Source organism: Cytobacillus citreus (assembly GCF_018343665.1).
In the GTDB taxonomy this organism is placed as follows: domain Bacteria; phylum Bacillota; class Bacilli; order Bacillales; family Cytobacillaceae; genus Cytobacillus; species Cytobacillus citreus.
Genome location: NZ_JAGYPM010000002.1, coordinates 764,335 through 822,005 on the forward strand (window position 1 = coordinate 764,335; position 57,671 = coordinate 822,005).

A 57,671-nucleotide genomic window follows, 5' to 3' on the forward strand; every position below is an offset into this window, starting at 1 on the left:
AGCAAACTGCCAATTGCCACAACAAGCTTATTTTACACAGCAGAAAATTCACAGGACGCCCTTCGTGAATACTATCCACACATCAATACAGGCATGCGGGCTTTAAGAGGCGGAGGTTATCCAAAGCAACAATTTGAAGAAGCAATTGACTATCGTGATGCTTTAATGGTAGGCAGCCCGCAGCAAATCATTGAAAAAATGCTCTATCAATATGAGTTATACGGACAACAAAGATTCATGGCCCAAATTGACTTTGGTGGCGTGCCATTCAATAAAATTGCGAAAATTATTGAACTGATTGCAACAGATATCCTGCCAGCAATCAAGAAACATACAGCAAAAAAATAAAGTGAAGAATTAATGAAAAAAATATTTCTCATTCTAAAGTTGTAGACGTTTATCATCCCATTTTAGTAACAGCCTTCCTCCGACCTTCCGATGTTGCCGTTGCTTTCTTTTTCTAAAATAAAAGTAAGAAAAATAAAGAAAGCGAGAGATTCATATGAACAAAAAAACGGTTGTCATGATTACTGGAGCGTCAAAAGGCCTTGGAAGAGCACTGACATTGGAATTTGCAAAACAAGGGATGCGGCTTGCCATTTGTGCAAGAGGGGAAGGACTGTTGCGTGAGGTAGAGCAAGAAGCACGGGAGCTCGGCGCTGAAGTTATCGCAATAAGTGCTGATAGTACTGACGTAAAGGATGTTAATCGTTTCGTATCGATTGTAGAAGAAGCATTTGGAAGCATAGATGTCCTAATTAATAATGCATCAATATTTGGACCGGGGCCTACGCTGCTGGCTGATTATCCAGATCATGACTTTGCTGAAGTGCTTCGGGTGAATGTGTTGAATCCTTTCCTTGTCACGAAGCGTGTATTACCAGGCATGTTAACCCGTAATAAAGGACGAATTCTTAATGTAACATCGGAAGCAGGAAAAACAGGATTTGCCGAATGGGGAGCGTATGGTATTTCTAAGTTTGCTGTGGAAGGCCTAACACAAACATGGGCTGATGAATTGCAAGATACAGGTGTTAGTATGGGGATGGTGGACCCAGGGGAAATGGATACGGAGATGCATGAGATTGCGGTTCCGGATTGTGATTATGAACTAGGTGACCCGAATGAGGTTGCAAAAGTATTTGTTCACCTTGCATTAGATGAAATGATTGAAGTGAATGGGAAGCGGTTTGAAGCACAGACCTTTTTACAAGAGAAGAGGGATGTGCTATGACGGCAACTGTTCATTCCTTCCAAGTACCTGAGTATTTAAATGCGAGTGTCCCTGCAGAATATAGAGGGATACAACGGGATCAAGTCCGATTAATGACACTCGATACCGCTACTGGAGACAGCTCCCATCACTATTTTTATCAGCTCGATTCTTGCTTGCGTAAGGGAGATTTGCTTGTACTAAATAATAGTCGAACTCTTCCGGCAGTGTTAAAAGGAAAACAAGGAAAGCAAACGATAGAAATTCGTTTATCCCGAAAAGTATCTGATACGGAATGGGAAGCACTTATTGTTGGTGGAGTAGTGACTGTAGGAGAAATAATAGATTTATCTGGGGATTTAACAGCGACGATTACAGGGCTAGGTATGGAGGCACCTTTGATTATTCTCTCCTTTTCAAAGAGCGGATTAGATTTATACGATGCGATTTATCGTTACGGGGAGCCGCTGCACTATGAATATATTGAAACACCTTGGCCGTTAGAAATGTATCAAACAGTTTATGCTTCTGTCCCAGGCTCCGTGGAAATGCCTTCTGCTGGAAGAGCTTTTTCCTGGAAGCTTCTCAATAAGTTGAAGCAAAGAGGCGTGAACATCGCTTATCTTCAGCTTCATGCGGGCTTAAGCTATTACGGAAACGACCGTTGGCCTAATCCAAGTAAACATTTTGAGGAATTTTGCGTTCCAGAAGAAACAGCAGAACTAGTAAACAAAACGAAAAAAAGTGGCGGACGTGTCATCGCAGTAGGAACGACAGTCGTTCGGGCACTTGAAACAGCTGTCAATGCCGCTGGAAATGTTGAAACACAGAAAGGGATAACAAGTCTTTATATTCAAAAAGGATACCCGCTGAAAGCGGTCGATGGACTTATTACAGGTTTCCATGAACCGGAAGCCAGTCATCTGGATCTGCTGACAGCCTTTATAGATAAAGATTTTTTGATGAATGCATATAAAGAAGCATTAAATGCTGGCTATCTTTGGCATGAGTTTGGTGATATGAATTTGATTTTGCCGCTGGATGATAAAAAATGAAATGGCATCATGCAGGTATTCAAGTTCGAAATTTAGAGGATTCCATCCAGTTTTATAAAAGGATGTTTGATTTTACAATAGAGCAATATCTTACATTACCCGGTGAGAAAATCGCATTTCTTAAAAAAGAAGATATCCGAATTGAATTAATTGAATCAGAGGAAAGTCTAGTAGCGTTTAGTTCTATCCACATTTCGTGGCAAGTGGAAGAATTAGAAATTTGGATGAAGAAGCTGAAAAGTAAGGGGCTCTATCCATCAGAAGGACCTATTAAGCTGGAAAATGGGTGGGTTGCCGTTTTTTATGATGGACTTGATAACGAGATAATCGAATTGATTCAGGAAGAAGGAAAAGGATTTTGCAATACCGTTTAAGGAAGTTACTAAGTAAACAAAGAGCGAGTGGAGAAAAAATTAATATTTTTCTTCCTCGCTCTTATTTTAGTATAATTTTATAGGCAATTCCTTAGATTGATATTCCTGCTTCATTGATTATGACACTATTCTTTTAAGGTAAACATCTATTTTTTTTTGTATAATATGAAGCCATAGGTATTGATTCAGTGATTTAATAGAAGTATTAACCTGTATAGGAATGATAGAGAGGCTAAGAATACCTCAAAGGATCAAATGTTAAACTATTAACATGATGGTAAAGTCAGAAAAAATGGAGAGAGAGTAATGAAAAAATATAAAACTTTATTATTTGATGTTGATGATACACTGTTAGATTTTGGTGCGGCAGAAAGATTAGCATTGAGATTGCTTTTTGAAGAGCAAAATTTTTCCTTAACCCCTGAAATCGAGGAGAAATATAAGAAAATTAATCAAGGTTTATGGAGATCCTTTGAAGAAGGAAAACTAAATCGTGATGAGGTTGTGAACACACGCTTTTCTATTTTATTTAAGGAATATGGAAAAGAGGTTGATGGGGCCTTCCTTGAAAGAAATTATCGTACCTACTTGGAACAAGGGCATCAGCTTATAAGTGGTGCCTTTGAATTAATAGCAGACCTTCATAACCATTATGACTTATTTATTGTGACAAATGGTGTTTCCAAGACTCAGGATAAGCGTCTGCGTGATTCAGGATTATATCCGCTGTTTAATGAAATTTTTGTTTCGGAGGACACCGGTTACCAAAAGCCGATGAAGGAATTCTTTGATTATGTCTTTGAGCGAATTTCTAATTTTGATGTGGAACAAACATTAATTATTGGGGATTCCTTAAGTGCGGATATTATAGGTGGTCATCAAGCTGGTATAGACACATGTTGGTTTAATCCAGAAATGAAACCGAATAACACAGGCATTATTCCAACCTATCAGATTCAAAAACTGGAGGAGCTTTATCACATTTTAGCCGTAAAAGAAAATAGAATTGGCATCTGTAATTAAATGTGAATGAAGCATTATTAACTTTAATAAGATGGGTTAAATGTGTTCAGAAAGAAATTAGTTATTATGATAGTAGGCTATCTGAAATTTGCTAGAACTGAAAAGGGTGAATGATATCTAATTCACCCTTGAAATATTTTTTACCTATTAGTCGGCCGCTCTAGCGTTAATATTTCATCTTCAAGTGAAGAAAATTGCTGTTCCACAACATGTTTGACATCTAAGACAGCAGCGTTATAGAAATGTGGAGCAAGTGACTCCTTAACGAACTCTAACACTCTTTCTGCAGCAAATTCAGTTATTTCTTCATCCCTTTCTTGCGAAAAGAAATATTGAATGTCAGATATCATTAATTGATGCTGCTCTTTTGTAAGTTTTAAAAACATAGTGAACACTCCTTCAAGAAATTTATTACTGTAACTATACATGTGGAATTCAGAAAATTACAGGCTGTTTTTTCTTGAAATAGTATGTACATGTGTATTGGTCCTATAACAATCGGGTGCATTCCACTATGAATGCACCTCGACTATCAGCCGATAAGGAATTGTTTTTAGTCGTTTATACATTTTTTTAAATTAAGAATTGCTTGTAAATGAATTCCTTCGTGAAAAATAGTGCGAATTAATACTTGTTCAATGGTATGCATCCCCATTTCAGTTGGAGGGAACTCTTCTTCTAATCGATCACCGTAAATTTCTTTTATTTGGGATGGTTGTCTTTGTAGTAAGCTCTTTAGCTCTTCTAATGAAGGTGTCTCAGGAGTAAAGTTGGCTGGAGAGGTTCCATATCCAAACCAAGAATGAAATTGTTTAGGCACATCAGCTTTTTCTTTTGTTACTGCTTGAATCCATAAATATTGGTCCAGATAAATATGGCCCAGGTTCCAGCGGATATTATTGTTGAAACCCTTTGGAATAATGTCGGCTTGCTCCTCTGAAACGTTCTCTAATACACCTGAAATTTCGCTTCGATAGCTCTCTAGCTGATTAAACAATACTACGTGACGTTCGTTCATAGCATTCACTCCTTAAAATTTGATAGAAATGTATTCTGTAATAAAAATCGTTTTTCCTGCTAAAGGTATAGAAAATAAACAAAATACGAAAATAAAAGGCCCTTCCGAAATTGAACGGAGGGCTTTTTGGTATCTATGAAGTATATGACTATTCATTGTGTAGTTCTTTTAATTTTGCTTTGGATGGTGTTTTATATTCCACATAGCCTTTGAGATTCGTTATGTAGCAGTCTCCGCCAAGGCCATATTGTCCGCCGAATTTATTATCGTACCTATACACACGATATTGTTCACCAGGCTTTAAAACTCTAACGAATTGCAATTTATCATCTTGACGTTTCCAAAGGTTAATCGGTTTTGAAATTGATACTTTACCAATCTGGCCTTTTTTCATTAATAAGCCATCCCAGTATACTTTTGGTGTTGGCTTTTGTACATCTGGCTTATCCTCTTCTGGTTTGTTGCTTTCTTCGGGCTTAGAATTAATGCTGCCAGTTTTCACCCATTTGGCAATGTCTGAAATAAATTGTTGTGAGACATTGCTAGGTGTCATATACTCTGTTTGTCCATTTGGCTGGCCAGGGAAGTCTGCCAGCATATGATACATATCTGGATATATTTTATACTCTACGTTGTCTCTTTGTTTAAGCTCTGTTTTCCAGCTGTCAAGCTCTGAAGCTGGCACTTGAATATCTTTGCCACCCTGTAAAAGTAGTGTCGGTACAGTTTGCTCTTTAGCAAGCTCAGCTGGGATATAGTCACGGATATCGAACCACCAGTAAGGATTGCCTATTTTGAATACAGCAGGCAGATTTTCTTTTGAATATTTAGGATCATTAAGCAAAGCTAATGACTCTTTCAAAGGTGCAAATTGTTCCATCATTGCTTCTATTTGCTCTTTAGACATATTCATTTTCTCGGCTCTTTCCACTGCTTGGTCCAATTGCCATAGCAGTAAATCTTGAAACTTCCCTGCTGGCCCTGCTGCTCCGATAACACCTTTAATATCTTGTTTCTTATCATTATTGATAATAAGTGGAAGAGCAAAAGCACCTTGGCTGTGTCCTAGAACAAAGATATTTTTAGAATCAATTTCTGGCAGTGACTTTAATTTTTCCACAGCTAGATTTGCATCAAGTACTGTTTCCTCTTGAATGGAAAACATAGGCTTCAAACTGGATTTGATCGGATGAACTTTTGTTCTTTTATCATAACGAAGAACAGCTACACCCTCATTGGCAAGTCCAACGGCGATATCACGGAAAGGCTTTATCGAGTACATCGTTTCATCCATGTCATGAGCACCAGAACCATGAACGAGTACAACGACAGGAAACGGGCCTTTCCCCTTTGGAATTGTTAGTACTCCAGGCAGGGAAAACTCTCCTTCGCCGATGGTTATTTGTTTTTCAGTATAGTTTTCTGGGTGATTATATGATGGATTTAAGAAGTTGTTTGGTTGATAGACCATATCAGTATAAAACTCATCTACCTTCCCCTCACTATTAAAAAGGATAACAAGCTCAAAAGGTCCTTTCTCCGCTGTCATAGAGAACGTAGCTTTCGTGTGTACTCCATCAATCTTTAAATCTTTGAACTTTGTTTCTATGATTTTTCCGTATGAGTTTAATAGGTTTGTCCAATAGCTGTTTAAAAGGTCTTTGGATAAAACGGATTGAAGGTTTTTACTTAATTGCTGATAGGCCGCATCCCAGTTGTTTGCTCTAGCAAGCTCAACAAACTCTTTCGCTCTTTGTTCATAATCAATTTCTTTGATAGTTTCTTCAGCAGAAACACGATGTTCGTCTATAGAAAAACTGCTTACTACACCAGTTAATCCAAGTGAACTTGCTAACACTAATGAACTAATTGTTTTTGCTACTTTTTTCCCCAATTTATTCTCCTCCTGTTTAGGAGCCAAAAAGACTCCCTCTTAATGTTCTAATAGTTATACGAATAAAAAAGGGAAATAGTTCAAATTTTTATAGAAAAATTAAAATATTTTTAAAATTCTCGCCTTTTTCACCTCAACTATAAGTGTAACATTGTACTAATTAAAGGTAAGAGTTTTTTGATGACGGGGGAGAATTGGTCAATAATTAAGAATTTTTTTCTTAACTTAATGACAATGTGAAGTAAATGGTAAGTATTTTTCTTTTATTCATAGAAATTAACAGTTCAATTAAAAATAGATAACTATTAAATTAAACCACAAGTTTTTAAGAATAGTTTATTTATAATGAAATTGTTTGGTCATAACGAATTAGCCCGGGTTCGTTTAACTTTTTAATTGACTTAACATCTTGATTAATATAAAGAATTATTTTCTTGATAGATTTTGGTGATTTGTCAAATTTATTCACTATTGTGAAAAAACATTTCAGCCTTAATATCTATAAAACCTCTCATTGTGAGTAGGGCAATCTCATTAATATAAGTAATATTTTTCCTTCTTGATTCGACACTTTGCCTTAAAATGTGTAGGTATTTTTCATTATTTTACCATTTTTTCTACACAAAAACCATTTTATATATGAAAATGTAAATGATTGCAGCGGTATAAAAATAACGTTACTTATGTTAAAAAAGGGGGGTATTGTGGATACTTAAGTTTCATTTTAGTTCATGGTATGTGTTATCTTTCCTGTGCTCCATTTATTCCATTGTTTACCGTGGTTTCGTGAACAAAATGAAGGCATTAAACAAAACCTGGAAATAAAAAGGGGATTAGCATCTTAGTTCACTGTTACAACGAACAGGGAATTATAGAAACTTCGATTAAAAGCATAAATCATTATCTTATTCTCAATTTGAAGTTATTTAAATCAATGATGGGTCAACGGACGACACCATGTTTCTATTGAATAAATAACTTAAGCTCAACTAGTTAATTAGTGTAATTAAATGGTTGGAGAGTTTTTTGTAAAAGATGAAAAATTACAAGTAAGAAAGGAAAAAGAAGAAATGGCCCTCATAGTTATATGTGCATTATTTTTGCTTGGTTACGGCATATGGGAACAACGCTGTCATCAGAAGCGACTTGACTCCATTCCAATCCGTGTAAATGTTAACGGTATCCGAGGAAAATCAACTGTAACTCGACTTATTACAGGTGTTATTCAAGAAGCTAATTATAAGACAGTGGGTAAAACAACTGGTACATCAGCAAGAATGATCTATTGGTTTACAGATGAAGAAAAACCGATAAAGCGTAGACCAGAAGGTCCTAACATTGGGGAACAACGCCGTGTAGTAAAAGAAGTGTCAGACTTAGAAACAGAAGCACTTGTCTGTGAATGTATGGCTGTTCAGCCTGACTATCAATTAACCTTTCAAAATAAGATGATCCAAGCAAACATCGGTGTTATCGTTAACGTTTTGGAGGACCACATGGATGTAATGGGACCTACATTAGACGAGGTTGCAAAAGCTTTTACAGCGACTATTCCATATAATGGTCATTTAATTACAATCGAAAGCGAATATTTAGAGTTGTTTAATCAAATTGCAGCTGAACGTAACACAAAAGTTGTTGTGGCTGATAACTCAAAAATTCCAGAGAAATTCCTGCGGCAATTTGACTATATGGTATTCCCGGATAACGCATCCCTTGCTTTGGCGGTTGCAGAAGCACTAGGTATTGATGAAGAAACAGCGTTCCGTGGCATGTTAAATGCACATCCGGATCCAGGGGCAATGCGTATTACTAGAATCGGGGACAAAGTAAATCCATCATTCCTTGTAAATGGCTTTGCCGCAAACGATGCTTCATCTACCTTAAGAATCTGGGAGCGTGTAAGCACGTTGGGATATAGCACAGAATCTCCTATCGTCATTATGAACTGTCGTCCAGACCGTGTAGATCGTACTGAACAATTCGCACGAGACGTACTCCCTTATATAAAAGCTGAAGTAGTAATTGCAATCGGAGAGACAACAGCACCGATTACAGAAGCTTTTGAACAAGGCAAATTAGATACGAAAGAGTATTGGAATTTAGAGGAATGGACAACAGATGAGATTATGGATCGTCTTCGTCCATACTTGAAAGGCCGTGTCGTATACGGTGTAGGAAACATTCACGGTGCAGCAGAGCAGTTAATTGACGTTATTATGGAACTAAAAATAGTGCAAAAAGCCAGCTAAATAGGAGGAACATCAATGTTTGGATCAGATTTATATGTAGCACTGGTGCTAGGAGTTACACTAAGCCTTATTTTTACGGAAAAAACAGGCGTATTGCCAGCAGGGCTTGTTGTACCCGGGTATTTAGCGTTGGTTTTTAATCAGCCAGCAGTTATGTTAGTAGTATTTTTGATTAGTATATTAACATATTTGATTGTAACTTATGGGGTATCAAGATGGGTTATTTTATATGGAAGAAGAAAATTTGCAGCGATGCTGATTACAGGAATTTCTTTAAAGCTGATATTTGATTACTTTTACCCTGTTATGCCGTTCGAAATCTTTGAATTCCGCGGCATTGGAATTATCATACCAGGATTGATAGCGAACACGATTCAAAAACAAGGGATGCCATTAACAATTGGCAGTACGCTTCTATTATCCGGTTTAACATTCGGTATTTTGAACGTATATTACTTGTTCTGAGGTGTATGAATATGAAGCGAAATTTAAATTTCAAAGAAAAACTACTCATTTTCATTAAGAAAACAAAGTATAAAAATCTCAAGTACGCAGCGATTATAACTCCCATTCTAATCTTATCGTTAGTGATAACAACATGGATGGGGCGAACTGAGGAAGTTGAAAATGTGGAGCCACTAAAAGATCAAAAACTTACTATGACAATGGTAGGGGATGTTATGCTGGGACGACATGTTGAAGAAGTCATTAAACAGCACGGAGCGGATTATCTATTCCGATATGTGAAGCCTTATTTTGATAACTCAGAGTATGTAAGCGGAAATTTAGCAACTCCTATTTTAAAAGATGAGGTATCAAACTACTCAGAAGCTGACAAAAGTATTCATTTGCATACGGACTCAAGCGCAATACAGGCTGTTAAAAATGCAGGATTCACTGTCATGAACTTGGCAAATAACCACGTGATGGATTATAAAGAAAAAGGTTTACTAGACACACTTGATACATTCGAAAGCTCTAATATGGATTATGTGGGAGCTGGAAAGAACCGAAAAGACGCTAAGGAACAAATCAACTATCAGGATGTAAACGGCGTTCGAGTTGCAACCTTAGGATTTACTGATGAGTTTGTTTCAGGTGACATTGCAACAAAGGAACAAGGCGGTGTATTAAGTGCCAATCCAGACGTGTTTTTTGAAATGATTGCAAAAGCGAAAGATCCTAAACAAGGAAACGCAGATTTAGTTGTGGTGAATGTACATTGGGGACAAGAATATGATACAGATACGAGCCCTCGTCAAAAAGCGCTGGCAAAAGCGATGGTAGATGCAGGGGCAGACATCATCATTGGACATCACCCTCACGTACTTCAATCTTTTGATATATATAAACAAGGAGTTATTTTCTACAGCTTAGGTAACTTTGTATTTGATCAAGGCTGGACACGTACAAAAGATACGGCAATGGTACAATACAACCTAGAAGATAATGGGAAAGCCACGATCGATGTAGTGCCATTACAAATTGAAGAAGCAACACCAAGACCAGCAACAGGCTATTTAGAGAAGGAGCGAATTTATCGCCAATTAACGAAGGAAACTACGGAAAATGTACTTTGGTCCGAGAAGGAAGATAAGTTGCAGATTATTGTGAACCATAAGCATGTAATAGATCACATGAAAAAGCGCGAACAAAATGAGGAAGGATCGTAAGAAACCTAAATCCGGAGCGGCCTTATTTTTCGACTACCGCGAAACATCTCCGGACACTGAAAGAGAAGCTATCTCAGGTGTTCCGGGCTTAGTAGCCAGCATGCAGTATGCGCAGAATAAATATGGAAAGTTAACGATGAAAACTTTGCTATAACCAGCGATTCACTATTCTGAAAATGGATTTGAAGTAAATCAGGGGTTAACAATGCACTTGGCGAATGCTAAATCAAGAGTTTACTCAAGTAAGACCAGCTTGTTTTATCCTAACAACAAAGCAATTGATTCCCTTTAAAGCGCCAACCGTGCTGAAAAAACAAGGGAAAGAGACAATCGGAATCGGCTCGCCGGGCGGAAACATTCCTTAAATACTGATGTAGGTCATTTACGAGCACTTGGACTTCTCCGTAATACATAGGTGAAAACTTTTGATAAGGGGATAAGAAAATGAAAGTAGTAAAAAGCGTAACAAAATGGATTTTACCTATTGTGATTATAGGTGCACTACTTTTAACAATGAATGCTTTTAAACGTACAGATACATTAACACCTGATGAACAACAGAAAATTAATCAAAATACAAATGTAAAAAATGGGGCTGTTTGATAAGTCCCTAAAAGTAAAGCAGCTAAGGAAAACGAAACACTTTTCTTTAGCTGCTTTTTTATATGGAGAATTTTTCAGGAAAGTAGCTAGGCGAAGCCCTGCTACTTTCAATATGTTGTGGGCTAATGCCACAATCCCAAACTCGACATTACTTTATCGAGGCCCCGCAAGGAAAACCTGCGGAACGACCGATTACCCTTGATGTGACCGAACACACTTTCCACCGACTTTGCGTTGAGCGTAGATAGTTGCTTTTTCATCACATTCAAGGGCTGTTTTTGCCTTTGCTTTCATTTCTACAAAGACCGTATTCCAGTAAACTTGACGATTCCTGTTACGATCGCCAAAGGTTTCGTTCTGTTCATTATATTTAGCTAGTCGGGGCAAGAAATTCTCCCGAATCAGCTTTAAAGGTTTCTGTTTCTGGAAGAAGTGTCATTTGCGTGTTATAATTTTCAGTAGTAATCTTCGGATTGCACATAAAAAAATCGTCCTTTCTAAATGTTGGTTTGGTCACTTACATTTTACTAAATAGGACGATTTTTTTGGACATTTTTAAAACTTTTTGAAAAAGAGGCTGCAGAAAGTCAGTTTCACTGACTTTCTGGACAGCCCTTTTATATTATAGTACAGCTATTTTTGTAAATCGGCTAAGTGCTGCGTTTTGATAATAGACTGTATAAGGAGTTTATAGATGATACGAAGAATACTCATTGGTATATGTGTAATCTTACTATTAATTGGTGTTGGGATAATTATGCGAGAAAAGCCAAAGGGATATAAGGAATATAAGAGTTTTACAGAATTGCAGAAATATGAACGAGAAAATATAGATTATCGGATTAAAGCCTATCATCGCAATCCAGAAATATTAGTGATGGCGATACATGGAGGAAATATAGAAATTGGTACAGGTGAAGTAGCTGTCGATCTCGGAGAAAAGCTGAACTCCAGCACATATGTATTTGAGGCACTGAAACCAAAGGATAACCAAATGCTTCATATTGCATCAACCTTGTATGATGAACCGACCGCAGTCAGTATGGCCAAGGAAGCAAAAACCATTTTATCTATACATGGATATCATGACGAAAAAAAAGAAAACGTATATATCGGTGGCAGAAATGACGAATATAAGAAAATCGTGAAGAAATACTTGAAAAAAGAAGGATTTCATGTAGAAGAAGCACCTAGGAATCTCAAAGGAACACAAAAAAATAACATCGTAAACCGAAATGAATTGGGAGAAGGTGTTCAATTAGAATTATCTACAAAGCTAAGAAAAAGCTTTTTTAAAGATGATGACTTCGCAATGAACAATAGAAAACAGGAAACAGAAGAATACGATAAATTTGTAGAAGCTTTGGAAAAAGCAACTTTAAAGTATAAGCAAAAAGAATTGGAGTAACAAATGAAAAACCATATTGATTAAATATGGAAAAGGCATCCGAATGGGACATTCGGAATGCCTTTTGTCTACAATCTGAGGCACTAAAATTAGTTCCACTTATTATCTTATTGTGCAATCAATAACTCTTATATATTCTAAACTTTTTGGGGAATTGTTTCACAATTGCAACAGTTATTGTGTCCGCCATTTGCACCGGCTAGATGAATATGAATAGAATTCAAGCAGAGGTAATGCCAGCAAATGAGATTTCCAAAAAAATTCTATTAAAAAATGGTTTTATGAAGGAAGGATTGCTAAGACAAGCGAACGTTTGGTCTGGAAAAGGAATAGTTGATTTAGAAATATATAGCATACTTAAAGAGGACTATATGAATAGTAATTTTTAAAATATATGGATATTTCCATATAATAAGAAAACACTTACGAATTCCTGGCAATCATGTTAGCGTCACTCAACATAACAGGAGGGGTTCGTAAGTGTTTTTCACTTTACTAGGATAGTTATTTTCTACATGTTGAAAAAAGTACATCAGAAATGCGTTGTCCCTTGTGTGAATATCTGTCTGCCCTTGTCCAGGACTGGAGAACAGGGAAGATATGTGATTCACTAGTCTTAAACAAACTTAGTCTTCCTTCTTCAGCTTTTCTTAAGGTAGTTGATGAAGGAGCTACTTAAGATTGGGAACCAATCTAGCTAACTTAATTCTGGGATTGTGTTGAAATCACAGAAAGTGGTGAAGGGACATAAATATTAACTTTTAACTAGCCATTTTAATCGTCCTGTCAGGTTCTTTCTTTGATTTGGCTACAATCAAACCGATTAAAAATCCGATTAGGCCTGTGACAATCCAGCCAGCGCCATTTTCAAATAATGGAATGAAACCAAAGATGTTATTAATGGTTTCCGGTGCAATAATGCCGTCCTTTAAAGCATCAAGAATGGCAACAAATCCCACGCCAATCATTGTTCCAATATAAACCGATTGATGACCTTTAAACAAATTATTTGTAAATATTAAAACGATTAAAGCAATGGCCAATGGATAGAGTAAAAGCAAAATAGGAGATGCTAATGTTAGAATTTTGTTGAGACCAAAGTTTGTAATGATTAAGCTAAAAATGGAAAAGAGAATTAACCACTTTTTATAAGAAATGGAAGGGACAATTCTTTCGAAGTATTCGGATACAGCTGCTAAACAGGCAACATTTGTTGTGATTCCTGTTAAGAATATAATGGTCCCGATGATATAAATTCCGATCTGTCCGAATAGAACTTTTGAGCTTTGTGCTAACACTTCTCCGCCATTTTCCTTAAACCCAATGGCGTCGACGCTTGAAGCACCAATCCATGCCATTGAGGTTTGCAGCCCGACCAAGCCGATAATAGTCACGATTCCTGCTTTAATAAATATCTTTGATACTTCCTTTTCAGACTTTATTCCTAAGGAACTGATCGATTTAATGAAAATTCCTCCAAATACAAAGGCGGCAAGAACGTCCATCGTGTAGTAGCCTTGTACAAACCCTTTCAAAAAAGCGTCAAAGCTTTGAATATACTCTCCTTGAGGTTGTCCAATACTTCCCATTGGTGTAAAAATTGACTTTCCAATTAGCAATAATAATAATATTGCAAATATAGGAGTGATTATTTTTCCAAGCCGATCGACAAATTTTGTTGTATTCCATGAAAGCAAGATCGTTAGTACGATAAATATCGTAGAGAAAATAAACAAATAAAGACTGCCATCTGATTTCATTTCTACTAAAGGATGTATGGCAATTTCATATACGACAGAAGTTGTTCTCGGGATTACATAAATTGGCCCAAGCGCTAAGAATAGTAAAATTGAGAATATGGTAGCGAACACGGGGTGAACTCTTCCTGATAGTTTTTCAACTGTTCCTCCTCCGCGTGTTAAAGCTATGATAGCTAGTAAAACTAAGCCTACACCTGTAATTAAAAATCCACCCATGGCAATCCAAGTATTTGTTCCTGCCTGTTGGCCTACCATCGGAGCGAATATAACGTTACCAGCGCCTAAGAACATAGCAAAGAGCATGAGACCAATTACAATCACTTGCAAAAATGATACTTTCTTTTCCATTGATTCTCCTCCTTAAGATACAAATCGAGGATGACATTTAATAAGGAGGGATGGATATTCGTCCTCCGCTCTATTATAAATATTATAGTAGTATTATAACATTTCAGTCATCTTAGTTTTTACACTATTCATTTTTTACTTAATCTTCCTAAAATAAAGGCTCCAGCTCCAATTCCAATTAGTGTATTTGTTTTTTTAGAAAACACCTGTTTTGCAACAAGATTGAGATTTTGTGGACGTTCAGCTAATCGGCGCATGAAATAGCCATACCAATCATTTCCGAATGGGACATATGTGCAGAAATTATAGCCTTCCTTGGCAAGCTTAAGCTGTAAATCTTTTCTAAATCCATACAGCATTTGGAATTCAAATTTTTCTTGCGGAATATTATTCTTTTTCGCAAAATTTTTCACATGATCTATGACATGGTGGTCATGGGTTGCGATTGATGTGAATTTCCCGTTTAACAAGTGATATTCAATTAGCTTGATGTAGTTTCGGTCAATATCTTTTTTGTCTTGATAGGCTAAGTTTTCAGGCTCCTTATAAGCACCTTTTACGATTCTTAAGCGATAGTTTTCATATTTTTTTATGATTTCTTCAGATTGATAGAAGTATGCTTGAATGACTGTGCCGAGATTATCATATTCTTTCGAAAGCTCATCGATAATATCAAAAGATGGCTGCAGATGGCCATAATCCTCCATGTCAAAGTTAATAAAAATATTATACTCGTATGCTTTTGCAACGATTTCCCTTAAGTTCTCCAAACAGAAGCCATATTCAATATCTAAGCCAAGCTGGGTAGGCTTTAAGGAAATATGAGCATCCAAATTATTTTTATGAATAGCCTCAATAACGCCCAGAATTTGATTCATAGCCTCTGTTGCTTCCTTTTTTTCAAAAACAAATTCACCTAGATTATCGATTGTTGCCGAAATGCCATTTTCATTTAACTTTTTGACGCTTTCGACCATTTCCTCTATATTTGTTCCGGCAACAACAGATTGGGCGCCAAGTTTTAGTCCCCATCTTTTTGCCCCGCTGTTAAGAACTTTATTTTGTGATAGCATCATAAAGAAGTCTCTTGTTAAAGCCAAAGTAATTACCTCCATTTTTTGCACTTGCTGCTGCAGTGACAAGCACTTTTCCAATTTATAATTTGGTTAGATTATTTTAATAGAAATCCTTCTGTATATGGATCTGTCTCATCTAATAAGAATTTATGAACGCCTGTTACCCATGCAGATCCTGTGATTTTTGGAATGATGGCTTCATATCCTTTTACGTTTGTAAAATCAACGACCTCCCCTTTAAACTGTGATCCAATGATGCTTTCTTGAATAATTTGCTCATTTAGTTCAAGCTTCAAGGTTGATAGTTTTGCACATGTTCCTGTTCCGCAAGGGGATCTGTCGATTTGGCCATCTCCAAAAACAACGGTATTTTTATAATGATTTTCATCTAGCTGAAGGCTGAATTCAACAAGGTCAATGGTCGTTATTTCCGGAATTTCGGGATGCTCAATAACCAATTGTTCATTTGCTGCCTTCCTGATGGCCATGCCAATTGCCGCGATTTGATCTTGTTCATCAATGTCTAATTTAAAATTGAATTGTTCAGCATCCACTATGGCGAAAAAACTTCCCCCAAACGCAATATCCATCTTAATTAACCCTAAGTCTTCTACTAAAACGCTTACATCCTTTTTAAATAAAAACGCTGGAACATTAATAAAGGAAACTTCTTTCACCTTATCGTTTTCGTATGCTACATGGCATTCAACAATACCAGAAGGCGTGTCAAGGAATACCTTGTCCTTTTTAGCGATGAGGCCATTATTTATAGCAATTGTGACAGAGGCAATCGTACCATGACCACACATGTTCAGATAACCGCCGCTATCCATAAATAGGACACCGAGATCGCAATCAGGATTGCATGGCGGTGTTAATATGGCACCGAACATATTTAAATGACCTCTTGGTTCATGCATTAGAAGTTTACGAATATGGTCTAATTCGGATTCTAAATATTGTTTCTTCTGCATCATTGTATTTCCTTGAACGCTAGGAAGACCGTCAACAATAATTCTGGCTGCCTCTCCCATCGTATGGGCATCAATTGTTTGAATATAATTTTCCAAAGTTAACATCATATTTGCAACCTCCTGATGATATTAATGGTGACTACGTAGCTAATGTGCAAATTTTATGCCAACTTGAATAATTAGGGATAATTGTAATATTGCTAACGATTTCTAGTCCTTGTACAATAGGAAGTGTTCATTAAATTTACACTTTTGTAAATACACCTTTACATTTACAGTAGTGACAGTGGGAGGTGCAAGGAATGAAAGATTTGTCATTGGATCATTCCTTTAATTATTTAAATGCTTTAATGGAAACAAGTTCTGATGCTATAACAATTATTAATGCATTAGGGGAAGTGCAATATTGGAGTGCACAGGCTGAACAAATTTATGGAGTCCCGCTCAAGGATATTAAGCAGAAGAAAATAAGCAAGTTTTTTAAAATAGAAGATTTGAAAATACTCGAGATACTAGAAACAAAGAAAGCCGTTTCGAATGTGTATCATCAGCCAAGACCAGATATGCATGTTTTGATTAGCTCCTCTCCCATTTTTGATGATAAGGGGAATTTAATAGGAGCTATCTCGATCGACCAAGACATAACAAATATTGTGAAATTAAATGAGAAGTTAACTTTAACGACAACCCAATTACAAAAAATAAAACAACAGTATCATTTGCATGAACAAATAGGTCCATTATCAGAAATTAAAGGGCATAGTGATGCTTTACAAAATGCAAAGGGCTTAGCTATAAAAGTTGCGAAAACGGATGCTACGGTTTTAATTCAAGGGGAAAGTGGAGTAGGGAAAGAACTATTTGCGCAAGGAATTCATGAAGCCAGCTTAAGAAAGAATCAGCCTTTTATTCCGATTAACTGTGGCGCTATTCCGGATGCTCTTTTTGAAAGCGAGTTTTTTGGCTATGAAAAAGGATCTTTTACAGGTGCAGATAAGGAGGGGAAAGCAGGAAAAGTGGAGATGGCGGACGGTGGTACTTTATTTTTAGATGAAATTGGTATGCTTCCACTTGATATGCAAGTGAAATTATTAAGGGTTCTCCAGGAAAGAGAAGTTTGTCGCATTGGCGGAAATACCTCGGTAAAAGTGAATATTAGAATCGTTGCAGCGACGAATAGCGATTTAGAAGAAATGGTCAAACAGGGGACATTCCGAGAAGATTTATATTATCGTTTAAATGTTGTTACATTGAAGATTCCCCCACTTCGAGAGAGAATTGATGATATTCCGGAATTGGTCAAAAATTTCGCTCAAGAATTTGCTGTCAAATACCAAAAGGAGCTTCCAACGCTTATGAATAGTGCAATGGATGTATTTATGAGCTATAAATGGCCAGGAAATATAAGAGAACTAAGAAATGTTGTGGAGAGAATGATCATCTTTATTGATAAATCTGCAATCAATGCGGAAGATATCATTAATATATTTCCTAGTATTAAACAGGAAAATATGAATAAGGAAGGATTAGCCCTCGAGAAAGCAACATTGGAAAAGGATAGAATTATAGAAGCCCTTAACGAAACATATGGAAATAAAAGCGCTGCAGCCAAAAAATTAGGTATTTCCAGGGTAAGCCTCTACAATAAAATAAAACAATTTGATATTAAAGTTTGAAAGCTTTTAATGCTAGAAAAAGAGGATGAGCGTTTAAAATCTCATCCTCTTATTTAAATTTGTTTGGAACTAGTTTTGCTTATTCTAAAAAACTGTTAAATTGCAAGTATCTTATTAGATCCAAGTCATTCTTACGCTCTCCACTTAAAAAACTTCGCACCAACAGCAAATGTTGCGATCCCCCATAATACAAGTACTCCGATATTAACCCAAAAGCTCGAGTTCATGATCCCAATGCCATACACCATACTATCTCGAATCCCGTTAGCAAAGTAAGTGAGCGGGGAAATGACGGCAATGGGTTTTATATAGCTAGGGAGCATAGATAACTCGAAAAAGATGCCGCTTAAGAACATCATGAGTAAGCTGAAAATATTGGCTAACCCCATATAACCGTCCATTGATTTCGTAAAAGCCGAAATCATAAAGCCGAAAGCAGAGAAGGTAATCGTTCCGACGATAAAGACGATTAGAAAAGAAAGAATATTTAAATGTAAGGAAGCTTTAAAAAAGAAGACGCCAATGAATGTGAGGATGATAATTTGAATGATTGAGAGTATGAGGCGAACTAAAGTCTGGCTTAGTCCAAATGTACCCATCGAGATGGGTATCAGCATTAATCGTTTTAAAAGACCATTTCTGCGCATTTCAATCATACCAACCATCCCAAATAACCCTGCTTGCCCGATGGATAAAGCAATCATCCCGGTGAAAAGGAAATCCACATATTTCAGCGTATCACTTCCAGAAGAAATATATTTTGTCTGCAAAGTAAGCTGAGGACTTACATTTGCAATTCGATAGTTCACTTCTTGAAGAACACCGTTAAGAATACCGCCCATTGCTTGATTCAGTATGGAATTTTCTTTTTCTTTATTTAATAGCAACTCTACACCCTTTGCGTCAAGACTAGTTGGAAGAACAATTGCTGCATCAATCTTTTTTTCTTTTAGCCACTCCGCTGCCTCTGCACGGCTAACTGTCGAATCCTTTTCCCATGTGAGTACTGGTATTTGTTTCAATACTAATTGTATGCCGGATGCAAGTTCATTCGGTTCTTCCATAACTGTTACAATATGAGCCTCAAAGGTAGATTCGCCGTCATTGGATCCACCGAAAATAGTCAGGAAAATAACCATAAGTAAAATGGGAAAAGCGATGGACCAGCCCCATACTGCTTTTTCGCGGAACGTTGATTTGAAATTCGCCTCAAAGAGCTTACGAAACTGTTTCATTTGTTTAGTCCCTCCACTCTTTCCCTGTAAATGTAATAAAAACATCCTCTAGGCTTAAATCTTTAATCCCAATTTGCTGAACGAGGATTTGATTCTCTGTCGTATATTTAAAAAGATGATAGAGTGATTCTTCTGGGCTTGCTGTTGAAAAAATGAGCTTGTTTTGCTCTGTATGCACTTTTGTTACCCCGGGATACGCTTTAACCATCAGAACCATTTTCTGGGCGTCTTTCATACTAGAAGGAAAAGTCAGGTGAATTTCACGTTCTTTTGCTAAAAGTTGTATTAAGTTCTGCGGAGTATCTAGGGCAATGATTTTGCCTTGGTCAACAATACAAACACGATCACTTAGCTTTTCGGCTTCTTCCATATAATGCGTTGTTAAAATGGTCGTTTTTCCTAAGCCTTTTAGTTTGAGGATAATATCCCATATGTTTCTGCGTGCTTGCGGGTCTAGTCCTGTTGTCGGTTCATCTAGGAATAGAATATCAGGATCATTGACTAGTGCGATTCCAATCGCCAGCCGCTGCCTTTGCCCGCCAGATAAGGTTTTGACAAATTTTTTTCGATGGTCGGTTAAATTAATAAATTCCAAAACCTCGTCAATGGAGCGTGAACGTTCATAGAGCCCTGCAAACACATCTAAACTTTCGTATACGTTAAGTAGGTCAAACAAGGCACTCGTCTGCGGCTGGACACCGATGATTTGCTTAATGGGCGTTGAATCGCCTTTCCAGTTCATTCCCTTCAGTTGGATTTCTCCGTTATCTGGTTTTTGCAGCCCCTCAATCATTTCCAGTGTTGTTGTTTTCCCGGCACCATTAGGACCAATAATCGTAAATATTTCACCAGCTTCTACGGAAAAGCTAATTGAATCCACAGCCACTACCGATTGAAACGACTTTCGAAGCTCCTTTACTTCCAAAATGGGCAATCCAATCCCCCCTTTAATGATCAAAAAAAATCATACACAGGTTAATTGTATTCTTTTGGAAAATGGAATTATTCCCTTTTAAGTAACTATTACTGCATTGGCCTTCTTGATATTTCTTGTGGTAGGATTCGGTTTTGTTAAGGATATAATACTCTTTTTTATGGGGAGCCTTGATTATAAGCGTATGATTTTAGGACTGATTGATATTATGTGGGTTTATTTCTATATAGATTGTTTTTGCTTTAGCAGGCGCGAGTCCGGTTACAGCATGGCAGAGCTATGGCTATTTGTTAGCTAATAGGAAAGTTTAATGTGTTCACAACTTATTTATAAGAGGTGTTGACAATAGTAGAGGTTTTGTTGACAAATATACAACGAATCTTATATTGTAATTATGAAACTATATATATTAGATTCTTTTGGGTGAAACAGCTAGATATAAGCCCATTGATGTTAATATTTCTTAAAGTAAAAAACACTATTATTCTCTAATCCGAAATTAGGAGGTGGGACTTTGGCAGATAGGGAACTGAATATAGTTGACCATCTAGATGAATTACGAAAAAGACTAATTATTTCTGCATTGGCCTTCTTGATATTTCTTGTGATAGGATTCGTATTTGTTAAGGATATTTTTCTTTTTTTTACGGGGAGCCTTGATTACAAGCTTATGGTTTTAGGGCCGAGTGATATTCTGTGGATTTATTTCCATATAGCGACTGTTTTTGCTTTAGCATGCACGATTCCGGTTACAGCATGGCAGCTATGGCTATTCATTAAACCTGCTTTAAAGCCCTTCGAAAGAAAAGTTGCCTTAATGTATATTCCTCCTATGTTTTTACTTTTTCTCGGAGGATTAGCATTTGGCTATTTCTTTATTTTTCCTAACATTATGACGTTTCTCCTTCGCTTAGGAGAAGATTTAATGGCTGCTTCCTTTACGGCAGAAAAATATATCAGTTTTTTAATTAACATGACATTGCCATTTGGTATCGCTTTTGAATTACCACTTGTTTCTATGTTCTTAACGACTCTAGGCTTAATGAATCCTAATAAAATAGTCAAGATAAGAAAATATGCGTATTTCATTCTAGTTATCATTGCTGCTATGATTTCTCCTCCGGAATTCATTTCGCATATTTCGGTTGCGGTCCCTTTGATACTATTATTTGAAATTAGCATTTTCTTATCAAAAATAGTCTATAAACGCAAGCATAGGTACGAACAGGACTAATTTTTTGTGTTAACCTAAATCGGACTTCACAGGAAGTTTTGACAATAAACTTGAAAGGGCTATTAACAATGAAAGGAAAGTTGAGTATGTCCGAAGACAGAAAAAATAATTGTATTGGTTTGTTGTTAAAAGAATTATTAAAGCAACGTTCATTTTCCATGAGAAAGCTTAGTGAGCTGACAAAAATTGATACAGCTACGATATCACGGATTATTAACGGTAAAAGAAAAGCAACCCCAGATCATTTACATAAATTCTCAGAGTGCCTTGATGTTCCGGTTACTACTTTATTTTCAGCTGCCGGTTATCTTAATAAGCAAAAACAAGAAAAGGCTTATTCCGAGGATATTTATTTATCTGTAGAAAGTGCTCAACATTTCTTCAAATCTTCTAATATATCGAATAATAAGTTCACGATTGAAAGTGTTGAAAACCACTTAGAGACTTATCAGCAATTTTCTCAGACAGACGAAGGGAAAGAAACGATTCTAAATGGCTTTGAGGAAAAGGTGAAGAAATTAGGAAGTATAGGACCATTTATTAGTCAAGTGCAGGAGATGTTTGATCAATTCCGTTCAATGAAGGCAATGCCGCAGCAATTGGCAGTGATCGGAAGTGCACTATTGTACTTCATCTTGCCACTAGATGTAATCCCTGATTATCTTCTGCCTATTGGGTATTTAGATGATGCCATTGCAGTACAACTTGTGTTAGAGGACATCACGAAAAAATTTCCAGCTTAATATGTTTTCGAATAAAAGCGAAACTCTTGAATGAAAAAATATTTGAACTTAAACCGAGTCGAACTTGACTTGGTTTTTTTTATATTCAAAAAATTAAGACTTTCAATTAAAAATTGGCATAAAATTTGCATTTACTAATTATATAAGAACGAAACTATAAATTTTTAGGAGGAATCAAAACATGATAAAAGATGTGAATGTTATTCAAGAATTAATGGACTTAGATAAGAAACATTTTCTGCATCCGACCTCTCCTATTAAACAACAGCAAGATCATGGACCATCCTTTATTTTTACAGAAGGAAAAGGGGTCATGCTTAAAGACGTGGAGGGAAATACGTTAATTGATGGGATGTCTTCTCTGTGGAATGTGAATGTAGGGCATGGAAGAGAGGAATTGGGGAAAGTGGCAATGGAACAAATGTCAAAGCTCGCTTTCTCATCATGTTTTGCTACTTATAGCAATGAGCCTGCTATTCGATTAGCAGCAAAGCTTGCCCAAATTGCCCCGGGAGATTTAAATGCCACATTCTTTACTTCTGGTGGTTCAGAGGCGAACGATACAGCCTATAAATTAGCTCGTCATTATTGGATATTAAAAGGGCAGCCGAATAGAAAAAAGATTATATCTCGAACGAAGTCCTATCATGGAGTTGCCATGGGATCGACAAGTGCTACAGGTTTGAAGCCTTTTCGTGACTTTATCAACTCTTTTGATCCAGATTTCTGCTATGCAGATCACTTTTCAACTGAGGATTTACGTAATGTAATTGAAGCGGAAGGGCCGGAAACGATTGCTGCCTTTATTGCAGAGCCAGTACAAGGAGCAGGAGGGCTTCATGTAGCACCGGAAAACTATTTTAAGGAAGTTAGAAGCATTTGTGATGAGTATGGCATTTTATTTATCACAGATGAAGTGATAACAGGGTTTGGCCGAACTGGAAAATATTTTGGAATTGAACATTATGGTGTGACACCAGATATGATGTGCTTTGCGAAGGGAGTAACTAGTGGGTACGCACAATTAGGAGGAGTAATGCTTTCGGAGAAAATTCATCAAGATTTTACTGAGCTTTCGACAGGCACTCTTTTGCATGGCTATACTTACAGCGGACACCCAATGGCTTGCGCGGTTGCGTTAAAAAATATTGAAATCATTGAACGGGAAAATTTAATAGAAAATGCTGAAATAATGGGAAGCGAAATGCTTAAAGGGTTCAGGTGGATTCAAGGCGAGCGGCAGATCGTTGGCAAGGTAAAAGGTCTAGGATTAATGGGTGGAATTGAAATTGTTAAAGACCGACAGACAAATGAGAGGTTTCAGACACCTGTAGCTCCTATCATTGTAACGGAAGCGGCCAAGCGAGGACTTATTTGCAGGTCAGTCGTTTTCGATAATCAAGATACTGTTGTATTCTCACCGCCTTTAATCATTAACAAGGAAGAAATGGCAAGAATGATTGATATCCTTCATGATACTATTGCTGCAGTAGAAACCGAAGTTTTAATATAACTGCTTTTTAAACTAGCCAAAATATTAGAGTTCCATATGTTAGAAGAATATAATAAAGTAGTAAAACAATAATAGCAATTAAAGTTAAAGGAGAGACCACAGATGAAGAAGAAATTATTCATTAATGGAGAATGGATGGAGGCAAGTAAGTATGCATCCCTTAGCTCTCCTTACAGTGGAAATGTTATAGCAGAGATACCGGCAGCAACGGTTGAAGAGGTTGATATGGGGCTTGAGGCTGCTTTTCAGGCGAGAAAAACAATGGCTGCTATGCCAAGCCATCAACGTGCTCAGATTTTAGAAAAAGTGGCTTCCCTATTAGAAAAGCGGGCAGATGAAGCCGCTGAGATCATTGCCGCAGAGGCAGCTAAACCGATTTCAGCCGCACGAGCGGAGGTTGCCAGGACGGTTCAGACATATAAATTCGCTGCAGAGGAAGCGAAACGAATTCATGGAGAAACGATACCGCTTGATGCAGCACCAGGCGGAGAAGGAAGAATTGCTTACACAGTTCGTGAACCAATTGGAGTGATTGGGGCGATAACACCTTTTAATTTTCCTATGAATTTAGTTGCTCACAAAGTGGGGCCAGCCATTGCGTCTGGTAATTCCGTTATTTTAAAACCAGCAAGTCAAACACCGTTATCTGCTTTGTTTATTGCGGAATTATTTCAGGAAGCGGGGCTGCCAGCTGGAGCGTTAAATGTCGTAACAGGAAGCGGTTCGTTAATTGGAGAAAAGCTTGTGAAGGATGATCGGGTAAAAAAGATTTCTTTTACCGGCAGTCCTGCGGTGGGGATTGGAATCCGAAATAAAGCTGGATTAAAGCGTGTTACGCTGGAGCTCGGATCGAACGCGGCGGTTATTATAGATAAGGATAAAAATATTGATAAAATCATTTCGCGCTGTGTCTCAGGTGCCTTTGGTTTTCAAGGTCAAGTTTGTATCTCCTTACAGCGAGTTTATGTCCATGAAGAACAATATGAAGCATTTGTTGAAAAGTTTATTACAGCTACGAAGCGGCTAAAGATCGGTGATCCGCTTGATTCAAAGACGGATGTTTCAGCTTTAATAACGCCAAAGGATGTACAGCGTACCCTTGACTGGATTGAGGAAGCAAAGCAGCAAGGAGCAAAAGTTGCAGTGGGAGGAACAGCGGAAGGCAATATTTTATCACCTACCGTTCTATTAGAAGCAGATTCTTGCTTGAAGGTTTCTTGCCAGGAAGTATTTGCCCCGATAGTGTTAATTAATAAAGTGAAATCTGTGGACGAGGCAATTGAGCTTGTGAATGATTCCCGATACGGGCTTCAGGCTGGTATTTATACGGATAATGTTCATACCGCCTTAACAGCTGCAGAGCGATTGCATGTAGGAGGAGTCATGATTAATGACATCCCTACCTTCCGTGTGGATCATATGCCGTATGGTGGGGTTAAAGAAAGTGGCGTCGGCAGAGAAGGCATTAAGTATGCGATTGAAGAAATGACAGAACTAAAATTAGTTGTGTTTAATAGAAATTAATAAAAAAAGACTGCAATATCTCTATCAATTAAAGGATATTGCAGTCTTTTTTTCGATTTTTATGGTTTCTTCCATGGATATCGGTCAGATTTTAAATATATCGGTCACTTTCCAGATATATCGGTCAGATTTTGAATATATCGGTCACTTTTCAAGATATATCGGTCAGTTAAAGAATTAACCGCCACTTTTCCAATATTTCCGCCGCTTCCGAATAGATATCCGCAACTAAATTATTCTCAGAAAAAAATCCTTCGTACAATTTCAATAATGAAACATAAACTTTCAATTTTGAAAGATTTTAATGATTTTATAAACCCAGAACATCCAATAATCTGAAAAATCAATAAATATTAAACTGGCATGGAAATTGCAATATTAATAGTTCGATGGACATGAAGTCCTAGTCGGGCGAATGCCACAGGATGTGGCGTTCATGAGCGCGATAAATACTTACAGTGAGGTGAAGTTCATTGGCCCGTTATGAATACGGCGGTGACGAGTTTATTTTTGTTGAATTATCTGAGGCAATGAGTCTGGAAACGAATTTTCAGGCAATGGCCATTACAAAGACTTTAAGAGAGGGAAAGCTACCTGGAATACTGGATATTTGCCCCTCAAATGCTTCCTATATGATTCGATTTAATCCAGATATCATTCACCCTGACGAATTAATTTCAAAATTGAAAGAACTTGATCAAGAGGTGTCCTTAGAAAATTTTGAAATCACAGCCCGTGCAGTTGATGTTCCGATTTTATTCGAGGATCCTTGGACGCACGAAGCGTTGATGCGTTTTAGAGACCGACATCAGGACCCAACAGCGACAGATCTTGAATATGTGGCCCGTACTAACGGCTTTCAATCAAAAGAAGAGCTAATCAAAGCTATCACGGATAGTCCTTATCTCGTCTCAATGATTGGTTTTGTTCCGGGTTTACCATGGTGCTATCAAATGGTTCCGAATGAACAGCAAATCGAAGCGCCGAAATATGTTCGTCCTCGAACGTATACGCCGGAGAGAGCATTTGGATTTGGAGGTGCATTTGCTGTTATTTACCCGGTACAAGGTGCAGGGGGTTATCAATTGTTTGGCACTGCAGCAGCACCGATTTTTGAAAAAGAACAGCGTTTGCATGATTTCAAAGAATCGATGACCTTCCCTAGACAAGGGGATGTTTTCAGATATCGAAGCATTTCGATGGAAGAATACGAAGAAATTCGAAGTGAAGTTGAAAATGGAGATTTCCGTTATTTAACAAAGGAAATTACCTTTAAACCGCAAGATGTACTTGAAAATCCAAAAGCATTTTCAGATTCCGTGCTAAGGAGGCTGTACGCATGATTAAAGTGATTAATCCTGGGCTTCAAACAACTGTTCAAGATCACGGCAGAATTGGTCATTATGAAGTGGGAATGCCTCCATCAGGTGCAATGGATAAATATTCTTACTTGGCAAGTAATTTACTTGTTGGAAACAAGGATCATGCTGCCGTTCTTGAGATCACCTATATGGGACCGGTCTTAGAATTTCAACAAGATGTAAACGTTGCCATTACGGGAGGAGAGATGCCGCCAAAAATCAATGGTCAGTCAGTTCCTATGTGGGAGACGCTAGCGATCAAGGCTGGCGATGTACTTTCATTTGATTTTATTAAACAAGGAGCACGTGTATATTTAGCCGTTGCGGGCGGGATTGATGTGCCGCTGATCATGGAATCACGGTCTACCTACACATTGTGTGGCATTGGAGGCTTTGAAGGACGTGCTCTTCAGGCAGGAGATGAATTGAAAATCGGCGGAGAAAACGAATCAGAGATAGCCGTTGGAACCCGTATAAGTGATGAACTTATTCCGACGTTTTCAAAAACAAATGAGATCCGTGTTGTTTTAGGATTGTGCAGTTATCGTTTAACAGAAGAAAGTAAGGAACGCTTTTTCTCAATTGACTGGACAGTTACTCCAGAAGCGAACCGGGTTGGTTATCGTTTTAAAGGAGAACGCTTGAATTTTGTTGAGCGTGAACAGCCATTTGGAGCAGGCAGCAATCCATCAAATGTTGTTGACCTAGGCTATCCAATTGGGTCCATACAGGTACCTGATGGCGTCGAACCGATTGCTTTATTAAATGATGCGGTGACAGGCGGAGGGTATGCGACGATTTGTACCATTATTAGTACGGACTTAGATAAGATGGCCCAAATCAAAACGAATGAAAAGGTTCGGTTTGTGGCTGTCGATATTCACGAAGCGCTTGAGATACGAAAAGAATATCAAGGCAAAATCAATCAAATGAAGCAGCAAGTATTAGGACATAAAGGAGGAGTAAAAAATGGCTGAGCAAAAAACAGTGCTAACTCCCATTCCCGGAGTGTTTTACCGTAAGCCAGCTCCTGATAAGGATGTATATGTAAAAGAAGGAGATGCGGTTAAGACAGGAGACGTAATTGCCCTTGTAGAAGTGATGAAAAATTTTTATGAAATTAAAGCGGAAACAGAGGGAGTCCTTGCACAATTCTTTGTTGAGGACGAAGACCTTCTCGATGCAGGACAGGAAATAGCTGTCATTATCGAACAATAAACATATTTGTAGAGGCTGTGATAATGAGTATGGCTGAAGGATGCCATAACAGCATTATGATGTAACAAAGCCTTTGTGATAAGGAGGATAAAGGGAAGATGAGCTATTTTCGAAAGGTGCTAATTGCAAACAGAGGAGAAATTGCGAGGAGAATCATTCGCACCTGCAAAAAGCTTGGCATCGATACAGTCGCTGTTTATTCTGAAGCTGATGCAGAGGCGCCACATGTTAGTGAGGCAACTGAGGCCGTATGCATCGGTCCAGCTCAAGCGAAAAAGAGCTATCTTTATGTAGAAAAAGTCATTCAGGTAGCAAAAGAAACAAATGCCGATGCTATCCATCCTGGGTATGGATTCTTATCTGAAAACGCAGAATTTGTACGCCGTTGTGAAGAAGAGAATATTGTCTTCATCGGTCCTTCTGCAGAAACAATACGCCTAATGGGCAGCAAGCTTGAGGCTCGTGTTCAAATGAAAAAAGCAGGTGTGAAGGTAGTACCGGGCACAGATAGAAGCCTTGATTCTGTAGAGGAGGCAGTACTAGTTGCGAATGAGCTTGGCTACCCGCTTATGCTAAAAGCAAGTGCTGGCGGTGGCGGTATCGGAATGCAGCTCGTTCTTGATCAAGACGAGTTAATAAAGGTGTTCGATGCGACGAAGCAAAAAGCGAATTCATTTTTTAATGATGGCACTGTTTTTTTAGAAAAATGGATTTCGAAACCCCGTCATATTGAAGTACAAATCGTCGCGGATACTTATGGAAATGTCTTGCATTTGTTTGAAAGAGAATGTTCTGTGCAACGCCGAAATCAAAAGGTGATAGAGGAAAGCCCATCACCATTTTTAGATGATGCCCTGAGAAAAGAGCTGCTGGAAGCCGCCATTCGTGGTGTAAAGCAAATCAATTATACAAATGTAGGCACAATGGAATTTATTTTTGATGAAAATAAAAATTTCTATTTCCTTGAAATGAATACCCGTCTGCAAGTAGAACATCCAGTAACGGAAGAAATAACAGGGCTGGACTTAGTTGAATGGCAGCTGAAGATTGCTGCTAAAGAACCATTAGCTGTTTCACAGGAAGAGATCAATAAGACAGGTCACGCGATTGAATGTAGACTTTATGCGGAAGATCCTTATACTTTCTTCCCAAGTCCAGGGGTCATTTCCGGTTTGGAATTGCCAAAAGATGAAGCCAGATTTGACTTTGGCTACACAAACGGTAGTACGGTTACTCCTTTTTATGACGCGATGATTGGAAAAATTATTGTTCATGGTATATCTCGTGATCATGCCATCGACAAAATGCAAAAGGTCCTTGAAGAGATGAACATACATGGAGTGAAATCAAATTTGCCGCTCCTCAAAAAAATAATGAGAAATGACCAGTTTATAAATGGGAGCTACACGACCGAATTTTTAAATGAAAACAAAGGTCTCTTAGTTGAGAGGTGACACGATGTATAAAGTAGATTTGAACTGTGATATGGGGGAAAGCTTCGGCCTTTATGAATTGGGCAATGATGAAGAGATGATGAAGTACATTACCTCAGCCAATATTGCATGTGGCTTCCATGCCGGAGATCCGCATGTTATGAGGAAGACGGTGGAGCTCGCAAAGAAATATGATGTAGGAATTGGCGCACATCCGGGATTTCCCGATTTATTAGGTTTTGGCCGTCGCTATATGACTTGCACGCCATCAGAAATTAAAGATTATGTCATATATCAAGTAGGTGCACTAAAAGAGTTCTGTTCCGCAGAAAATGTTAGAATCCAGCATTGTAAACCGCACGGAGCATTATTTATGAAAGCAGCGGAAGATAAAGCACTAGCTCGGGCGATATTAGAAACAATTCATGCGATTGATCCGAAAATGATAATCTTTGCTCTAAATCAGTCTGAGATGATGGAAGAAGCGATAAAAATGGGAGTGCCAGTCGCTAAAGAAGCCTATGCAGACCGAGAGCATACAGAAAATGGATCCATTGTACTGACGAGAAAAGGTACACAAATCACTGATTATGAAGCGATGGCGCAGAGAGTTGTCCGAATGGTGAAAGAGGAAAGAGTCATCACCTACGATGAAAAAGATGTTTCTATAAAAGCAGAAACCATATGCATTCACGGGGATACACCGGGTGCTCCTATTTTGGCCAAAAAAATTGTAGAAGCATTAAAAGAGGACGGCGTCGAGATTGTTTCGATTAAAAGTATGATTTAGTCCTTTCCTACAAGTTAAGAAAGTTTAAATTGCCAGCGCAGAAGATGATTCGACGTAGTTGCCAATTTTAGGAATTGCTTCATTGAATTTATGGATGTAGGTAATTGCAATGGATGGAATTCAAAAAAGGTTGTTTCAAAAGAGGAAATGATCAAGCTAATTCATGAACAAATGCCACTCGAACCAATAGATCCCAATTACTTTGGAGAGGTAGCTTCGCGTTATCGATACAAAGGAATAGACGAAGAAATAGGTGTGATCTCTTCTGTGACTGAATCTTTTTACAGTTCATGTACGAGAGCGCGGTTATCAGTGGATGGTCAACTGTATTTATGTCTATTTGCGACGAAAGGATTTGACTTACGAGAGTTATTACGTTCAGAAGCTAGCGATATTCAAATCAGAGATAGAATAATAGAGATTTGGAAAGGCTGGTATGATCGATATTCTGATGCACGGTTATTACAAACAAATCAACCGAAGCGTAAAAAAATCGAAATGTCGTATATCGGGGGTTAATGTTTCAAAAAGGCAAAGTGGTAAGAACAAAGTTTGTGATTAATTATTTGAATATTATGATTATGCAAAAAGAATGCGAGTTAAAATTGTTTTTAAGGAGAGATCGCTTTGAAAATTGAGCATTCATATACTTTCAAAAGTATCCCAAGAGAAGTGCTATGGAGAACCATTCAAGATAAGGAGGTGTTGAAAAGAACATTACCAGGCTGTAAGTCTTTTGTTGAAGTGGAGGACAATGTATTTGAATCGGAGCTAGGTATTAGTATTGGTCCTGTTAAGGGAATATTTACAGGTGATGTCCGCCAGGTAGATAGGAAGGAGCCTGAGTTTTACCGTCTGCTAGTTACTGGTAAGGGCAAGCCGGGTGAGATTGATGCTGATGCGGAAATGGTTCTATTGGAAACAGAGGAAGGAACCGTTCTTCAATGTCTTGCAGATGTGAAGTTAACAGGCATTCTAGCTTCTGTTGGACAGCGCGTTATGAGTGGGATAGCGAAAGTGGTTATTGGTCAATTTTTTAAAGAGATTGATAAAGAGGCGAAGCAACTGGTCTAACATAATCAGATATTGATTGGGAGGTGCAGGAGATGGCAATTGAAAATGTAAATGTAAAGGTGAAAATCAACGGAAAAGAAAGATGCGCGAAAGTAGAACCGCGAACGCTGCTTACGCACTATATTCGTGATGATCTTGGTTTGACAGGAACACATATAGGCTGTGATACGAGCCAGTGTGGCGCATGTTCAGTGATGGTGGATGGTGAAGTGGTGAAATCATGTACGGTGCTTGCCGTACAAGCGGATGGATCAGAAATTACTACAGTTGAGGGACTTGGGGATGTGAATAATTTGCACCCGATCCAGCAAGGTTTCTGGGAAAAGCACGGATTGCAATGCGGCTACTGTACGCCTGGTGTCATGATGGCGATGGTTGGTTTGTTAAAGCAAAACCCAGATCCGAGTGATGAGGAAATCCGTGAAGGTCTTGAAGGTGTCATTTGCCGCTGCACAGGCTATCAATTTATTGTGGAAGCTGTCAAACATGCAGCGCAGATAATGAGAGAATCGGAAGTTCAATTAGTTGGGGAGGAGCGCTGATCATGAAAAAGGTTGTAGGTGCTCGACTGAAGAGAAAAGAAGATCCAAAGCTCATAACAGGTAACGGCTATTTTTCAGATGACATACAATTACCGGGAATGTTGCATGCAGCTATTTTGCGAAGCCCGCATGCTCATGCCATGATTAAGAGCATCAATGTGGAAGAAGCCTTAAAGGCACCAGGAGTAGTCGCGATTTATACCGGAAAAGATTTAGAAGGGAAAATTGGCCCTGTTCCTTCATCATGGCTTGTCCCGGGATGCAATCTGAAAGAAGCCCCACAATATCCACTGGCGATTGATCGGGTGCGATATGTTGGAGACGGTGTCGCACTTGTCATTGCGGAAGGGCGTTATGCTGTTCGCGACGCCATGTATTTAATTGATGTGGAATACGAAACTCTTTCTCCAGCTGTTGGGCAGAAACAGTCCATGCAAATTGATGCGCCTCTTGTCCATGACGATATAGAAAATAATATCGCGTTCCATTGGAAAGCTGGAGAGATACCTGAAGAGGTTTGTGAGAATGCAGAAGTAGCTATTCGGCAAAGCTTCTATATTCAGCGAGTAGCTCCGAGTCCAATAGAAACACGTGCAGCAATTGGTCAGTACAATCCTGGAAGCGGGGAATTAACACTTTGGTGTACGTCCCAAAATCCTCATATTCATCGCATGGTTTTATCCGGAGTACTCGGGATCTCCGAAGCAAAATTACGCGTGATTGCCCCAGATATGGGCGGCGGTTTTGGCGGAAAAATTGGTGTATATCCTGATGAAGCACTTGTTGGCTATGCAGCTCGTGATTTAGGTCGTCCTGTGAAATGGATTGAAGAGAGAAACGAACACTTTACGGCTTCAAACTATGGACGAGATGAAGTCCTTGACGTGGAGTTATTTGGGAAAAGGGACGGAACTCTAGGTGCGATTCGTGTGAAAAATACACATAATGTTGGTGCGTATTTATCCACGATGGGACCAGGAGTGTCAACCATTGATTTTGGTTTAATGGTAACAGGATGTTATAAAATCCCTTATGCTTCATGTGAAACGTTTGGGGTGTATACAAATACAACACCAACTGATGCTTATCGTGGGGCAGGGAAGCCTGAAGCAACATATCAGATTGAACGGGCAATCGATTTGTTCGCAAAAGAAATCGGGATGGATCCTATTGAGCTTAGAAGGAAAAACTTTGTACAAAAAGAAGAGTTTCCTTTTACAAATGCACAAGGACTATTATATGACAGCGGTGATTATGAAAAACCGCTAGCAAAGGCTTTAGAAATGCTTGATTATAACAAATTCCGAGAAACACAGAAGGAATTACGTAAGCAAGGAAAATTAATTGGAATTGGATTCTCTACTTATGTTGAATTATGCGGTTTTGGTCCGTCAAAGGTGGCTGGTGCAATCGGATTCCAAGGGGGAGTTTGGGAAAACGCAACTGTTCGAGTCCATCCGTCTGGAAAAGTAACTGTTTATTCAGGAACATCTCCACATGGCCAAGGACATGCAACAACCTTTGGTCAAGTCGTTGCAGAAAAACTAGGCTTACCTATGGATGACATTGAACTCGTCTTTGGAGATACAAAGGCAATTTCTATGGGGTGGGGGACATATGGTTCCCGTTCAGTAGCTGTAGGGGGGACTGCAGTTTCCATTGCGACTGATCGCGTCATCGAAAAGGCAAAGAAAATTGCCGCTCATGAGCTTGAAGCGCCAGTAGAAGATTTAGTATTTGAAAAAGGAATCTTTTCAGTGAAGGGTGCTCAAGGATTTGAACGAACATTTCAGGAAATAGCAAAATCGGCAAATATGGCTTGGAATTTACCAGAGGGTCTAGAACCCTCACTTGAAGCGCAGTCCTTTTTCGATCCAGAAAACTTTGTTTATCCGTTTGGCGCACATATTGCGGTTGTCGAAGTTGATAAAGAAACAGGTCAAATCGAAGTCAAGCGTTATGTGGCAGTAGATGATGTTGGTCGTGTCATTAATCCACTGACTGCTGAGGGACAGGTTCATGGGGGCATTGCTCAAGGGATCGGTCAGGCTCTTTGGGAGGGAGCTGTTTATAACGAAGAAGGGCAGCTTCTAACGGGTACATTTATGGATTACGCATTGCCAAAGGCGCGTTTCTTCCCTGAAATCGAAACAGCCTTTACGGAAACACTATCCCCGGTTAATCCACTTGGTGCAAAAGGTATCGGAGAAACAGGAACGACTGCATCGACTCCTGCGATCATGAATGCAGTCATGGATGCGTTAGAACCATATGGGATTAAAGATATTGAAATGCCATTGACACCTGAAAAAGTGTGGCGGGCGATTTCGGAAAGTGAGGGCAAGTGATTTGATACCTTCTAAATTTGATTATGTTCGCGTAAATTCAATTGATGAGGCAATCCAGCAATTGAAGCAATTTAACGGAGAAGGAATGCTGATTGCTGGGGGACATAGCCTAGTGCCACTATTGAAATTTAGATTATCGGAGCCGGGAGCTCTGATTGATATTAGCCGTATCTCAGAGCTTAAAGGCGTACGCAAGGAAGGGGACCGTATTGTCATTGGTGCTCTGACTACCCATTTCCAAATTGCGAATGACCCGATCGTAAAAGAATATATTCCGGTATTATCCGAAACTGTGCGTCAAATTGGTGATTTGCAGGTGCGAAATCGAGGTACGATTGGCGGGAATATTGCCCATGCTGATCCGGCAGCTGATTTGCCTGCTGCTGCCTTCGTCCTTGATGCTGAAATAGCTATTCATGGAGAAGACGGACCGGAAACGATGAATATTGATAGTTTCATTGTGGGACCGCTCATTACGATGCTGCCTGAAAACAGCGTATTAACAAGTATCTCTTTTGCCATTCCGCCAGCTCATACAAATGCAGAATATCTCAAATTTTCCCATCCGGCATCAGGTTATCCGGTCATTGGCGTTGCTGTTGTTGCAGGAGTTGGGGAAAATGATGTCATTGATTACATTCGAATCGCCATTACTGGTGTTGGAAATGTTGCGTATCGGGCAACTTCTGTAGAAGAGAAACTTTTAGGCCAAACGTTGTCACAAACCTTGTTAAAAGAAGCTGCCCAATTAGCAGCTGAAGAAGGCGACATGGCAAGTGATCTATTCACTTCTGAAGATTATAGAAGAAACCTGTGTAAGGTGTATACAGAACGTGCATTAAAGTCAGTATTTTATAGCAATTGATAGATGAATAGAATAGGGGCGCATCTTCTATAAGAACGCCCCTTTTTGATTTCAAAAAAATCTTGGCTTTGTAAGGTAACGATGTTGATTTATGAAATTATCGTGAGTTTGCAAAAAGGATAATAAAGGCTACAAATTACGCCAAATCGTGACCGAGGACTAGTAAAAAGGAAGAAACCGGTCACGAATAACACTTAATCGTGCCCGTGGATTGGAAAAAAGGAAGAAATCGGGAACGAATAACGCTTAATCGTGCCCGTGGGGTAGTAAAAAAAGAAGAAACCGGTCACGAATAACGCTTAATCGTGCCCGTGGATTGGTAAAAAGGAAGAATCCGGTCACGAAAAACGCCAAATCGTACCGCAAATTAGAAAAAATGAAGAAACCAGTCACGAATAAATGCCTATCTCCATTTGAAAAGAAGTTATGGATGTAATCGCATATAAGATTCGAAAAATAGGCATTTACCAACTAAAATTCTTTTAAATAATATTTCCAAGGAGCTAATAAGATGTATGAAAATGAATTAATTATTGAAGCGATTGACCGGACGCGAAAATCAGGCCGAAAATCTGCACTAGCAACGGTTGTCAGTGTTGGCGGTTCAGCTTACCGACGAGAGGGGGCGAAAATGCTTGTTGATGAGGAAGACAACATGATTGGGATGATTTCAGGTGGCTGTCTAGAGTCAGATGTCGCTGAAGTGGCAAAATCTGTGATGAAGTCTGGTACCCCTATATTAAAAACGTATGATCTGGATGAAGACCTTGTATGGGGGCTTGGGCTTGGCTGTCCCGGTACAGTGAAAATTTACATTGAACCTGTCGAACCTGAAGCAATATAAGACAAAAAGTAAATGAATGGAGGGATACAATGTTAGAGCTATCACCGTTTGAAGCGTGGTTAAGGAGTTTCAAAGAAGAGCAAGAGTGTGTTCTCGCGACGATCCTGCCAATAAATCAATTACAGATTGAAAAGGAACCAGGACGTCTCTTTATTTCTAAAGGAAATTTAACGATAGGTGATCTTGGTGATGATGAAATCAACCTGCGTGTGAAAGAAATAGCCTTAAGAAAATTGTATGAAACAAATCCGAAGTCAGAAACACGTACATTCACACTTCCGGGTGGAAAAGAGGTTCATGTGTTCATTGATGTATACATTCCTCCTTCTGAACTAATGATTTTTGGGGCAGGTCATGATGCGATGCCAGTGGCAAAATATGCGGTTTCTTTAGGATTTAAAACCACATTGGTTGATCAGAGAGAGTTTTATAATAGTGAAGAACGCTTTCCATCTACAAATAGGCTCATTGCCAAAACGAGTGAATTTCAGGAAAAAGTTAAGATTGGCCAGAGAACATATATCGTTGTTATGAATCACCATATTGAGCGGGATCAGGAAACATTGAAATTTGTTTTACGGTCTCCATCGCCATATATCGGTGTTCTTGGTCCGCGCTCTAGGCGTGTTCGCATGCTTAAGGCGCTGGAAGAGGAGGGTATTTATTTTGAGAAAGAGGAGCTTGAAAGAATGTACAGCCCAATTGGTCTCGATATTGGTGCCGTTTCACCTGAAGAAATCGCTCTCAGTATTTTAGCGGAAGTCGTTGCGAAAAAGAATGGCCATACAGGCGGATTTTTACAAGACTCTAAATATATTCATAAATCAGCTGAGACAAAAGAACTGGTATGAAAGGAGACAGGATGAGTTCCTCAATTTGTGCTATTATTCTTGCGGCTGGTACATCTACAAGAATGGGGCAGCCAAAGCAATTACTATTATTAAAGGAACGGCCGTTATTAGAGCATGTGATTCGTGTTGCAGCCACTATCGATTTTTCCGAAATTATAACTGTAATCGGCTGTGAAGCAGTCAATATACAGAAAGCGATAACAATAGATGATCCTCGCTTTCGCTGGGTTGTGAATGAAGATTATTTACTTGGGCAAAGTTCCTCTTTAAAAACAGGGATCTCAAACATTGGGGAGCAGCATGCGGGTATTATGGTTTTTCTTGGTGATCTCCCTTTTATTGCGAAAAATACTGTTCAAGCTATTTACCAGAAAGGAGCCGATATGCTCCTAGAATGTGAAGAGAGCTTTATTGTTCAACCTGAGTATAGAGGCACACCGGGACATCCTGTTTTTTTTGGACAATTTGATAGAAATCTATTTATGCAGCTGAAGGGTGATCGTGGTGCTAAGGCAATTATGAATCATTTTTCACATCGCAAACTTGTTTCTGTGGAGGATGAAGGTATTTTATTGGATATTGATACTCAGGAGGAATATGAAAAAGTGAAAAGTCTGAATAACTAGAAATATCTATATTTTCGGTTTAATAAATTCCTATTTATTACTAGAAAAAGTATAATTGGTTTATATGAGGTTTGTTTTTATCAGGAGGGGTCGGATAGGTTGATCATTTGGAAAGATATTTTGCAACCGATTTCAGTCTTTGTTGATATACATAGTTCAATTGGAGATGTCATTCATCATTTCTCAGTACAAAATGTGGATATTATCTTTGTAAAGGATAAGGGGGCCATGGTTGGTTATTGTACAATGGAGCTTCTATTAAATCAAATCGCTGAAACCTCAGATTTAACGGAACGGATTAGCTATAAAAATGATATTTTAAAAGTGCCGCAATTTTCACCTGTAGAATTTTACCACAATGTTTCATTAATAATTGGAGTAGATGCTAATGATGAAATTATTGGCTATACGACCATCGATCAGGCAAGACATAATATCAGTGAGCTTAGGCTAAAGGATATCAATCTGCTTTTACATGGTGCTGGTGTGGGGATTGTTCGGACAAATATCAATTATCAAATTGAATTTATTAATGAAACGGCAGAAAATATTTTAGGCATCCCTAGTTCATTTCTATTATTTCGAAACTATAAAACACTTTTAACGAGTGATAAAAATCTAGATAAGGTCATGGATGGAGAAACGCTTGTAAGTATTAACTCTTCGATTAACTTTAAACAAATCAGCGGAAATTTCTATCCTTTAAAAGTCGATGGAAATATAACAGGACTTGTCCATGTTTTTTTCTCAAGAGAAGTTTTCGAAGAGGCCGTCCAAGAGTTAGATTTTGTTCGAAATTTGAATTCAGATTTGCAAGCTGTATATGCTTCTTCCCAAGAACAAATACTTGTGATCGATGATAGTGGAAAAATCATCCGTGTAGCAGGAATGTTTCTAAGAGATTTTTGGAAAGTGGACACGCCTGAGAAAATCATCGGGACAAATATTGATGAATTTTCTAAAAGAAATATTTTTCAGCCGAATGTTTTTGAATTGTGCCAGAAGCAAAGAAAAAAGGTTACAGCGATTCAGGATTCCGTTGGAAGCAGTAGAATATGGTCAGTTGCAACCCCGGTTTATCATGAAGGGAAATTAGAAAAAGTAGTTGTCCTTTCAAGGGATATTACGCCTGAAAGTACCTCACTTCCCATTCAATCTGGCGAAGGTACAGATCAATCACTACATAACCGTAATGAAATAAATAATAAAGAAAAACGACTTGTTTACCGTTCGAAAAAAATAGAACAATTAGTAACAGAGATAAAACGAGTAGCTCAATTTAATTCAACCGTTCTACTTGAAGGCGAATCAGGTGTCGGAAAAGAAGTATTCGCCCAAAAAATTCATACAGCAAGTCCTCGAAGCAAACAGCCATTTGTCAGAATTAACTGCGGTGCGATTCCTGAAAACCTAATTGAAAGTGAATTGTTCGGATATGAGAAAGGTTCTTTTACGGGAGCAGACAAAAATGGAAAAGTCGGTTTATTCGAAATTGCTAATAATGGCACGCTCTTTCTTGATGAAATTGGCGAGCTGCCTTTAAATATGCAAGTAAAGCTATTACGCGTGCTGCAGGAGAGAGAAGTGACGCGGATAGGCGGGATACGACCAATATCGATCAATGTCCGAATTATTACGGCAACGAACAAGGATTTACGAGAAATGGTTAATCAAGGGGAATTTAGGGAGGATTTATACTATCGATTATATGTCATTCCATTTCGTATTCCTTCCTTACGGGAACGGAAAGAAGACATCCTGCCTTTATCCATCTATTTTTTGGAGCAATTCAAGCAAATGTATGATATCAAAAAAAGTTTTACCCCAGAAGCCATTGAAGTATTAGAAACATATGCATGGCCGGGAAATGTTAGGGAGCTCCAAAATATAGTAGAGCGATTGATCCTGCTGACCGAGGGAGAATGGATCCAGCGGGAGCATGCATTGAAATATCTATACGGTGAAGTGCAAAAAAAGAAAAAACAACTATTTGTTTTAGAACTGATGCCGCTGAAAGAAGCTGTGGAAGAATTAGAAACTCAGTTAATAGAACGAGGAATGCAAAAATATCGAACGGCCGATAAATTATCAAAAGTATTAGGAGTTAGTCCTGCTACGATCAGCAGACGGATAAAAAAGCTGAAATAATAAGGGGGGCGACTTAATGTTTAATTTGCCTGAAACTCATTTTAATTTCGGCGGAGATGAATATATTTATGCTGAAATATCCCGTGATATGAGAATTGAAAGTAACTTTAAAGCACTGGCCGTTACGGATGAGCTGAGAAAAAGGGAAATACCAGGAATTATTGATATTGTTTCATCCAATTCGTCCTATTTAGTTCGCTATAATCCGGACATCATCTCTGCAAGAGATCTACTAGACTATTTAAAAGAAATAGATTTAACCAAAAGCGACCCAACAAAGTTACATTTTTCTGTTCGAATAGTTGAGATTCCAGCATGGTACGATGACCCGGTATCGAAAGAATTTTCCTACCGCTTCAAGAATAGACACCCCTCACCAGACTTATCGGACTTTGAGTTTGTCATGAAGGTAAATGGATTTACAGACAAGGAAGCATTTATTAAATGTCATTCAGAGACTCCATATTTAATTACGATGGTTGGTTTTCTGCCGGGAACGGCTTGGCATTTCCCACTCGGATTACAGCCAAACGAAATCATCCAAGCCCCAAAATATAATAGTCCTCGAACGGAAACACCGGAAAGAGGTATTGGCTTGGGCGGGGCATTCAATGTCATTTACCCTGTAAATGGGCCAGGTAGCTATCAGCTTATTGGCCGGTCTGCTATTCCTGTTGTCGATCAAAACAACCAATTAGAGGACTTAAAAGAGACTTCTTTTTTAGCTAGACCAGGAGATATTTGGAAATACCGTCCTATAAATGAATCCCAATATAATAAGATTACAAGTGAAGTAAAAACCGGAAAGTATCGATATAAAATGAAAGAAATTGACCTATCACCACTTGAATATGCCGAAAAAGGCAAACAATATGTCCAAGAGTTAATGGGGGATTTTTAATGATTGAAGTAAAGGATCCGGGGTTATGGACAACAGTTCAGGATATGGGACGAGTGGGAAAGTATCATCTGGGCATTCCTCCATCGGGAGCAGCTGATAAATACTCCTTTATCATCGGAAACCTTCTTGTCGGAAACCCAGTAGAATTTGCAGCACTTGAAATGACGTTAATAGGCGGAGAGTTTGAGTTTCATAAAAACTTAATCATCGCTTTAACAGGTGCACCCATGGAGGCTTACTTAAATCATCAACCTTTATCCTTATGGGAAACACATTATGTCAAGGAAGGAGATATATTAACAATAAAAGCATGTCCAATAGGGGTGAAAAGCTATCTATGTATCTCTGGAGGGGTAAATGTTCCGGATGTATTAGGCAGTAAATCGACCTATGAATTAAGTCAAATTGGAGGCTTTCGCGGCAGAAAATTATCTGCTGGCGACAGAATACCGATAAACGAACCATTACCCGGCGCTTCCAAGCAGATTGGTAAATTCACCCCATTGGAATTTGTCCCATCCTTTCATCATTTTCAAGAATTACGTGTCATGATGGGGATGACGGGTTATTTAATGAATGATCATGCTCTAAAAACCTTCCTTAATTCAGAATGGATGGTAGCGCATGAATCCAATCGAGTTGCTTATCGTTATAAGGGTCCAAAGGTGTCCTTTACTGAGCAGCATCCACCATTCGGTGCAGGAAATAGTTTTTCCAATGTTGTTGATATTGCCTATCCGATTGGCTCTGTTTTGTTTACAAATGAAGAAGAACTCATTGTGTTACAAAATGATGCAACAACGGGCGGGGGTTTTATTACGATTGGTACCGTCATTAGCCAGGATTTAGATCTAATCGCCCAATCAAGACCATTATCGAAATGCCGCTTTATCGCAGTAACCATTGACCAGGCCATGCAAGCACGAGCTGAAAGAACAAAAAAGCTGGATGCATTGGTTCATTTGATAAAAAGATAGGATAAGAAAAATGGACGAGAATCTTTAAGATTTCGTCCATATAATTAGTTTGTCTACTTTTTTACATATCAGAAGATCAAATACTTTTACTGCTTTAATTGGTTTAATTCCTGAATACAATCTTGAACAAGTGTAACTGCTTGGCTCATAGCGGCACCACCGCCAAAAGCTGAAGTCACCCCAACAGCTTCTAGTATTTCCTGCTCACTGCATCCTTGATCGAGACATCCTTTTGTATGGTACATGATGCAATATTCATCTTGAGCATGAAGACTAATGCCAAGAGCGATTAGTTGTTTTTCCTTTTGAGTTAATGCCCCATCCTTAAAGCATTCCTCTGTAAAAGAATGATACCTATCTACTAATTCGGGCATTTTTTCAGCGAACATTCCAAGTCCTTCTTTATACTTTAATATTGCCGTTTCGATAGTATTACTCGAATCAAATTGCATGTATCGTTCAACTCCTTTTCAATTTATTAAGCACATCAAAGATTATTATGAGTAAAATTCAACAACTTAAACGAATTATTTTTTACATGTGGATTCTTAATAATCTCGGATAAGCTTTTACCATAAATAAGTAACATAATTTAAGGAATGAAAGGAAAAATTTAAAAATGAGTTTGTTTATAAGAAAGGTGATGGAATGGAACTAAATAACGAAAGCGGAATTTATAAAGTATGGAAAATAAATTTGCTATTACATGAATAGCCAATTAATTATTTTCAGTTATATAATTATTACCTATAATAGTGCCTATAGGGATTATGTCTAAAAAAAATTGATTAATAAACCCCTTTACATACTATACAGGGGTATGATATAAATAAATAAAAGGGGGAAGCTAAATGGTATCCGAACTGAATAATGATTCCCTAGAATTCGAAGAAGAAAGCTGCTGCTCAACTCTAAGTGAGAGAAAAGCTCATCATTCTGATAAGGTAAAGAAAAATCTTGTGACAAGATTAAACCGAATTGAAGGCCAAATTCGCGGGATTAAAGGTTTAATCGAAAGAGACACTTATTGTGATGATGTCATTACACAAATTTCGGCTACTCAATCCGCCTTGAACAGTGTAGCAAAAATATTGTTAGAAGGACATTTAAAGGGTTGTGTTGTTGATCGTCTTCAAGAAGGGGATATGGAAGTTTTAGATGAAGTATTAATTACTATACAAAAATTGATGAAAAAATAAGGGAGTTGTTCAATAATGGAAAAAGTAACATTACATGTAGCTGGAATGTCTTGCGGACATTGTGTGAAAGCGGTTGAAGGCAGTGTTGGAGAATTAGCTGGAATTGAAAGTGTAAAAGTTCATTTAGACAGTGGAACTGTTGATGTTGAATATATTTCAAACGAAGTGTCTTTAGACAAAATTAAGGAAACAATTGATGATCAAGGCTATGATGTAAAATAGTAATTTGGAAAAAAATACGTGCTAGCAATAGCACGTTCTATTTTTCAAAAAAATATACCCACCATAGGTATAGGGAGATGAGGGAATGAGTGGGAAAATGCAAAAAATGCATGAAAGCCAGTTTCAAGTTACTGGCATGACATGTGCCGCATGTGCTACACGTATTGAAAAAGGCTTAAATAAAATGGATGGCGTTCTTGAAGCAAACGTCAATTTGGCTCTAGAAAAAGCAACTGTAAAATTTGATGGGGCAACAATGGGTCCAGCCGATATCCAGAATAAAATTAAAGCGCTTGGCTATGATATCATAACGGAAAAAACTGAATTAGCTCTCACTGGCATGACTTGTGCCGCATGTGCTACTAGAATCGAAAAAGGCCTTAATAAAACGGATGGGGTTCTCCAGGCAACAGTAAACCTTGCCCTTGAAAAAGCATCAATCGAGTACAACCCAGCGATTGTTTCAACAAAGGATATGACGCAAAAGGTTGAAAAATTAGGCTATGGCGCAACTGTCAAAACGGAAGACAATGAAAAAGAAACCGTTGATCAGCGTATGAAAGAAATCGAAACCCAGCAGGGAAAGTTTATCTTTTCAGCGATTCTTTCCATCCCGCTGCTTTGGGCAATGGCAGGTCATTTCAGCTTCACTTCTTTTTTATACGTGCCTGATGCGTTTATGAACCCATGGGTACAAATGGCTCTGGCAACACCTGTACAATTTTATATAGGGAAACAGTTTTATGTAGGGGCTTATAAAGCGCTAAGAAATAAAAGTGCAAATATGGATGTTCTCGTTGCATTAGGTACCTCTGCCGCTTATTTTTACAGTGTCTATTTAGCCATTGGAACAATAGGAAATCATGGTCATCCAGTTGGCCTATACTTCGAAACAAGTGCGGTCCTTATCACATTAATTATTTTAGGGAAATTGTTTGAAGCTAAAGCAAAAGGACGTTCTTCTGAAGCAATAAAGAAACTGATGGGTTTACAAGCGAAGACAGCCCTCGTTATTCGAGAGGATCAAGAATTAGAAATTCCGCTAGAAGAAGTTGTGGCAGGGGATATTATTTTGGTAAAACCGGGAGAAAAAATTCCGGTCGATGGTGAGATTTTAGAGGGGCAGTCTGCTCTTGATGAATCGATGATCACAGGGGAAAGTGTTCCGATTGATAAGACGGTTGGCGATACAGTTATTGGTGCCACGATTAATAAAAATGGATTTATAAAAATAAAAGCCACAAAAGTAGGAAAAGATACGGCTCTTGCTCAAATTATTAAAGTGGTTGAGGATGCTCAAGGCTCAAAAGCGCCAATTCAACGTCTGGCTGATATAATTTCAGGTGTTTTTGTTCCGATCGTTGTGGGAATTGCAGTCATTACATTTTTGATTTGGTACTTTGCCGTTGCCCCTGGGGATTTTGCAGAGGCACTTGAAAAATTAATTGCTGTTCTTGTCATTGCATGTCCATGTGCTCTTGGGCTGGCAACTCCAACTTCCATCATGGCAGGTTCAGGCCGTGCTGCTGAATATGGGATTCTTTTCAAAGGCGGAGAGCATCTGGAAATGACTCACCGAATTAAAAGCGTCATTCTAGATAAAACAGGAACGATTACAAACGGAGATCCTGTTTTAACTGATGTCATCACTGAAATGGATAAAACAGAGTTTCTAACATTCGTTGGTTCAGCTGAGAAGCAATCTGAACATCCACTTGCCCAAGCAATTGTGAATGGGATTAAAGAAAAGCAGATTGATCTAAAGGATGTTAAAGACTTTGAGGCCATTCCAGGCTATGGCATTAAAGCGATCGTCGATGATACGGAAATTCTAATTGGTACTCGCCGTTTGATGAAAAAATTCAGCATAGAAATTGATCATGCTTTAGAAAAGATGAGCGCTCTTGAGAAGCAAGGAAAGACAGCCATGTTAACGGCTATAAATGGTGAATATGCAGGGATCGTTGCGGTTGCCGATACCATCAAGGAAACATCCGCTAAAGCGATAAGCCGCTTAAAAGATATGGGCCTTGAAGTCATTATGATTACTGGTGATAATGAACAAACGGCGAAAGCAATTGCTGCACAGGCTGGAATTGACCATGTCATTGCAGAAGTGCTGCCTGAGGGGAAAGCCGAGGAAGTGAAGAAGCTGCAGCAACAAGGCAAGAAAGTAGCAATGGTCGGTGATGGTATCAATGATGCTCCAGCATTAGCGATCGCAGATATCGGGATGGCCATTGGCACAGGAACCGATGTCGCAATGGAAGTAGCAGATATTACATTGATCCGTGGAGATCTAAACAGCATTGCTGATGCCATTTTTATGAGTAAGAAAACAATCCGAAATATAAGACAAAACCTTTTCTGGGCATTAGCTTATAATACGCTAGGAATCCCAATCGCAGCTTTTGGTTTTCTTGCTCCTTGGCTCGCTGGTGCTGCCATGGCTTTCAGTTCCGTATCAGTTGTTCTTAATGCACTTCGACTTCAGCGTGTAAAATTATAGGAGGAGATGCTGGATATGAAAAAAAGGGCGCTTTCAGCTGCTGTCTATTTGGTTGTTGTTGTGGGGATATACTATGTGGTTATGTAATGCCTTGAACAACTATGGATGTTAAAGAAACCTTGATTGCCTAATACTTGCATTCTACATATCTATATTTAGTTATGTAGAATGCAGATTTATATATGGAAATACCTTGAGAGCAGTTATGAGACCATTCATAGCTGCTTTTTTGGTTATGTAGTTGTGAAAGTAGTTTATGAGTCAATGAGATCAGCTTTTTTAGGAAAAGAGGTCTCATAGGCCGTTCATGAGACCACACGAATTAGTTCTTTGAAGAAAAGCAACATGACACTTTTATGGCATTCATTGGATTAATCTTTGCTTCGTTTGTTTCCTTTATTGCTATGGCAGCGTGTTTTTATATAACTGGTTTTTCAAAGAATCAAATCAAATCAATATTAAAGGTAAAAACCACTGATACAAACACGAAATGAATGTCATAAATGATCCAAATTATGAAGTAATAGTTAAATGCTGTATAAAATAAAATGTATCCATATTTTGCTACGGTAATGCTCGTTGTAGTAGTGATGTGCAAATATCTATCCTTTATTTAGCTTCCATATTTTGGAGTAGGTTTCACAATATTACATCTGTTAACCTACTAATAAATCATCATCTGAGGCAATAGGAGGTTAACAAGCATGAAAAAATGGAAGAAACTATTAATTGTGTCTACTCTATCATTTTCAATTTTTGGATTCACTTCTCATTCTGAAGCGGCAACGAACACTCATCTTGTACATACAGGGGAAACCTACTGGATCATTGGTAAAAAATACGGGGTTTCTGTCCTAGAGTTAATGAAAGCAAATAATAAGTCTAGTGAAATGATATATCCAGGGGAAAAGCTTCTTATCCCAACTACGAAAATATCAGAAGCTGATAAAGATTTAATGGCTCGTCTTGTACATGCTGAAGCTAAGGGAGAGCCCTACGCAGGAAAAGTGGCTGTTGCAACTGTTATCTTAAACAGAGTGGACAGCTCAAGCTTTCCTAATACAGTAAGAGATGTCATTTATCAAAAAGTAAGTGGACATTACGCTTTTACACCTGTTCAAAATGGAACGATCAATCAAGCAGCGGACAGTGTTTCAAAAAAAGCTGTAGAAGAAGCAATAGCGTTTAGAGGGCAAGGAAAAGGCTCCTTATACTTTTATAATCCTAAGACTTCAACAAGTGAATGGATTTATTCAACACAAACGACTCTAACCATTGGAAATCATAGATTTGCAAAATAAGTTTTAATTATTAAAGAAACACCAATTACATCTTTGTAGATTGGTGTTTCTTCTGTTATTCTCCATTTTTTTGATAAAATTACTGCTAGGAAGATCTCATTATATAAAAGAAGTATTCGGTGATTGCCGTGTTTTCTAAGCTTAGACATTACTGTTATTACTCAATAACTCCTAGATTGTCATGATCAAGGCAATCAGAATTAAAATGAATCTGACTATATTAGGGATGCAGGGTCTTACGATTGTAAGACTACGGCTTGACGACCATTAACTTATCATATTATAAGAGTCAGTTGTTATATTATTTTAGAAATAAAAAACCAGCCATTTTTGACTGGTAATTAATTGATAATTAGAAATTAAAAACGTAACGAAACGTATCATGTTTAATCAAAATAAAAGTACCTAATCCTATTAATACAAAAGGAACAATAATGTGACCTTTACGTTCTAAAGTCTGAGCTATTAACGGTTGGTGTACGAGGGCATTACCTAAATAACACAAAACTGCAACGAGTGCTAAAAGGATAACCATAATAAGAATAATATTCCGTAAACTATTGGCTGAAAAGAAAGGAATGTAAACACCTATATTATCAACACCATTAACAAATGTGACTGAGGCAGTTTTTAATAACCAAACAAATCGATTAGATTTATCTTTCCTCATTTGGCACAAAGATACCAGTGATTGTATTCCAATAAAGATAGGAATTAATCCAAGTATACCTATCCATGCTTTAGGAATGAGTAAAGCTCCAAATGCTCCAATTATACTTATGGTAAGAAGAAGAATAAATCCCAAGTATTGTCCAGCCACAATAAATCGTTTCTGTTCTGTTGTCTTTGCTTGTGAGAACCAAGTCATCAAGAGGAAAATGTCATCAATGTTTGTAGCTACAAAAAAAATGATAGTTGAAAAAATTAGCGTTACCATATTCTACAACTTTATCCTTTCAGTTAATGGTCGTTTAATCATTAAAGACTTAAAAATGAAATGCATGCTTTTACTTCCTCTAATCGAAGAAAAGTCACTAAACTAGAAGTTGATAAAAATGACGTGTTATGTTCTAAATTAACTTGATAGAGATTTGGCAATCTAAAAGGGAAGTTTCAACAAAAGTTTAAAATAATTGCTTAAATCCGATTATAATTAAAATAAACCCAGCTATAAGTGAAGAGTATTGATTGTAGAAAAGAATCCAATAACATTAATGATCAGGTTGAACCAAAAAGGTATTTTTATATTTTTAAGCCTATAGGCAATTCCAACACCGATATTGTCTATATTTGTACTTATTCCAATCAAATTAAAAATTAAGAAAGAACTGAACCATTCCAACTTTATTAATTATCCTCCTTTCTAATCGAATGGAAAAAGGGGATTAAATAACCGTTCTAAAAGAACCGCATAGCATGTACTTATACATATGCTATATAAGCAGGATTTAATACGTGTCCTTATATTTGAAATGCTAAAGAAGAAATTTTACGCAAAAAACAAAAATTGTGTTCGAGATGCTTTTGGTGTTCTAGAACCCTTAAAAAATCGGTAAATGGTTTAATTTTATCGACGAAGAAAAAATGCATGAGGAATATCATAATGTTAAGGGGTTCTTTTGCGTGGGATATTTGGAAAAAAAACATAAGTTTTCTCCTCAGTTTAAGTACACGTTTTAGCAATTAGAAAAGACATCAAAACAAGTAAAAGAGAGTGTCCTAAAAGCTTAGCTTTTGGACACCCTCTTTTTACATAAAAAAACAAGAAAAAATCGATGTGTAACCAGTATTTGGCCATCCAACGTTTTTCATTAAGAGGCCTTTCCAAAAAACAGTGGAATGGGGTCTTATTTGTGTATCCCACAATTAAAAAAAAGTCAAAAATAGCACATTAAAAGAGAAATACAGTCCCCCTTTCGTATATCAGATCAATAATTATCCGAAAAAGAACCAAATAAAAAAGAGCTGACCCTAAAAAGTCGTTAAAAACGACCTTTTGCGTCAGCCTCATTACTCTTCTAATGTTGTGTAATAAATTGGCGTTTATTTTACTTGATTGTTAAAGAAAATGTTGAATTATTTTCTAATTGCAAAATTATTCTTTAAAAAATTATTGTTTGTATTGTGGTTCTTCTTGTTCAACTTGCTGAAGTCGTGTATTTAGTTGTTCAACAATAAGTTGAGTTTGTTGAGATGTACTTTGAAATAATTGCTTTGCCTGTTGATTGTCAGTGTCAAGCGCAAAACCCTCCAAGCTTGCTTGTGCACTTTTTAACCCTGAAATCGTTTGTTTTAAGTTTGTGATGACTGTCATTTAAGACTCCTCCTCTTTAATTGGTTTAACATGATATAGGGTGTTGAATTTTGAATAGAAACATGCAACCAATTTTTGGTATAGAAAAGGTGTTATTGTTAAAATTAGGAAAAAGTTAACATAAACCCAATCCATAATCTAGAGGAATCCTTTCCTTTACCTCATTTTTATCGTTTCCAATCTATTCTAAATAACAGTTACTTTCAGTGGGATTTTTCCACAAATAATTTTTCACACTCAGATAAAAATAAACGGGATTTCCACTAACATGGATCACGTCATTATTGTTTTGGAGCACCTTGCAGTTATATCGTTCAAGTGTGTTTGTTAAAGATTTTGTAGAACATAGTCATGGTTGCCAAGAACGGCATATTGAATAAAAAGGGAGTCAGTAACGCTAGGATATTCATGACAGGAATCCCGATACATCCGAAAATTAAAAAGGAGAAATATACGTGAGGATCTTCACTTCAGTCCAGACTTTCTGTTTTAATTTCTGGAGGAAATCTAGGGGTTGGCGAAATAGAGGATTTAATTTATTGGCTTGGTATTTCATCTAAATAAGCAGGAAGTTCAGAGACAAATACTAGCCCTTCTCCAAAACCAAAATGAAACGAAACATAAAATGATTATTTTAAAGATGAGACAATTGGCCACAAGCTGGTTATAGTTGAGTATTTGTTGTTCCATGTAGACTAGATCTAATTTTTTTCGAGAGTAAATAGGGAATAATTTATAAATAATAAGACTATTACTTTAGGAAAATGGAGCTGGTTTATATGCCACATACAAATCAAATGCCACAGGAAGAAGGAATAGACCATAGTTTGAGCCTTTTAAGAGAAGGATATTTGTACATTTTAAACAGACGGCACAGTTTTAATTCTGATATTTTCGAGACCCGATTGCTTGGAAAGAAAGCAATCTGTATGGGCGGAAAGGAAGCTGCGGAAGTTTTTTATGACACGGATAAGTTCAATAGGCAAGATGCCGCACCTAACCGAGTTGTACAGACATTGTTTGGCAAGAATGGTGTTCAGGCGTTAGATGGACAGCCTCATAAACATCGTAAGGAAATGTTTATGTCGATTATGTCTCCTAACGAAATTGAGAAATTAACCGCTATTACAAAGAAACAGTGGGAATTAGCAGTAGATAAATGGGAACAAATGGATAAGGTTATTCTTTATGAAGAAGCGCAGGAAATTATGTGCAGAACTGCCTGCGAGTGGGCAGGTGTCCCTGTACAAGAAGATGAAGTAAAGGGGCTGACAAAAGATTTAGGGGCAATGTTCGAGTCCGCAGCTTCAATTGGTCCTTCTCATTGGCTAGGGAGAAATGCACGGAATCAAGTAGAAAAATGGATCGGAGAACTTATTGAGAAAGTTCGTGCTAAGGAAGTGAATCCTCCTGAAAATTCTACACTGCATAGATTTGCTTGGCATCGTGATCTAGAAGGGAATCTTTTGGATTTAGAGACCGCTGCAGTGGAAGTGATCAATATCTTAAGACCTATTGTGGCAATTGCTATATTTATCAATTTCACTGCGCTGGCAGTCTATCACTATCCGGAAGAAAGAAAAAAACTTGAATCTGGAGAAGATAAATATGCTCAGATGTTTGTACAGGAAGTTCGACGTTTTTACCCGTTTTTTCCTTTTGTTGTAGCACTGGTAAAAAAAGAATTCACCTGGAAGAGCTATAAATTTGAAGAAGGAACATTAACTTTGCTGGATATTTACGGTACAAATCACGACCCAAAAATTTGGGACAATCCTGAAGTGTTTAATCCGGATCGTTTTGCAAAATGGGATGGCAGCCCTTTCAACTTTATTCCGCAGGGTGGTGGTGATTACTTTATGGGACATCGCTGTGCCGGTGAGTGGGTCACCATTGAAGTCATGAAAGTGAATCTTGATTATCTAGCAAATCGAATAGATTATGAAGTTCCTGATCAGGATTTAAGTTTCAGCATGGTTAGCATGCCTAGCATTCCTCATAGTAAAGTAGTGATCAAAAATGTTAAGCGAAGGATCTACTAAAAAAGTTCGGGCTTTTGTGTCTTTTTCAACACAAAAGTCTTTTTTTGCCGCTTTACAAAACAATCATTTTTTTATTATCAGGTACTAACACCAGCTGGTATAATAAAAAATAAGAAAATATCTAATGTGACTATTCAAATAGTTGAAATGGAGGCTTCATATGTTCGATACTCAAAAAATAAAAGAAATTATAAGACATCGCTATCCTTTCCTATTAGTAGATAGGATTCTGAAATTAGAAGAGGGAAAAAGCGCTGTTGGTTTAAAAAATGTGACAGCAAATGAAGTTTTTTTTACTGGGCACTTCCCCAATTACCCAGTTATGCCAGGGGTACTAATTGTAGAGGCATTAGCTCAAGTTAGTGCAGTGGTGATGCTAACAAAAGAAGGAAATCAAGGGAGACTAGGACTTTTAGCAGGAATTGATAAATGTCGTTTTAAACGTCAAGTCAGACCAGGAGACCAACTCCGTCTTGAGGTAGAAATCACTCGTCTGAAAGGACCTATTGGGAAAGGGAAAGGTATTGCTACTGTTGATGGAGAATTAGTTTGTGAGACAGAACTGATTTTTGCATTTGGTGATTGAGATTCAAAAAAATGCAGCTTCATTGCTTAACAATCTGGATCTATTATAAAAAAAGTGAATATGAAATCAATATTAATTGTTCTATTATTTTTGTCGAAATTAGCAGTATGATAAGTGAATCTACCAAAGTATAATGAAATTCACAAAGGAACAAAATATTAAAATTACCTGTCTTAGCAGAAAGGAAGATGAGAAAATGATTAATAAAGTTGGACAAATTATGCTCTATGTAAACAACCAAGATGAGGCAGTGAAGTTTTGGACAGAAAAGTTTGGTTTTATTGTAGTTTCTGAAGTAGATACTGGCCAAGGAATGAGATGGATTGAAATTGCTCCAAGAAAGGATGCAGAAACAAGTATTGTCCTCCACAATAAGGAATTAATTGCTAAGATGTCTCCGGAATTAAATCTTGGTACACCGTCGTTAATGTTTTACTCAGAAAACCTTGATGAATTATATAAAGATTTTACAGATAAAAATATTAAAGTCGGGGAAATTGTTAATATGCCTTCTGGTAGAGTATTTAACTTTGCTGATAATGAAGAAAATTACTTTGCCGTTATGGAAAAAAAGTGATCTAAAAATGAAACACCAAAACGACATTATAAACTAGTCGTTTTGGTGTTTTCAGTACTTATTGGATTTTTATCTTGACACTTAGTGTATGATGTAACTTAATGATTACATCAGGAGACGAAGGCATATGAAAATCAGCAGCCGGTTTACTGTAGCTGTCCATATTTTATCTCTCGTAAACTTTGAAAAGAGTACACTTTGTACGTCTGAATGGATTGCGGGGAGTGTGAAACAAATCCGGTCGTTATTCGGCGAGTGATGGGTATGCTTAAAAAAGCAGGATTAATTCAAGTTCGCAGAGGAACAGGTGGAGCTGAGATTCAAAAACCTTTAAATGAAATTACCCTTCTTGATGTATATCATGCAGTCGAGGTTGTTGAAGAAGGCGAATTATTCCAATTCCATGACCACCCAAATCCTAGCTGTCCTGTCGGAGCTACTATTCAATCCGTGCTAGAATTGATTTTAATGAAGGCTCAAGAAGCTATGGAATTGGTACTTAAAGAAGTAACGATGGAGGATATCATCACGTTTTTAAATAAAAAAATTGGATAAAGCATCTAATTTTTTTATTTTTGTTGTAATTGTAATTGTAACTGTTACAATTACAATGGTTAAAAGTAAGAAATTAATAATGTATGTCTTCTCATCATGCCGTGAAAATAAAAACTATGAGGTTTTTTAAATGAAAATAGGGGTGATTGGAGCAAAAAGGAAAAGCAGGTAGCCTTATTTTTAAAGAGGCTTTGGATAGAGGTCATGAAGTTAAAGCTATTGTGAGAAATGCTTCAAAAGTAACGGATACAACTGTAACTGTTTTGGAAAAAAACGTGTTAGAATTAAAGGCAGAAGATCTAAAGCAATTTGATACAGTAGTTAATGCCTTTGGTGCAGTTCCAGGACAAGAGAATCTTCATGTGGAAGCTGGAACAGCTTTAATTGAAGCTTTAAAGGGTGCTCCTGAAACAAGATTATTTGTCGTTGGAGGAGCAGGAAGCCTATTTGTTGATGAAGGTAAAACGACACGTTTACTAGATACCCCAGAATTCCCTAAAGAGTATTTTGCAACAGCATTTAATCAAGGTAAAAACCTGGAGGACCTTCAAAAAACGACTGAAATTAAGTGGACCTTCCATAGCCCAACGGCCATCTTTAACCCAGAAGGTAAAAGAAGGGGTGCTTGTCAAAAAGGAAAAGACAACCTCATTGTAAATACTAAAGGTGATAGCTATGTTAGCTATGCGGATTATGCGATTGCTGTAGTAGACGAAATTGAAAATCCGAAGCACATAAATGAACGTTTTACAGTCGTATCTGAGGCTGAGTAATACAAAATAGTGAGGGCAGTTATGAAAATAAAAACCTTAATCATTTTAGCAGTAGTCATGCTTATGTTATCAGCATGCGGACCAAAAAAAATAGATGAATCCATTACATTGTTGGACCATAATAACAATGAAGTAACATTCCCACAGGATAAGCCTGTATTATTCTTTTTTATTACAACATACACCTGAGGTACCTGCCACCAGCAACTAGTTGAGTTGCATAGCGAGCTTCAAAAGTTAGACGGCATGGATATGGAAATGTATATAATTAGCAGTGATCAACCAGAAGAACAGAAACAAGTATACAAAGAACTTGATGACTTTTTCGGAAAGAGTCTTCCATTTGTCTCTGATCCGGAACTAGAATTAATTGATCAAATAGGAATGAAAAATGGAGATGTCGCCTATAGAGGCTATGCCATTCTTGATACAAATGGCCAAGTTGTTCTAAAGAAGATTAATGATAATTGGGGAGTAGAACTGGATAAAACAGTAGAAGACATAAAAAAAGCATATGATGAAATTCATAAGTAATAAAAAATTTGGGCCTATCCTTCTAATAGGAAGTAGGCCAGAATTTTTTTTGTGCGAAATGTTCTTCCTTCTTAGAAAAGAAGTATTTATTTAAGTATTTTATCAGGCTGTTCCACCTCTAGGTTCAGCCTATTTTTGTTAGAAAAGATTAGAACCACACATGTCCAATAACCCTCTCATAATAATCATACCGACTATTTAATACATGTTGATCAGCCCTTTCAAGGAAGAAACCAGAGATATTATCGAATTACCAAAAGTGGTCGTGCCAAGTATGAAGAACTGCTTGAAGATTGGTTGGAGTATAAACAAAAAATTGATTCAGCACTATTAGGGGGGATAAATCGTGAGTAAAGCAGAGTATTTAAAAGAATAAGACCAAATGAAAAAAGGTCAACCAGTAAAAAACTGGCCAACCTTCTTGTGTGTAACATCTTAAATCTTAATATCAATCTTCGCATTTTTCTTTAACTCTTCAACCTGATGAACGAGTTTTTCCTGCTGTTTTTGCTGTTGAAGAGCTTGTTCGATTTGCGGTTTTACTTCTTCAAGCATTGGAACTTCTTGTCCAGTGCTCTTTCCTTGTTCCGCATATTGATCATACGCTTTTTGAATTTCTTCATCGGTTATTTCACCAGCAGGTACTTCTTTCTCAATGTATTGTTTAAGTTTAATATCGTCAGCTATTTGAGTTTCAAGTGTTTTCATATCCATGCCGGATTCTTTAAGAGCGGCTTTGAATTCTTCTTCTGTTTTAAACTGCTTTTTCGTTTCGTCCAGCTGCTTATTAATATCTGCCTTTGAAACTTTATAGCCTTTTTTATCTGTCTCTAGAAGAAGAAGAGCTTGTCCGACTAAGCTGTCAATTGTTTGTTTTTTCACTTGCTCTGCAGCATCTTTAGAAGTCGGATCTTGTCCCATTTGCAGCATTTGTCCTTGTGTAGATGCTAAGGCGCTATTATAGTCGCTTCCTAAAATTTTTTTATCATTCACTATGGCAACAGTTTTCTTTTCATCTACTTGCTGTGCTTCTAATTTCTTTTGCATTTCTTCCATTTGCTTTTGCTGTTCCTTCTGCTGATCAGTTTCCGCTGTTTTTGCTTTATTATCATTTTTAGCTTCTTTACTTTCTTCATTTCCTCCGCATGCTGCTAAAACAACGGCCATTAGACCGGCTATTAATGTAAACATCATTTTTTTCATAATCGATCTCCTTCCTTAGGCTAGAAGTATAATCATCTAGTGGCATTATAAAATGAATCTTACGGAAAGAATCATTATGAGCTATTTTTTAATTTATTTTTAACAGGATTGAAACATTTACATGATAATGGATACCTGAAAAAAGGAAAATTCGAAAACGATTAAGCTATATAAAGCTTCTTAAAGGGAAGAGCTTTTTAAATAACTTCGTTTAAAAGTTTGAGATTTCAAGTGTTGTACTATGATAAATTTAATGCCATTATTTAAGTTCAATGGATGGGACAGTGACTCTTACTTATACACAAACTAGAAAACATTTTAGCTAAGGAGTGGTGAAAATGGCACGTGTTTTATTTATTAATGCCGGATCAGAAGGACATATCAATCCAACTATTGGAGTTGTGCAAGAGCTTATTACGCGCGGCGAAGAGGTAGTGTACTTTACGATAGAAGCTTTTCGAGAGCGAATTGAGAAGACGGGAGCTACTGTTCGAACATTGGACGGTCAAAAATTTATAAAAGCCTTTATCTCGGGTGGAAGAAATTATTTACTTGAAAGAATTAACGGTCTTTTACTTACGGCAGATATTGTCATACCTAGCGTGCTTGAACAGATTGAAGGAGAACATTTTGATTACATCATCCATGATTCTATGTTTGGTTGTGGTCGTTTACTTGCCCAAATCCTTAAGCTTCCGGCAATCAATTCTTGTACTTCCTTTGCGCAGACAAAGGTATCATTTGATAAAATGTTAGAACAGCTCTCTAAAAACATTCCTGCAGAATTTGTTAAAGAAATAAACGATAAACATCAAAGCCTGACGGCAATGGTGAAGGAAAAATACGATGTCGAGATCCATTCTCCTTACGAAGTTTTTTGTAATCCTGCACCACTTACAATCTGTTATACAACTAAGGAGTTTCAACCTTTTGGAGAAGCATTCGACCAAACTTACAAATTTATAGGTCCATCCATCTCTACACGATTAATTCAAGAAAACTTTGACCTTACAGCAATCAAGGGAAAAAGACCAATTTATATTTCTCTTGGTACCGTCTTTAACCAAGCCACTGATTTTTATAAGCTTTGTTTTAAGGCTTTTGGGAACACTGATGATACCGTTGTCATGTCGATTGGGGAAAAAACTCAAATATCTGATTTAGGGGAGATCCCTAAAAACTTCATTGTAAAAAATTATGTTCCACAAACAGAGGTACTTAAATATACTAAATTATTTATTACACATGGTGGAATGAACAGTACCCATGAAGGTCTCTATTACGGGGTTCCGCTCATTGTAATCCCACAAAGTGCGGATCAGCCGATCATTGCCGGGCAAGTTGCCAATATCGGTGCCGGTATTAAATTACAAATGCTAGGCTTGACTGCAAATCAACTACGTGAAGCCGCAGATTATGTCTTAAACAACCCATCTTTCCATAAAGCTGTTTCAAATATAAGGGAATCCTTTCAAAAATCGGGTGGATATCACCAGGCTGTTGATGAGATTTTTGAATTTAAAAGTAAATATGATATTTAATTGTAAAAAATTAACAGTCACCGTTATTGGTGGCTGTTAATGGAATAGGAACTATTATAAAAGCTATATTGTGAAGTTACACACTTAAAGTTTTTTCATAATAACAGCTAAAATAATTAGTGGTTTATTCAATTGGGCGCTATCCTGTAGTAAGGATTTCGTTCTTTTTGCTTTTAAAGGCCATATAGTTGAATAAGAAAATGGTGAACTGACTATTAACAATGAGGTGTCTTCCCAACTTCAGATTCTGTTGGCAAGACCCCATGCCGTCTAAAAGAAAGTTATATAGAAGAAATAGATCGATATAATCGCTTAATCGTTTCGATGTGTAATGCTTCATGGTAAAAGCTAAACAAAAATGCCTCACCAACTGTGTAAAATGTAATGCCTACTCGGTTTGTAAATGGAGTTGGCAGCTTTTCATGCAAACGTCCTTGAAGAAAATCTTTTATTCTCGTTTTTTGTTCCGTCAAAATCTTGGCAATCTCTGCATATGATGGCTGCGTTTCTTTCCATTCTGCCGGTTTCGTTCCAGCACCAAAGAGCTGCTCGTAATCTTTCGGAAAATTCATCTCTTCACCTAAAAGTTCAAAGACGAGCTTTTCCTGTACGAATGCAATGTGTCCAAAGTTCCAACGAATATTGTTGTTAAAACCTTCTGGAATGATATCTGAAATTTCTTCTGGAATTTTCTTCATCGTTTGCTCAGTTATTTTGCGCACTGTTTCCAAATGGTGCATAATTGTTTGTTCCAAAGTAAAAAACCTCCCCTTTTTAATGATCTCTGTATAGCTATTTCGCTTTCTT

The 57,671-nt window shown here is 37.6% G+C and carries 53 protein-coding genes and 5 pseudogenes (1 of these 58 running past the window's edge); 44 read left to right on the top strand and 14 right to left on the bottom strand.

Going from position 1 to position 57,671, the window contains the following annotated elements; genetic code table 11:
- The 5 genes from KHA94_RS09715 to KHA94_RS09735 form a co-directional block, all read left to right on the top strand.
- A protein-coding gene (locus KHA94_RS09715) for an LLM class flavin-dependent oxidoreductase (protein WP_213101915.1) crosses the window boundary here: on the top strand, nt 1-348 show its 3' portion. The gene continues 711 nt to the left of window position 1, outside the view; only the last 348 of its 1,059 coding nucleotides appear in the window; its start codon lies beyond the left edge, outside the window; its stop codon occupies nt 346-348.
- Between the two features lie 154 nt (nt 349-502).
- Nucleotides 503-1,234, top strand: coding sequence for an SDR family NAD(P)-dependent oxidoreductase (locus tag KHA94_RS09720; protein WP_213101916.1), 732 nt, complete (start codon nt 503-505; stop codon nt 1,232-1,234).
- Complete coding sequence (locus KHA94_RS09725) at nt 1,231-2,268, top strand: S-adenosylmethionine:tRNA ribosyltransferase-isomerase (protein WP_213101917.1); 1,038 nt, start codon at nt 1,231-1,233, stop codon at nt 2,266-2,268. The genes KHA94_RS09720 and KHA94_RS09725 overlap by 4 nt, the downstream gene beginning before the upstream one ends.
- Nucleotides 2,265-2,642, top strand: a complete 378-nt coding sequence (locus KHA94_RS09730; RefSeq protein ID WP_213101918.1) for a VOC family protein — start codon at nt 2,265-2,267, stop codon at nt 2,640-2,642. The genes KHA94_RS09725 and KHA94_RS09730 overlap by 4 nt, the downstream gene beginning before the upstream one ends.
- A gap of 306 nt (nt 2,643-2,948) precedes the next feature.
- Nucleotides 2,949-3,665: a YjjG family noncanonical pyrimidine nucleotidase gene (locus KHA94_RS09735; RefSeq protein WP_213101919.1), complete on the top strand. Its 717-nt coding sequence runs from the start codon at nt 2,949-2,951 to the stop codon at nt 3,663-3,665.
- A gap of 140 nt (nt 3,666-3,805) precedes the next feature.
- Here KHA94_RS09735 and KHA94_RS09740 read toward each other — a convergent pair whose 3' ends face one another.
- The 3 genes from KHA94_RS09740 to KHA94_RS09750 form a co-directional block, all read right to left on the bottom strand.
- Nucleotides 3,806-4,051 (bottom strand): DUF2164 domain-containing protein, encoded by a 246-nt coding sequence (locus tag KHA94_RS09740; protein WP_057773739.1) that lies wholly within the window; start codon nt 4,049-4,051, stop codon nt 3,806-3,808.
- A 167-nt stretch (nt 4,052-4,218) separates the two neighbouring features.
- Nucleotides 4,219-4,683, bottom strand: a complete 465-nt coding sequence (locus tag KHA94_RS09745; protein WP_213101920.1) for a DinB family protein — start codon at nt 4,681-4,683, stop codon at nt 4,219-4,221.
- Nucleotides 4,684-4,831: 148 nt separating this feature from the next.
- The gene (locus KHA94_RS09750) at nt 4,832-6,577 is read right to left on the bottom strand and encodes an alpha/beta hydrolase (protein ID WP_213101921.1); all 1,746 of its coding nucleotides are present in this window, start codon (nt 6,575-6,577) and stop codon (nt 4,832-4,834) included.
- 1,070 nt (nt 6,578-7,647) lie between these two features.
- Between KHA94_RS09750 and pgsB the strand changes: the two genes are divergently transcribed.
- From pgsB to KHA94_RS09770, 4 genes are all read left to right on the top strand, one after another.
- Nucleotides 7,648-8,829 carry a poly-gamma-glutamate synthase PgsB gene (gene pgsB / locus KHA94_RS09755; protein ID WP_213102268.1) on the top strand — a complete coding sequence of 394 codons (1,182 nt, stop codon included), beginning with the start codon at nt 7,648-7,650 and terminating at the stop codon, nt 8,827-8,829.
- A 15-nt stretch (nt 8,830-8,844) separates the two neighbouring features.
- A complete protein-coding gene (gene pgsC, locus KHA94_RS09760) occupies nt 8,845-9,294 on the top strand; it encodes a poly-gamma-glutamate biosynthesis protein PgsC (RefSeq protein WP_213101922.1) in 450 nt (149 codons plus the stop codon).
- A gap of 11 nt (nt 9,295-9,305) precedes the next feature.
- Nucleotides 9,306-10,502 (top strand): CapA family protein, encoded by a 1,197-nt coding sequence (locus tag KHA94_RS09765; protein WP_213101923.1) that lies wholly within the window; start codon nt 9,306-9,308, stop codon nt 10,500-10,502.
- A gap of 444 nt (nt 10,503-10,946) precedes the next feature.
- Nucleotides 10,947-11,105: a CapE family protein gene (locus KHA94_RS09770; protein WP_213101924.1), complete on the top strand. Its 159-nt coding sequence runs from the start codon at nt 10,947-10,949 to the stop codon at nt 11,103-11,105.
- Between the two features lie 192 nt (nt 11,106-11,297).
- Here the strand turns inward: KHA94_RS09770 and KHA94_RS09775 are convergent, their stop codons facing one another.
- On the bottom strand, nt 11,298-11,492 hold the full coding sequence (locus KHA94_RS09775; protein WP_213101925.1) for a hypothetical protein: 195 nt from the start codon (nt 11,490-11,492) through the stop codon (nt 11,298-11,300).
- Nucleotides 11,493-11,799: 307 nt separating this feature from the next.
- On the opposite strand from KHA94_RS09775, the gene KHA94_RS09780 reads away from it, so the two are divergent.
- On the top strand, nt 11,800-12,513 hold the full coding sequence (locus KHA94_RS09780; RefSeq protein WP_249365417.1) for a poly-gamma-glutamate hydrolase family protein: 714 nt from the start codon (nt 11,800-11,802) through the stop codon (nt 12,511-12,513).
- Between the two features lie 203 nt (nt 12,514-12,716).
- Nucleotides 12,717-12,902: pseudogene (locus KHA94_RS09785) on the top strand (GNAT family N-acetyltransferase); the annotation flags it as partial.
- 372 nt (nt 12,903-13,274) lie between these two features.
- Here KHA94_RS09785 and brnQ read toward each other — a convergent pair.
- The 3 genes from brnQ to KHA94_RS09800 all read right to left on the bottom strand — a co-directional run bounded on the left by brnQ (nt 13,275) and on the right by KHA94_RS09800 (nt 16,779).
- Nucleotides 13,275-14,621, bottom strand: coding sequence for a branched-chain amino acid transport system II carrier protein (gene brnQ / locus KHA94_RS09790; RefSeq protein WP_213101926.1), 1,347 nt, complete (start codon nt 14,619-14,621; stop codon nt 13,275-13,277).
- A 128-nt stretch (nt 14,622-14,749) separates the two neighbouring features.
- Nucleotides 14,750-15,697 (bottom strand): proline dehydrogenase family protein, encoded by a 948-nt coding sequence (locus tag KHA94_RS09795; RefSeq protein ID WP_249365460.1) that lies wholly within the window; start codon nt 15,695-15,697, stop codon nt 14,750-14,752.
- A gap of 95 nt (nt 15,698-15,792) precedes the next feature.
- Nucleotides 15,793-16,779 (bottom strand): proline racemase family protein, encoded by a 987-nt coding sequence (locus tag KHA94_RS09800; protein WP_249365418.1) that lies wholly within the window; start codon nt 16,777-16,779, stop codon nt 15,793-15,795.
- Between the two features lie 194 nt (nt 16,780-16,973).
- Here KHA94_RS09800 and KHA94_RS09805 point away from each other — a divergent pair, with 194 nt between their 5' ends.
- On the top strand, nt 16,974-18,347 hold the full coding sequence (locus tag KHA94_RS09805; protein ID WP_213101928.1) for a sigma-54 interaction domain-containing protein: 1,374 nt from the start codon (nt 16,974-16,976) through the stop codon (nt 18,345-18,347).
- Between the two features lie 131 nt (nt 18,348-18,478).
- Here the strand turns inward: KHA94_RS09805 and KHA94_RS09810 are convergent, their stop codons facing one another.
- Together KHA94_RS09810 and KHA94_RS09815 are read right to left on the bottom strand one after the other, a co-directional pair.
- On the bottom strand, nt 18,479-19,582 hold the full coding sequence (locus tag KHA94_RS09810; protein WP_213101929.1) for an ABC transporter permease: 1,104 nt from the start codon (nt 19,580-19,582) through the stop codon (nt 18,479-18,481).
- Between the two features lie 4 nt (nt 19,583-19,586).
- Entirely contained in the window at nt 19,587-20,516 is a 930-nt protein-coding gene (locus KHA94_RS09815; protein ID WP_213101930.1) for an ABC transporter ATP-binding protein, read from the bottom strand.
- A gap of 514 nt (nt 20,517-21,030) precedes the next feature.
- Here KHA94_RS09815 and tatC point away from each other — a divergent pair.
- The 20 genes and pseudogenes from tatC (at nt 21,031) to KHA94_RS09915 (ending at nt 41,508) form a co-directional block, all read left to right on the top strand.
- Nucleotides 21,031-21,750 carry a twin-arginine translocase subunit TatC gene (gene tatC, locus KHA94_RS09820; protein WP_213101931.1) on the top strand — a complete coding sequence of 240 codons (720 nt, stop codon included), beginning with the start codon at nt 21,031-21,033 and terminating at the stop codon, nt 21,748-21,750.
- Between the two features lie 86 nt (nt 21,751-21,836).
- Nucleotides 21,837-22,493, top strand: coding sequence for a DUF1232 domain-containing protein (locus KHA94_RS09825; protein ID WP_213101932.1), 657 nt, complete (start codon nt 21,837-21,839; stop codon nt 22,491-22,493).
- Between the two features lie 181 nt (nt 22,494-22,674).
- Nucleotides 22,675-24,006, top strand: a complete 1,332-nt coding sequence (locus KHA94_RS09830; RefSeq protein ID WP_213101933.1) for an aminotransferase family protein — start codon at nt 22,675-22,677, stop codon at nt 24,004-24,006.
- A 102-nt stretch (nt 24,007-24,108) separates the two neighbouring features.
- Nucleotides 24,109-25,530, top strand: a complete 1,422-nt coding sequence (locus KHA94_RS09835; protein WP_213101934.1) for an aldehyde dehydrogenase family protein — start codon at nt 24,109-24,111, stop codon at nt 25,528-25,530.
- 473 nt (nt 25,531-26,003) lie between these two features.
- A complete protein-coding gene (locus KHA94_RS09840; protein ID WP_213101935.1) occupies nt 26,004-26,873 on the top strand; it encodes a 5-oxoprolinase subunit B family protein in 870 nt (289 codons plus the stop codon).
- Nucleotides 26,870-27,868 (top strand): 5-oxoprolinase subunit C family protein, encoded by a 999-nt coding sequence (locus KHA94_RS09845; protein WP_213101936.1) that lies wholly within the window; start codon nt 26,870-26,872, stop codon nt 27,866-27,868. Before KHA94_RS09840 ends, KHA94_RS09845 begins: the two co-directional genes overlap by 4 nt.
- Entirely contained in the window at nt 27,861-28,109 is a 249-nt protein-coding gene (locus KHA94_RS09850; protein ID WP_213101937.1) for an acetyl-CoA carboxylase, read from the top strand. The genes KHA94_RS09845 and KHA94_RS09850 overlap by 8 nt, the downstream gene beginning before the upstream one ends.
- A gap of 98 nt (nt 28,110-28,207) precedes the next feature.
- Nucleotides 28,208-29,563, top strand: coding sequence for an acetyl-CoA carboxylase biotin carboxylase subunit (locus tag KHA94_RS09855; RefSeq protein ID WP_213101938.1), 1,356 nt, complete (start codon nt 28,208-28,210; stop codon nt 29,561-29,563).
- A gap of 4 nt (nt 29,564-29,567) precedes the next feature.
- Entirely contained in the window at nt 29,568-30,332 is a 765-nt protein-coding gene (locus KHA94_RS09860; protein ID WP_213101939.1) for a LamB/YcsF family protein, read from the top strand.
- A 78-nt stretch (nt 30,333-30,410) separates the two neighbouring features.
- Nucleotides 30,411-30,851: pseudogene (locus KHA94_RS09865) on the top strand (GTP 3',8-cyclase MoaA family protein); the annotation flags it as partial.
- A gap of 108 nt (nt 30,852-30,959) precedes the next feature.
- On the top strand, nt 30,960-31,406 hold the full coding sequence (locus tag KHA94_RS09870; RefSeq protein WP_213101941.1) for an SRPBCC family protein: 447 nt from the start codon (nt 30,960-30,962) through the stop codon (nt 31,404-31,406).
- Nucleotides 31,407-31,438: 32 nt separating this feature from the next.
- Nucleotides 31,439-31,948, top strand: a complete 510-nt coding sequence (locus KHA94_RS09875; RefSeq protein WP_249365419.1) for a (2Fe-2S)-binding protein — start codon at nt 31,439-31,441, stop codon at nt 31,946-31,948.
- A 2-nt stretch (nt 31,949-31,950) separates the two neighbouring features.
- Nucleotides 31,951-34,296: a xanthine dehydrogenase family protein molybdopterin-binding subunit gene (locus KHA94_RS09880; protein WP_213101942.1), complete on the top strand. Its 2,346-nt coding sequence runs from the start codon at nt 31,951-31,953 to the stop codon at nt 34,294-34,296.
- Nucleotide 34,297: 1 nt separating this feature from the next.
- On the top strand, nt 34,298-35,161 hold the full coding sequence (locus KHA94_RS09885; protein WP_213101943.1) for an FAD binding domain-containing protein: 864 nt from the start codon (nt 34,298-34,300) through the stop codon (nt 35,159-35,161).
- A gap of 511 nt (nt 35,162-35,672) precedes the next feature.
- A complete protein-coding gene (locus KHA94_RS09890) occupies nt 35,673-36,005 on the top strand; it encodes an XdhC family protein (RefSeq protein ID WP_213101944.1) in 333 nt (110 codons plus the stop codon).
- A gap of 29 nt (nt 36,006-36,034) precedes the next feature.
- The gene (locus KHA94_RS09895) at nt 36,035-36,856 is read left to right on the top strand and encodes an XdhC family protein (protein WP_213101945.1); all 822 of its coding nucleotides are present in this window, start codon (nt 36,035-36,037) and stop codon (nt 36,854-36,856) included.
- Nucleotides 36,857-36,867: 11 nt separating this feature from the next.
- Entirely contained in the window at nt 36,868-37,482 is a 615-nt protein-coding gene (locus tag KHA94_RS09900; protein WP_213101946.1) for a nucleotidyltransferase family protein, read from the top strand.
- A gap of 99 nt (nt 37,483-37,581) precedes the next feature.
- Complete coding sequence (locus tag KHA94_RS09905) at nt 37,582-39,630, top strand: sigma 54-interacting transcriptional regulator (protein WP_213101947.1); 2,049 nt, start codon at nt 37,582-37,584, stop codon at nt 39,628-39,630.
- Between the two features lie 16 nt (nt 39,631-39,646).
- Nucleotides 39,647-40,531 carry a 5-oxoprolinase subunit B family protein gene (locus tag KHA94_RS09910; RefSeq protein ID WP_213101948.1) on the top strand — a complete coding sequence of 295 codons (885 nt, stop codon included), beginning with the start codon at nt 39,647-39,649 and terminating at the stop codon, nt 40,529-40,531.
- The gene (locus KHA94_RS09915) at nt 40,531-41,508 is read left to right on the top strand and encodes a 5-oxoprolinase subunit C family protein (protein ID WP_213101949.1); all 978 of its coding nucleotides are present in this window, start codon (nt 40,531-40,533) and stop codon (nt 41,506-41,508) included. Before KHA94_RS09910 ends, KHA94_RS09915 begins: the two co-directional genes overlap by 1 nt.
- 86 nt (nt 41,509-41,594) lie before the next feature.
- Here KHA94_RS09915 and KHA94_RS09920 read toward each other — a convergent pair whose 3' ends face one another.
- On the bottom strand, nt 41,595-41,960 hold the full coding sequence (locus tag KHA94_RS09920; RefSeq protein WP_213101950.1) for a carboxymuconolactone decarboxylase family protein: 366 nt from the start codon (nt 41,958-41,960) through the stop codon (nt 41,595-41,597).
- A gap of 399 nt (nt 41,961-42,359) precedes the next feature.
- Here KHA94_RS09920 and KHA94_RS09925 point away from each other — a divergent pair, with 399 nt between their 5' ends.
- The 4 genes from KHA94_RS09925 (at nt 42,360) to KHA94_RS09940 (ending at nt 46,739) form a co-directional block, all read left to right on the top strand.
- Nucleotides 42,360-42,707, top strand: a complete 348-nt coding sequence (locus tag KHA94_RS09925) for a metal-sensitive transcriptional regulator (RefSeq protein WP_057773673.1) — start codon at nt 42,360-42,362, stop codon at nt 42,705-42,707.
- 15 nt (nt 42,708-42,722) lie between these two features.
- Nucleotides 42,723-42,929, top strand: coding sequence for a copper chaperone CopZ (gene copZ / locus KHA94_RS09930; RefSeq protein WP_213101951.1), 207 nt, complete (start codon nt 42,723-42,725; stop codon nt 42,927-42,929).
- Nucleotides 42,930-43,014: 85 nt separating this feature from the next.
- On the top strand, nt 43,015-45,438 hold the full coding sequence (locus KHA94_RS09935; protein WP_275950877.1) for a heavy metal translocating P-type ATPase: 2,424 nt from the start codon (nt 43,015-43,017) through the stop codon (nt 45,436-45,438).
- A 704-nt stretch (nt 45,439-46,142) separates the two neighbouring features.
- A complete protein-coding gene (locus KHA94_RS09940) occupies nt 46,143-46,739 on the top strand; it encodes a cell wall hydrolase (protein WP_213101952.1) in 597 nt (198 codons plus the stop codon).
- A gap of 352 nt (nt 46,740-47,091) precedes the next feature.
- Here the strand turns inward: KHA94_RS09940 and KHA94_RS09945 are convergent, their stop codons facing one another.
- Nucleotides 47,092-47,676 (bottom strand): cadmium resistance transporter, encoded by a 585-nt coding sequence (locus tag KHA94_RS09945; RefSeq protein WP_213101953.1) that lies wholly within the window; start codon nt 47,674-47,676, stop codon nt 47,092-47,094.
- A 1,173-nt stretch (nt 47,677-48,849) separates the two neighbouring features.
- Nucleotides 48,850-49,053, bottom strand: a complete 204-nt coding sequence (locus KHA94_RS09950) for a DUF1657 domain-containing protein (protein WP_213101954.1) — start codon at nt 49,051-49,053, stop codon at nt 48,850-48,852.
- Between the two features lie 779 nt (nt 49,054-49,832).
- Between KHA94_RS09950 and KHA94_RS09955 the strand changes: the two genes are divergently transcribed.
- The 7 genes and pseudogenes from KHA94_RS09955 to KHA94_RS09985 form a co-directional block, all read left to right on the top strand.
- Complete coding sequence (locus KHA94_RS09955) at nt 49,833-51,095, top strand: CYP152 family fatty-acid peroxygenase CypC (RefSeq protein WP_213101955.1); 1,263 nt, start codon at nt 49,833-49,835, stop codon at nt 51,093-51,095.
- Between the two features lie 160 nt (nt 51,096-51,255).
- Nucleotides 51,256-51,681 carry a 3-hydroxyacyl-ACP dehydratase FabZ gene (gene fabZ, locus KHA94_RS09960; RefSeq protein WP_213101956.1) on the top strand — a complete coding sequence of 142 codons (426 nt, stop codon included), beginning with the start codon at nt 51,256-51,258 and terminating at the stop codon, nt 51,679-51,681.
- Between the two features lie 196 nt (nt 51,682-51,877).
- A complete protein-coding gene (locus KHA94_RS09965) occupies nt 51,878-52,258 on the top strand; it encodes a VOC family protein (RefSeq protein WP_213101957.1) in 381 nt (126 codons plus the stop codon).
- A 127-nt stretch (nt 52,259-52,385) separates the two neighbouring features.
- A pseudogene (locus KHA94_RS09970) lies at nt 52,386-52,813 on the top strand (Rrf2 family transcriptional regulator).
- 130 nt (nt 52,814-52,943) lie between these two features.
- Nucleotides 52,944-53,586, top strand: a pseudogene (locus KHA94_RS09975) (NAD(P)-dependent oxidoreductase).
- A 21-nt stretch (nt 53,587-53,607) separates the two neighbouring features.
- Nucleotides 53,608-53,775: a hypothetical protein gene (locus tag KHA94_RS09980; RefSeq protein ID WP_185150647.1), complete on the top strand. Its 168-nt coding sequence runs from the start codon at nt 53,608-53,610 to the stop codon at nt 53,773-53,775.
- Nucleotides 53,776-53,787: 12 nt separating this feature from the next.
- Nucleotides 53,788-54,120: pseudogene (locus KHA94_RS09985) on the top strand (redoxin family protein); the annotation flags it as partial.
- Nucleotides 54,121-54,555: 435 nt separating this feature from the next.
- Here KHA94_RS09985 and KHA94_RS09990 read toward each other — a convergent pair.
- The gene (locus tag KHA94_RS09990; protein WP_213101959.1) at nt 54,556-55,323 is read right to left on the bottom strand and encodes a SurA N-terminal domain-containing protein; all 768 of its coding nucleotides are present in this window, start codon (nt 55,321-55,323) and stop codon (nt 54,556-54,558) included.
- A 338-nt stretch (nt 55,324-55,661) separates the two neighbouring features.
- On the opposite strand from KHA94_RS09990, the gene KHA94_RS09995 reads away from it, so the two are divergent.
- Complete coding sequence (locus KHA94_RS09995) at nt 55,662-56,864, top strand: macrolide family glycosyltransferase (RefSeq protein ID WP_213101960.1); 1,203 nt, start codon at nt 55,662-55,664, stop codon at nt 56,862-56,864.
- A 281-nt stretch (nt 56,865-57,145) separates the two neighbouring features.
- Here the strand turns inward: KHA94_RS09995 and KHA94_RS10000 are convergent, their stop codons facing one another.
- Nucleotides 57,146-57,619: a DinB family protein gene (locus KHA94_RS10000; RefSeq protein ID WP_213101961.1), complete on the bottom strand. Its 474-nt coding sequence runs from the start codon at nt 57,617-57,619 to the stop codon at nt 57,146-57,148.
- Between the last annotated feature and the right edge of the window lie 52 nt (nt 57,620-57,671).

Coding starts and splice junctions, on each gene's coding strand:
- KHA94_RS09900 (WP_213101946.1), top strand. CDS start 36,868: ATGAGTTCCTCAATTTGTGCTATTATTCTTGCGGCTGGTACATCTACA.
- KHA94_RS09795 (WP_249365460.1), bottom strand. CDS start 15,697: ATGATGCTATCACAAAATAAAGTTCTTAACAGCGGGGCAAAAAGATGG.
- KHA94_RS09860 (WP_213101939.1), top strand. CDS start 29,568: ATGTATAAAGTAGATTTGAACTGTGATATGGGGGAAAGCTTCGGCCTT.
- KHA94_RS09980 (WP_185150647.1), top strand. CDS start 53,608: ATGAAAATAAAAACCTTAATCATTTTAGCAGTAGTCATGCTTATGTTA.
- KHA94_RS09730 (WP_213101918.1), top strand. CDS start 2,265: ATGAAATGGCATCATGCAGGTATTCAAGTTCGAAATTTAGAGGATTCC.
- KHA94_RS09850 (WP_213101937.1), top strand. CDS start 27,861: ATGGCTGAGCAAAAAACAGTGCTAACTCCCATTCCCGGAGTGTTTTAC.
- brnQ (WP_213101926.1), bottom strand. CDS start 14,621: ATGGAAAAGAAAGTATCATTTTTGCAAGTGATTGTAATTGGTCTCATG.
- KHA94_RS09845 (WP_213101936.1), top strand. CDS start 26,870: ATGATTAAAGTGATTAATCCTGGGCTTCAAACAACTGTTCAAGATCAC.
- KHA94_RS09720 (WP_213101916.1), top strand. CDS start 503: ATGAACAAAAAAACGGTTGTCATGATTACTGGAGCGTCAAAAGGCCTT.
- KHA94_RS09875 (WP_249365419.1), top strand. CDS start 31,439: ATGGCAATTGAAAATGTAAATGTAAAGGTGAAAATCAACGGAAAAGAA.
- KHA94_RS09735 (WP_213101919.1), top strand. CDS start 2,949: ATGAAAAAATATAAAACTTTATTATTTGATGTTGATGATACACTGTTA.
- KHA94_RS09745 (WP_213101920.1), bottom strand. CDS start 4,683: ATGAACGAACGTCACGTAGTATTGTTTAATCAGCTAGAGAGCTATCGA.
- KHA94_RS09835 (WP_213101934.1), top strand. CDS start 24,109: ATGAAGAAGAAATTATTCATTAATGGAGAATGGATGGAGGCAAGTAAG.
- KHA94_RS09880 (WP_213101942.1), top strand. CDS start 31,951: ATGAAAAAGGTTGTAGGTGCTCGACTGAAGAGAAAAGAAGATCCAAAG.
- copZ (WP_213101951.1), top strand. CDS start 42,723: ATGGAAAAAGTAACATTACATGTAGCTGGAATGTCTTGCGGACATTGT.
- KHA94_RS09935 (WP_275950877.1), top strand. CDS start 43,015: ATGAGTGGGAAAATGCAAAAAATGCATGAAAGCCAGTTTCAAGTTACT.
- KHA94_RS09910 (WP_213101948.1), top strand. CDS start 39,647: ATGTTTAATTTGCCTGAAACTCATTTTAATTTCGGCGGAGATGAATAT.
- KHA94_RS09725 (WP_213101917.1), top strand. CDS start 1,231: ATGACGGCAACTGTTCATTCCTTCCAAGTACCTGAGTATTTAAATGCG.
- KHA94_RS09995 (WP_213101960.1), top strand. CDS start 55,662: ATGGCACGTGTTTTATTTATTAATGCCGGATCAGAAGGACATATCAAT.
- KHA94_RS09945 (WP_213101953.1), bottom strand. CDS start 47,676: ATGGTAACGCTAATTTTTTCAACTATCATTTTTTTTGTAGCTACAAAC.
- pgsC (WP_213101922.1), top strand. CDS start 8,845: ATGTTTGGATCAGATTTATATGTAGCACTGGTGCTAGGAGTTACACTA.
- KHA94_RS09915 (WP_213101949.1), top strand. CDS start 40,531: ATGATTGAAGTAAAGGATCCGGGGTTATGGACAACAGTTCAGGATATG.
- KHA94_RS09825 (WP_213101932.1), top strand. CDS start 21,837: ATGTCCGAAGACAGAAAAAATAATTGTATTGGTTTGTTGTTAAAAGAA.
- KHA94_RS09890 (WP_213101944.1), top strand. CDS start 35,673: ATGTATGAAAATGAATTAATTATTGAAGCGATTGACCGGACGCGAAAA.
- KHA94_RS09855 (WP_213101938.1), top strand. CDS start 28,208: ATGAGCTATTTTCGAAAGGTGCTAATTGCAAACAGAGGAGAAATTGCG.
- pgsB (WP_213102268.1), top strand. CDS start 7,648: ATGGCCCTCATAGTTATATGTGCATTATTTTTGCTTGGTTACGGCATA.
- KHA94_RS09765 (WP_213101923.1), top strand. CDS start 9,306: ATGAAGCGAAATTTAAATTTCAAAGAAAAACTACTCATTTTCATTAAG.
- fabZ (WP_213101956.1), top strand. CDS start 51,256: ATGTTCGATACTCAAAAAATAAAAGAAATTATAAGACATCGCTATCCT.
- KHA94_RS09950 (WP_213101954.1), bottom strand. CDS start 49,053: ATGACAGTCATCACAAACTTAAAACAAACGATTTCAGGGTTAAAAAGT.
- KHA94_RS09955 (WP_213101955.1), top strand. CDS start 49,833: ATGCCACATACAAATCAAATGCCACAGGAAGAAGGAATAGACCATAGT.
- KHA94_RS09830 (WP_213101933.1), top strand. CDS start 22,675: ATGATAAAAGATGTGAATGTTATTCAAGAATTAATGGACTTAGATAAG.
- KHA94_RS09810 (WP_213101929.1), bottom strand. CDS start 19,582: ATGAAACAGTTTCGTAAGCTCTTTGAGGCGAATTTCAAATCAACGTTC.
- KHA94_RS09780 (WP_249365417.1), top strand. CDS start 11,800: ATGATACGAAGAATACTCATTGGTATATGTGTAATCTTACTATTAATT.
- KHA94_RS09740 (WP_057773739.1), bottom strand. CDS start 4,051: ATGTTTTTAAAACTTACAAAAGAGCAGCATCAATTAATGATATCTGAC.
- KHA94_RS09805 (WP_213101928.1), top strand. CDS start 16,974: ATGAAAGATTTGTCATTGGATCATTCCTTTAATTATTTAAATGCTTTA.
- KHA94_RS09895 (WP_213101945.1), top strand. CDS start 36,035: ATGTTAGAGCTATCACCGTTTGAAGCGTGGTTAAGGAGTTTCAAAGAA.
- KHA94_RS09965 (WP_213101957.1), top strand. CDS start 51,878: ATGATTAATAAAGTTGGACAAATTATGCTCTATGTAAACAACCAAGAT.
- KHA94_RS09925 (WP_057773673.1), top strand. CDS start 42,360: ATGGTATCCGAACTGAATAATGATTCCCTAGAATTCGAAGAAGAAAGC.
- KHA94_RS09990 (WP_213101959.1), bottom strand. CDS start 55,323: ATGAAAAAAATGATGTTTACATTAATAGCCGGTCTAATGGCCGTTGTT.
- KHA94_RS09940 (WP_213101952.1), top strand. CDS start 46,143: ATGAAAAAATGGAAGAAACTATTAATTGTGTCTACTCTATCATTTTCA.
- KHA94_RS09920 (WP_213101950.1), bottom strand. CDS start 41,960: ATGCAATTTGATTCGAGTAATACTATCGAAACGGCAATATTAAAGTAT.
- KHA94_RS09800 (WP_249365418.1), bottom strand. CDS start 16,779: ATGATGTTAACTTTGGAAAATTATATTCAAACAATTGATGCCCATACG.
- KHA94_RS09770 (WP_213101924.1), top strand. CDS start 10,947: ATGAAAGTAGTAAAAAGCGTAACAAAATGGATTTTACCTATTGTGATT.